Source organism: Streptomyces sp. NPDC005566 (assembly GCF_040605575.1).
Classification (GTDB): domain Bacteria; phylum Actinomycetota; class Actinomycetes; order Streptomycetales; family Streptomycetaceae; genus Streptomyces.
The window spans coordinates 113,857-171,527 of the sequence record NZ_JBEXDB010000011.1 but is presented as its reverse complement, the minus strand read 5'-3'; the positions used below and the strand labels follow the sequence as shown (position 1 = coordinate 171,527).

General features: G+C 70.3%; 45 protein-coding genes and 3 tRNA genes (1 of these 48 running past the window's edge). 27 read left to right on the top strand and 21 right to left on the bottom strand.

All coding sequences use genetic code 11. The annotated features are described in order from the left end of the window. Both ABZS61_RS19375 and ABZS61_RS19370 read left to right on the top strand, forming a co-directional pair. Positions 1-161, top strand: partial view of a discoidin domain-containing protein gene (locus tag ABZS61_RS19375; protein WP_356422517.1) — the 3' end only. It extends 1,543 nt beyond the left edge of the window; the window shows 161 of its 1,704 coding nt (coding positions 1,544-1,704); its start codon lies off the left edge, out of view; its stop codon occupies positions 159-161. Positions 162-203: 42 nt separating this feature from the next. After that, a complete protein-coding gene (locus ABZS61_RS19370; protein ID WP_356422239.1) occupies positions 204-1,574 on the top strand; it encodes a DUF1996 domain-containing protein in 1,371 nt (456 codons plus the stop codon). Positions 1,575-1,681: 107 nt separating this feature from the next. Here the strand turns inward: ABZS61_RS19370 and ABZS61_RS19365 are convergent, their stop codons facing one another. The 3 genes from ABZS61_RS19365 to ABZS61_RS19355 all read right to left on the bottom strand — a co-directional run bounded on the left by ABZS61_RS19365 (position 1,682) and on the right by ABZS61_RS19355 (position 6,043). Continuing rightward, positions 1,682-3,616 (bottom strand): kelch motif-containing protein, encoded by a 1,935-nt coding sequence (locus ABZS61_RS19365; RefSeq protein ID WP_356422237.1) that lies wholly within the window; start codon positions 3,614-3,616, stop codon positions 1,682-1,684. After that, complete coding sequence (locus ABZS61_RS19360) at positions 3,613-5,523, bottom strand: cellulose synthase catalytic subunit (protein ID WP_356422234.1); 1,911 nt, start codon at positions 5,521-5,523, stop codon at positions 3,613-3,615. Before ABZS61_RS19360 ends, ABZS61_RS19365 begins: the two co-directional genes overlap by 4 nt. Before the next feature lie 446 nt (positions 5,524-5,969). Beyond that, positions 5,970-6,043 (bottom strand) — tRNA-Lys (locus tag ABZS61_RS19355). A gap of 172 nt (positions 6,044-6,215) precedes the next feature. Here ABZS61_RS19355 and ABZS61_RS19350 point away from each other — a divergent pair. From ABZS61_RS19350 to ABZS61_RS19340, 3 genes are all read left to right on the top strand, one after another. Beyond that, a complete protein-coding gene (locus ABZS61_RS19350; protein WP_356422231.1) occupies positions 6,216-7,496 on the top strand; it encodes a peptidoglycan-binding protein in 1,281 nt (426 codons plus the stop codon). 60 nt (positions 7,497-7,556) lie between these two features. Continuing rightward, the gene (locus ABZS61_RS19345; protein ID WP_356422228.1) at positions 7,557-9,578 is read left to right on the top strand and encodes an SPFH domain-containing protein; all 2,022 of its coding nucleotides are present in this window, start codon (positions 7,557-7,559) and stop codon (positions 9,576-9,578) included. Positions 9,579-9,737: 159 nt separating this feature from the next. Further along, complete coding sequence (locus ABZS61_RS19340) at positions 9,738-10,328, top strand: lytic polysaccharide monooxygenase (protein WP_356422225.1); 591 nt, start codon at positions 9,738-9,740, stop codon at positions 10,326-10,328. 76 nt (positions 10,329-10,404) lie between these two features. On the opposite strand, the gene ABZS61_RS19335 is transcribed toward ABZS61_RS19340, so the two are convergent. Beyond that, positions 10,405-10,478, bottom strand: a tRNA-Lys gene (locus ABZS61_RS19335). A gap of 179 nt (positions 10,479-10,657) precedes the next feature. Here ABZS61_RS19335 and ABZS61_RS19330 point away from each other — a divergent pair. The 6 genes from ABZS61_RS19330 to ABZS61_RS19305 all read left to right on the top strand — a co-directional run bounded on the left by ABZS61_RS19330 (position 10,658) and on the right by ABZS61_RS19305 (position 19,761). Next, positions 10,658-11,668, top strand: a complete 1,011-nt coding sequence (locus ABZS61_RS19330) for a LacI family DNA-binding transcriptional regulator (RefSeq protein WP_356422222.1) — start codon at positions 10,658-10,660, stop codon at positions 11,666-11,668. 179 nt (positions 11,669-11,847) lie between these two features. After that, positions 11,848-13,212 carry an extracellular solute-binding protein gene (locus tag ABZS61_RS19325; protein ID WP_356422514.1) on the top strand — a complete coding sequence of 455 codons (1,365 nt, stop codon included), beginning with the start codon at positions 11,848-11,850 and terminating at the stop codon, positions 13,210-13,212. Between the two features lie 86 nt (positions 13,213-13,298). Continuing rightward, positions 13,299-14,198 (top strand): sugar ABC transporter permease, encoded by a 900-nt coding sequence (locus tag ABZS61_RS19320; protein ID WP_356422511.1) that lies wholly within the window; start codon positions 13,299-13,301, stop codon positions 14,196-14,198. A 13-nt stretch (positions 14,199-14,211) separates the two neighbouring features. After that, positions 14,212-15,099 carry a carbohydrate ABC transporter permease gene (locus ABZS61_RS19315; protein ID WP_356422219.1) on the top strand — a complete coding sequence of 296 codons (888 nt, stop codon included), beginning with the start codon at positions 14,212-14,214 and terminating at the stop codon, positions 15,097-15,099. Between the two features lie 28 nt (positions 15,100-15,127). Further along, positions 15,128-18,073 (top strand): carbohydrate-binding protein, encoded by a 2,946-nt coding sequence (locus ABZS61_RS19310; protein ID WP_356422216.1) that lies wholly within the window; start codon positions 15,128-15,130, stop codon positions 18,071-18,073. Between the two features lie 71 nt (positions 18,074-18,144). Further along, entirely contained in the window at positions 18,145-19,761 is a 1,617-nt protein-coding gene (locus tag ABZS61_RS19305; RefSeq protein WP_356422213.1) for a glycoside hydrolase family 13 protein, read from the top strand. 126 nt (positions 19,762-19,887) lie between these two features. On the opposite strand, the gene ABZS61_RS19300 is transcribed toward ABZS61_RS19305, so the two are convergent. The 6 genes from ABZS61_RS19300 to ABZS61_RS19275 form a co-directional block, all read right to left on the bottom strand. After that, positions 19,888-20,649 carry an IclR family transcriptional regulator C-terminal domain-containing protein gene (locus ABZS61_RS19300; protein WP_356422209.1) on the bottom strand — a complete coding sequence of 254 codons (762 nt, stop codon included), beginning with the start codon at positions 20,647-20,649 and terminating at the stop codon, positions 19,888-19,890. Between the two features lie 167 nt (positions 20,650-20,816). Then, positions 20,817-21,650, bottom strand: a complete 834-nt coding sequence (ehuA, locus tag ABZS61_RS19295; RefSeq protein ID WP_356422206.1) for an ectoine/hydroxyectoine ABC transporter ATP-binding protein EhuA — start codon at positions 21,648-21,650, stop codon at positions 20,817-20,819. Next, on the bottom strand, positions 21,640-22,281 hold the full coding sequence (ehuD, locus tag ABZS61_RS19290; protein WP_356422203.1) for an ectoine/hydroxyectoine ABC transporter permease subunit EhuD: 642 nt from the start codon (positions 22,279-22,281) through the stop codon (positions 21,640-21,642). The genes ehuA and ehuD overlap by 11 nt, the downstream gene beginning before the upstream one ends. Further along, positions 22,278-23,012, bottom strand: a complete 735-nt coding sequence (ehuC, locus tag ABZS61_RS19285) for an ectoine/hydroxyectoine ABC transporter permease subunit EhuC (RefSeq protein WP_356422200.1) — start codon at positions 23,010-23,012, stop codon at positions 22,278-22,280. Before ehuC ends, ehuD begins: the two co-directional genes overlap by 4 nt. An 18-nt stretch (positions 23,013-23,030) precedes the next feature. Further along, complete coding sequence (ehuB, locus tag ABZS61_RS19280) at positions 23,031-23,933, bottom strand: ectoine/hydroxyectoine ABC transporter substrate-binding protein EhuB (protein WP_356422197.1); 903 nt, start codon at positions 23,931-23,933, stop codon at positions 23,031-23,033. Positions 23,934-24,127: 194 nt separating this feature from the next. Continuing rightward, on the bottom strand, positions 24,128-25,087 hold the full coding sequence (locus ABZS61_RS19275) for a D-2-hydroxyacid dehydrogenase (protein ID WP_356422194.1): 960 nt from the start codon (positions 25,085-25,087) through the stop codon (positions 24,128-24,130). A gap of 182 nt (positions 25,088-25,269) precedes the next feature. On the opposite strand from ABZS61_RS19275, the gene ABZS61_RS19270 reads away from it, so the two are divergent. Together ABZS61_RS19270 and ABZS61_RS19265 are read left to right on the top strand one after the other, a co-directional pair. After that, positions 25,270-26,034 carry a decarboxylase gene (locus ABZS61_RS19270; RefSeq protein WP_356422191.1) on the top strand — a complete coding sequence of 255 codons (765 nt, stop codon included), beginning with the start codon at positions 25,270-25,272 and terminating at the stop codon, positions 26,032-26,034. A 90-nt stretch (positions 26,035-26,124) separates the two neighbouring features. Next, positions 26,125-27,225, top strand: coding sequence for an LLM class flavin-dependent oxidoreductase (locus ABZS61_RS19265; protein ID WP_356422188.1), 1,101 nt, complete (start codon positions 26,125-26,127; stop codon positions 27,223-27,225). Between the two features lie 24 nt (positions 27,226-27,249). Here ABZS61_RS19265 and ABZS61_RS19260 read toward each other — a convergent pair whose 3' ends face one another. Beyond that, a complete protein-coding gene (locus tag ABZS61_RS19260) occupies positions 27,250-29,097 on the bottom strand; it encodes an EAL domain-containing protein (protein ID WP_356422184.1) in 1,848 nt (615 codons plus the stop codon). A gap of 401 nt (positions 29,098-29,498) precedes the next feature. Between ABZS61_RS19260 and ABZS61_RS19255 the strand changes: the two genes are divergently transcribed. After that, positions 29,499-30,740: a M6 family metalloprotease domain-containing protein gene (locus ABZS61_RS19255; RefSeq protein ID WP_356422508.1), complete on the top strand. Its 1,242-nt coding sequence runs from the start codon at positions 29,499-29,501 to the stop codon at positions 30,738-30,740. A 114-nt stretch (positions 30,741-30,854) separates the two neighbouring features. Here the strand turns inward: ABZS61_RS19255 and ABZS61_RS19250 are convergent. The 7 genes from ABZS61_RS19250 to ABZS61_RS19220 all read right to left on the bottom strand — a co-directional run bounded on the left by ABZS61_RS19250 (position 30,855) and on the right by ABZS61_RS19220 (position 37,239). Further along, positions 30,855-30,928, bottom strand: a tRNA-Lys gene (locus ABZS61_RS19250). Next, the gene (locus ABZS61_RS19245) at positions 30,919-31,614 is read right to left on the bottom strand and encodes a hypothetical protein (RefSeq protein ID WP_356422181.1); all 696 of its coding nucleotides are present in this window, start codon (positions 31,612-31,614) and stop codon (positions 30,919-30,921) included. Before ABZS61_RS19245 ends, ABZS61_RS19250 begins: the two co-directional genes overlap by 10 nt. Before the next feature lie 137 nt (positions 31,615-31,751). Continuing rightward, positions 31,752-32,093, bottom strand: coding sequence for a hypothetical protein (locus ABZS61_RS19240; protein WP_356422178.1), 342 nt, complete (start codon positions 32,091-32,093; stop codon positions 31,752-31,754). Between the two features lie 107 nt (positions 32,094-32,200). Next, on the bottom strand, positions 32,201-33,535 hold the full coding sequence (locus ABZS61_RS19235; protein WP_356422175.1) for an AAA domain-containing protein: 1,335 nt from the start codon (positions 33,533-33,535) through the stop codon (positions 32,201-32,203). After that, complete coding sequence (locus ABZS61_RS19230) at positions 33,532-35,217, bottom strand: hypothetical protein (RefSeq protein WP_356422172.1); 1,686 nt, start codon at positions 35,215-35,217, stop codon at positions 33,532-33,534. Before ABZS61_RS19230 ends, ABZS61_RS19235 begins: the two co-directional genes overlap by 4 nt. Next, positions 35,208-36,395: a hypothetical protein gene (locus ABZS61_RS19225; RefSeq protein ID WP_356422169.1), complete on the bottom strand. Its 1,188-nt coding sequence runs from the start codon at positions 36,393-36,395 to the stop codon at positions 35,208-35,210. The genes ABZS61_RS19230 and ABZS61_RS19225 overlap by 10 nt, the downstream gene beginning before the upstream one ends. Beyond that, entirely contained in the window at positions 36,289-37,239 is a 951-nt protein-coding gene (locus ABZS61_RS19220) for a phosphatase PAP2 family protein (protein ID WP_356422166.1), read from the bottom strand. Before ABZS61_RS19220 ends, ABZS61_RS19225 begins: the two co-directional genes overlap by 107 nt. 304 nt (positions 37,240-37,543) lie before the next feature. Between ABZS61_RS19220 and ABZS61_RS19215 the strand changes: the two genes are divergently transcribed. Beyond that, complete coding sequence (locus ABZS61_RS19215; RefSeq protein WP_356422163.1) at positions 37,544-38,140, top strand: histidine phosphatase family protein; 597 nt, start codon at positions 37,544-37,546, stop codon at positions 38,138-38,140. A gap of 191 nt (positions 38,141-38,331) precedes the next feature. Here the strand turns inward: ABZS61_RS19215 and ABZS61_RS19210 are convergent, their stop codons facing one another. Beyond that, entirely contained in the window at positions 38,332-39,705 is a 1,374-nt protein-coding gene (locus ABZS61_RS19210) for a tetratricopeptide repeat protein (protein ID WP_356422160.1), read from the bottom strand. A 242-nt stretch (positions 39,706-39,947) separates the two neighbouring features. Between ABZS61_RS19210 and ABZS61_RS19205 the strand changes: the two genes are divergently transcribed. Both ABZS61_RS19205 and ABZS61_RS19200 read left to right on the top strand, forming a co-directional pair. Beyond that, the gene (locus ABZS61_RS19205; RefSeq protein ID WP_356422157.1) at positions 39,948-40,319 is read left to right on the top strand and encodes a hypothetical protein; all 372 of its coding nucleotides are present in this window, start codon (positions 39,948-39,950) and stop codon (positions 40,317-40,319) included. 86 nt (positions 40,320-40,405) lie between these two features. Further along, complete coding sequence (locus ABZS61_RS19200; protein WP_356422154.1) at positions 40,406-41,302, top strand: fused MFS/spermidine synthase; 897 nt, start codon at positions 40,406-40,408, stop codon at positions 41,300-41,302. Positions 41,303-41,344: 42 nt separating this feature from the next. Here ABZS61_RS19200 and ABZS61_RS19195 read toward each other — a convergent pair whose 3' ends face one another. Continuing rightward, entirely contained in the window at positions 41,345-41,893 is a 549-nt protein-coding gene (locus tag ABZS61_RS19195) for a hypothetical protein (protein ID WP_356422151.1), read from the bottom strand. Positions 41,894-41,971: 78 nt separating this feature from the next. On the opposite strand from ABZS61_RS19195, the gene ABZS61_RS19190 reads away from it, so the two are divergent. From ABZS61_RS19190 to ABZS61_RS19150, 9 genes are all read left to right on the top strand, one after another. Then, positions 41,972-42,694 (top strand): response regulator transcription factor, encoded by a 723-nt coding sequence (locus ABZS61_RS19190; protein ID WP_356422148.1) that lies wholly within the window; start codon positions 41,972-41,974, stop codon positions 42,692-42,694. After that, positions 42,691-44,169 (top strand): HAMP domain-containing sensor histidine kinase, encoded by a 1,479-nt coding sequence (locus ABZS61_RS19185; RefSeq protein WP_356422146.1) that lies wholly within the window; start codon positions 42,691-42,693, stop codon positions 44,167-44,169. The genes ABZS61_RS19190 and ABZS61_RS19185 overlap by 4 nt, the downstream gene beginning before the upstream one ends. Positions 44,170-44,496: 327 nt before the next feature. Continuing rightward, positions 44,497-45,981: a cellulose binding domain-containing protein gene (locus ABZS61_RS19180; RefSeq protein WP_356422143.1), complete on the top strand. Its 1,485-nt coding sequence runs from the start codon at positions 44,497-44,499 to the stop codon at positions 45,979-45,981. Positions 45,982-46,734: 753 nt separating this feature from the next. Beyond that, positions 46,735-48,057, top strand: coding sequence for an extracellular solute-binding protein (locus tag ABZS61_RS19175; protein WP_356422140.1), 1,323 nt, complete (start codon positions 46,735-46,737; stop codon positions 48,055-48,057). A gap of 170 nt (positions 48,058-48,227) precedes the next feature. Next, the gene (locus ABZS61_RS19170; protein ID WP_356422137.1) at positions 48,228-49,226 is read left to right on the top strand and encodes a sugar ABC transporter permease; all 999 of its coding nucleotides are present in this window, start codon (positions 48,228-48,230) and stop codon (positions 49,224-49,226) included. A 15-nt stretch (positions 49,227-49,241) separates the two neighbouring features. Then, complete coding sequence (locus tag ABZS61_RS19165; protein WP_356422134.1) at positions 49,242-50,162, top strand: carbohydrate ABC transporter permease; 921 nt, start codon at positions 49,242-49,244, stop codon at positions 50,160-50,162. A gap of 124 nt (positions 50,163-50,286) precedes the next feature. Then, positions 50,287-51,750, top strand: a complete 1,464-nt coding sequence (locus ABZS61_RS19160; protein ID WP_356422131.1) for a GH1 family beta-glucosidase — start codon at positions 50,287-50,289, stop codon at positions 51,748-51,750. Positions 51,751-51,966: 216 nt separating this feature from the next. Further along, positions 51,967-53,010 carry a LacI family DNA-binding transcriptional regulator gene (locus ABZS61_RS19155; protein ID WP_356422128.1) on the top strand — a complete coding sequence of 348 codons (1,044 nt, stop codon included), beginning with the start codon at positions 51,967-51,969 and terminating at the stop codon, positions 53,008-53,010. A 178-nt stretch (positions 53,011-53,188) separates the two neighbouring features. Beyond that, complete coding sequence (locus tag ABZS61_RS19150; protein ID WP_356422125.1) at positions 53,189-55,219, top strand: TerD family protein; 2,031 nt, start codon at positions 53,189-53,191, stop codon at positions 55,217-55,219. A 566-nt stretch (positions 55,220-55,785) separates the two neighbouring features. Here the strand turns inward: ABZS61_RS19150 and ABZS61_RS19145 are convergent. After that, entirely contained in the window at positions 55,786-56,970 is a 1,185-nt protein-coding gene (locus ABZS61_RS19145; RefSeq protein WP_356422122.1) for a helix-turn-helix transcriptional regulator, read from the bottom strand. A 131-nt stretch (positions 56,971-57,101) separates the two neighbouring features. Between ABZS61_RS19145 and ABZS61_RS19140 the strand changes: the two genes are divergently transcribed. Next, positions 57,102-57,638 carry a flavoprotein gene (locus ABZS61_RS19140; RefSeq protein WP_356422120.1) on the top strand — a complete coding sequence of 179 codons (537 nt, stop codon included), beginning with the start codon at positions 57,102-57,104 and terminating at the stop codon, positions 57,636-57,638. The last annotated feature ends 33 nt before the right edge of the window (positions 57,639-57,671 follow it).

The following is a 57,671-nucleotide window of genomic DNA, read 5'->3' as shown; positions in this document are numbered from 1 at the left end:
ACAAGGAGCAGATCGAGCAGACCCGGGGCCCGTGGATCTTCGACCACCCGCACTACATGATCCTGAACCTCGCGGTCGGCGGCGACTGGCCCGGCCCGACCGACCCCACGACACCGTTCCCCGCGAAGATGCTCGTCGACTACGTGCGCGTCTACCAGTAGCCGGCCCCCCCACCTCGCACCCCACGTCCGTAAGGAAGTGACATGCGCAGACATCCCTTACCCATCTACACGCTCCTGGCGGGGGCGCTGGCGATCGTCCTGGCCGCCGCCCTCAGCATCACCCTCACCACCCGGCCCGCCTGGGCCGCGGCCGTCGTCGTCCAGGCCGAGTCGTACGCCGCCCAGTCGGGTGTCGGCCTGGAGACGACCGGGGACACCGGCGGCGGGCAGAACGCCGCCTACCTCGCCGACGGCGACTGGATGCGTTTCGACGGCGTCGACCTCGGCGCCGCAGGCCCCCTGGCGGTCTCGGCCCGCGTCGCCTCCGCCACCGGTGCCGGCGCCGTGGAGCTGCGTACCGGATCGCTGACCGGAACGCTGCTCGCCACCTTCTCCGTCTCCCCGACCGGTGGCTGGCAGACGTGGACGACCCTGAAGGCCGACGTCGCCACGCACCCCACCGGCCCGCAGACCGTGTTCGCCGTGCTGCGCAGTCCCGTGCCGGGCGACTTCGTCAACCTCAACTGGCTCTCCTTCAACAGCGGGGGCGGTGCCGGAACGCCCGGATGGGTGGCCGTCGACCAGGCCGCATGGAACGCGCAACTCGCGCAGTTCCGGGCGATGACACCGGCAGCGGTGCCGGCCGACTCGGTCCGAGTGCCCGAGTTCAACGCCACGTGCACCTACAGCCACTCCAAGCCCGACGACCCGATCGTCGTCCCGGGCCTGCCCGGCGCGTCCCACATGCACAGCTTCTTCGGCAACAGGAGCACCGACGCGTTCACCACACCCCAGAGCCTGCGGGCCCACACCGGCACGAGCTGCACCCCGGCCGAGGACCTGTCCGCCTACTGGATCCCGACCCTCTACGAAGGAGGCAAGGCCGTCGAACCCGACGGCGTCATCGTCTACTACGGGTCGAGGCTCCTCGACCCCTCGGCGACGGTGCCCTTCCCGCAGGGCTTCCGCATGATCGCGGGCAACGCCAAGTCGCAGGTGCCCACCCCGGCGGGCTCGGTCAACCAGTTCTTCTGCGCCGGAGAAGGCGGCGAGATCGGCCGCAGCTCCGACGGCAACTGGCCCGTATGCGCTCCGAAAGCCAACCTCGTGTACCAGCTGGTCTTCCCTGACTGCTGGGACGGCAAGCACCTCGACAGCCCGGACCACAAGTCGCACGTCGCCTTCATGGGCAACGGGAAGTGCAGCGGCGACCACCCCGTCGCTATTCCTTCCGTCTCCTTCGTCATCGGCTACCCGACCGGTGGCAGCCCGGCCGGGCTCTCCTTGTCCTCGGGCCTCGCGTCATCCATCCACGGCGACTTCTTCAACGCCTGGGACGACGCGGCTCTGGGGCATCGGGTGAAGGACTGCGTCGTGCAGAGCGCCAAGTGCAACTCCGCCGGCAGGTTCTGACACCCCGGACGGCAGCGGCACTGTTCGCGGCAGTGCCGGCCGTCGGCTGCACCCAGCAGCCGGCGGCCGGCCCGTCGCGCACCGTGACGTTCGATGCCGGAGAGGTTCTACGGGACCTCGACCCACGTGCCCTCGGACGGTGTGCCCTTGTCATCCGTGACGAAGAGCATGTACCAGCCCGACGGGACCAGGGCCCGGTTCTTCGGGACCGTCACCGTGACGCTGTCCGCCGTCTTCTCCAGGTCCAGCGCGATCGACCGCTGGTCCGTGTCCGTGACGTGGGTGACCGCACTCGGCCGCATCAGCTTCGCCGACGCGATGGAGGACGCGTGCTGCGTCGTGAACAGCCCCGTGCCGCCCCGCTTGATCCGCTTCGGTCCGGCCGTGAGCTCCGGCCGGGCATCGCGGTACAGGTACGGCGGCGTGTAGATCTCGATCCGCTGCTCGAACGTGCCGGGCCGCGTGTTCGACTCGTCAGAGTAGAGCGAGTCCGAACCGAAGATCATCACCCGTCCGTCAGGCAGCAGGACCGAACCGGAGTGGTAGTTGCGGCCCACCGCCGGGTCCGCGACCCGCTGGTACGTGTCCGACTTCGCGTCGTACAGCCGGGCCTGCAGGCTGTCCGAACCGCCGCGCCCGCGATAGTCGTTGGAGCCGCCCGTGACCAGCAGGGAGTCGTCGGGGAGGAGGGAGGCGCTCGGGTAGCGGGTGCCCTCGGACAGTGACGCGCCGTCCTTGAACCTGGGGTCGTCCTCCCGGAGATCGACCAGCCGTGACTTCTCGCTGGACTTCTCGGACTCGCCGACGCCGCCACCGCCGATCACCATGAACTTCTCGTCCTGGGCGGGAGGGAGCCGTACGGTCGCCGACGTCTCCATCTTGTCCGGGTCGCCGAGTCCCGGGATCTTCTCGAACTTGTTGGTCTCCAGGTCCCAGATGCCGGGGGCGCGGCCGACGTTCGCCGGGCCGTAGCCGGCGTTGGAGCCGGAGTAGAAGAGCTTGCCGCTGTTCAGCAGGAAGACCGCCGGGTAGGTGGGGAACTTCCGGACGATGCCGGTGTACTCCCACTCCTTGGTCTTCGGGTCGTAGACCTCGTCCTTGCCGGGGACTATCTGCCCGATCTCGTCCAGGCCGGAGAGAGCGAGGACCTTGCCGTCCTTGAGCGTGGTCAGCGTGGGGTACCAGCGGGCCTCGTTCATCGGGTCGACGGTGATGTACTTCTCCGCCACCGGGTCGAACTCGTAGGCCTCCTTGATGCCCTGGAAGTCCTTCTTGTCGAGGGCCAGCTTCTGCGCGATTCCGTATACGTTCCGGGTGTCGGAGCCTGACAGGCCCGCGATCCGGTAGTTGTCCTCGGTGCCCGTCTCGTACTTCGCACCGGACTTCTGCGCCTCGACGTAGATCCGGCCCAGCCCTGGGTCGTTGCGCAGGAAGGCGCCGGTCTGCTTGTCGAAGACCTTGGTGGCCTTCTCGACGAGCACCGGGTCCTTGGTGACGAACGTCCGGCCGTTCTCCTTGCCCGTGAAGCGGGTGCCCGCGGGCAGTGTGACCGGCTTGTCGGGGTCCTCGTTGTGGACGATCATCAGGCCGCCGGCCTTGGTGACGTCACCCTCGAGCTTCTCGTACTGCTTCGTGCCGCCGGCTATGAGGAGCTTGCCGTCGGGCAGTTGCGTGTGGCCCGCGCAGAACATGTCCTTGGGCGTCGGGATGTTCTTGTACGTGTTCGCCTTCGGGTCCCACAGCACGGAGCGGAAGCTCTTCGCGTCGAAGTTCTTCTGGTTGTTCCCCGAGCCCGCGACGAGCAGCACCTTGCCGGTGTGCAGCAGCGCCGCGTGGATCGTGTTGATCCGGTACTCGGAGGGGATGTCCAGGAAGTCCCAGTGGCCGTTCTCCGCCTTGTACTCCGGCTTGTTGATCGTGTACTCGTGGTAGCGCTCGGTGCCGACGCGGTACAGCCACGGACCGTTCGCACCCGCGAGAGCCAGAACCACCGCCGTACTGATCGCCAGACGGCGGGTACGGCGGCTCGGACGGTACTTCATTGCTTACGTCCCCCAAGGGCGATCTGCATGGTCTGGTCGTTCCCCGCCCAGGTGGGCTGCTCCTGCGGAGCGTGCTGCGGCCGGGGGGTGTCGGAGCCGCCCCGGCGCTTCTTCTTCCTTGCGGCACGGACGGAGTGCCGCCAGCCGAAGATCGGTGCCGCGGTGATCAGCAGGGCCAGGCAGGCCCAGGTCAGCATGGCCGGGTGGTTGTGTCCGTTGAAGAAGGACGCGGCGATCGACCCACCGAAGACCAGGATGAAGAACAGGTGGATACGGAAGGTGCCGAAGAGGGTGTCCGGGCTGGACGAGTCGCCCTTGGGCGTCACCACGAACGAACTCTTGCGGCGCAGCACCGCGTCCATCAGCGAGCGTGCGTAGATCGGCGCGGAGAGTGCGGACATCACCATGCCGGCGAGGCCGCCGGAGCCCTCGGGCTCGTGCGGCGAGACGTTGTGGCGGCGGTTCCAGATGTAGAGGCCGATCTGGAGCGCCGAGGCGTTGCCGTACAGCATCATCCAGATGACCGGGTCGATCTGCACACCGGAGGCGCCCATGCCCAGGAACAGGGCGCAGCTCAGTGCGGCGAGGATCCAGTTCATCGCGGACATCGGATAGAAGATGATCATCATCGTGTAGTTGAAGAGCTTGCCCGTCGGCATGGTGCCGAAGCCTCTCCAGTACTGCTTGAGGATCGTCTCGTACGTCCCCCGGGACCAGCGCAGCTGCTGGGTGAAGAAGTCCGTCCACGCGGTCGGGCCCTCGCCCACGGCAAGGACGTCCGGGGTGTAGACGGAGCGCCACTTCTTGCCGGTGAGCGGGTTGCGGTGGCGGTGGATCTCGAAGCCGGTGGCCATGTCTTCGGTGATCGAGTCGTACAGACCGCCGATCTGCTTGAGGGCCGAGATCCGTACGGCGTTGCTCGTGCCGACGAACATGGGTGAGCCGTAGCGGTTGCCGGCGCGCTGGATCAGCGCGTGGAAGAGGAACTGCTGGGACTCCGCGGCCTTCGTGACGAACGTGTCGTAGTTGCCGTAGACCTGCGGGCCGATGACGAAGCCGATGTCCGGGTCGCGGAAGTAGCCGAGCATCCGTTCCAGGTAGTTGGGCAGCGGGACGTGGTCGGTGTCCACGGACGCGAAGAAGTCGTAGGCGTCGCCGTGCGCGTCGAGCCAGGCGTTGTAGTTGCCGTGCTTGGTCTTGGCGCGGTGCGGGCCCTTGGCCTGGTTCCAGTGCGCGACGCCCTTGCGGGAGAAGTGGTGCACCCCGAGCCGGGCGCAGACCTCCTTCACCGCGGGGTCGTCGCCCTCGTCCAGCAGCCAGACGTGCATCAGTCCGCGGTGCCTGATCCTCACCGCCGCCTCGAGCGTCTTCGTCACCATCTCCAGGGGCTCCTTGCCCGGGACGAAGGAGGTGAGGAAGGCGACCCGGGTGCCGGTCTCCGGGACGACGGGGACCGGGTCACGGGCCACCAGCGTCGCGTGCGCGTTCGACAGGACGTTCATCGTGCGGAAGAGCTCGATCAGGCCGATGGAGACGAGCATGACGATGTCGAGGACGAGCAGCGTGTCGTTCTTGAGGTTCGGGTCACGCTCCGTCCAGTGCTCGGGCTGCATCAGCCAGGCGAACAGGCCGAGCGAGAGGAGCGGTGCCGCGCCGAGCAGCAGGGCCGCGCGGATCCGGTGCGGTTCCTGCGAGAGGAGCGAGCGGTACTGGACCGCGTACGGCCGGGTCGGGTCGGGCTGGGTCAGGGGCCCGGCGAGCCGGCTGTAGTGCTCGTAGTCGTAGCGCGGCAGCGCCTTCTTCGTACGCCGCCGTGATCCCCCGGCGCGCAGCTGCGGCGGTATCCGCAGCTGTGTCGTCTGGGAAGGGTCGTTGTCGTGCCGGTCGCCTGGCGGCGTCGACGTCATGGTCATCCCCCCGCACGCAAGCCGTCTGCGTGGTTGATCGGTCATTTCGTCCGCGGCCGGGTCCCCTCGTTCACCGCGTCCGCACTCTGTGAAGGGCCACCGTCCACACAGACATGGAATGGAACCCTTCCGGTTGCATGATGCCTCCTCGGCATCGACGCCCGAGCGGGACCCCCACCCCGCGGGCAAAGCAACCGGAACGCTTGCTTCCGTCGTCTCAACTGCATTCCCCCGAAGCCTCCTTGGAGTCGACGGCACCAGGACAGGTTGTCCGACCTGTGGCGTGATCGCAAGGGTGAAACAGGCTGTTTACCGGGCATACGCACGATTTGGGTGACGTGTGTGAAGGGGCGTGCGGAGGTGGATGCCGGCGCCACGGAACCGCTCCGCCCTCGGGCATACGAACAAGACCCCCTCACGCTCGGTGAGGGGGTCTTGCTGGTGCGTGCGCCGTCAGGGACTCGAACCCCGGACCCGCTGATTAAGAGTCAGCTGCTCTAACCAACTGAGCTAACGGCGCCTGCTGACCTGGAGAACTCTACCCGATCCGCCGGAGTGCTCCTGACCGATTCCCGGCCGGTACGGCCTGTCGGATGGTCGTTTTTTACCTTTGGTCCGTCAACATGAGAAATGTCTGTCATGAAGGTGAGAAACGGAAGATCCGACGGTTGTGGAGGGGAAGAGGGAGTGGCATGACTGTGCCCGTCTTCGAGGAGTACGAACCCGCCATCGACTGCGGCTGCGCCGGGTGCGCCCAGCAGCGGCGCGCCGCCGCGCTGCCGGTGAGGTACGGCGGCCACCCGGCCGCCCACGGTGCGCGGCGCGCGCTCGTGCTGGTCACCGCGGCAGGAATGGTCCTGTCCTGCGGGGCGGCCGAAGCGGCGTCCCTGGCCCACCGGAGTGCGGGGGCCACCGGGGTCGCGGACCCCCAGCCCGTCACCCCGCAGGGCCCGGCCGGGCCCCTGAACGGCACCGGAGCACCGGGGCCGCCGTCCGGGCCGGACTCCGTGCCCCGCGCGACGACCCGGACCGCCATCATGGACCGCGCCAAGAAGTGGGTGTCCTCACAGGTCCCCTACGACATGGAGAAGTACTGGTCCGACGGGTACCGGCAGGACTGCTCCGGCTACGTGTCCATGGCCTGGAACCTCGGCAGCAACGAGTGGACCGGCAGCCTCGCCTCGTTCGGGACGAAGATCTCCCGGGCCGATCTGCAGCCCGGCGACATGCTGCTCTTCCACAACCTGGCCGACCCCGCGGTGGGCTCGCACGTCACGCTCTTCGGCGGCTGGACCGACAGCACGCACAGTCACTACCTCGCCTACGAGCAGACCCGCCCGCACACCCGCAAGGCGACGACGCCCATGGCGTACTGGAGCAACTCGTCCAAGTACGTTGCGTACCGCCACAAAGGCCTCACAAGCGGAACGAGTGACAGCGGGTCGGGCACCGCGTTCCCCGGCGTGAAGAAGTTCGGCGCCGGGGCCGACAACGCGCATGTGACCCGGCTCGGGAAGATGCTCATCGCCCAGGGCGGCAAGCGCTTCTACAAGAAGGGCGCCGGGCCGCGCTGGAGCGACGCGGACAAGCGGGCCACGCAGGCGTTCCAGAAGGCGCAGGGATGGAAGGGCAAGGAGGCCGACGGCATCCCCGGCCCGGACACCTGGAAGCTGCTGGTCAAGGGCACCGGGCGGAAGATTCCCGCCGCCGGATCGGGCGGCAGTCCGAGCGCCGCCCCGGCGTATCCCGGCCGTGGCGTCTTCAGGCCGGGGCAGTCCAACAGCCACGTCCTCAAGCTCGGCACCCAGCTGGTGGCGAAGGGATACGGCGCGCAGTACGCGACGGGCCCCGGCCGCAGATGGACGGAGGCGGACCGCCGCAACGTCGAGGCCTTCCAGCGGGCCCAGGGCTGGCGCGGGGGCGCGGCCGACGGGTATCCGGGGCCGGAGACCTGGCGGCGGCTCTTCGCGTGACGGCGGCGACACGGTAGCGGCGGTGTGGGAACGGACGGAACGGACATGACGGAGGCTGGAATGCGATCCACGGAGAACGAGTGGGCCGGCAAGCCGGTGGCAGCCGGGTGCGACGGACCGGGCGCGGTACCGGTGCCCGGTGTCGCGCCCGGGGTGGCGACGGGTGCTGCTGTGCCGGGGGCGGTGCGGCCCCCGGGGCCGGAAGCGTCGCCGACCGGGTACTCGGCGCAGGCCGAGGTGCCCGCGACCGGTGCGGGGGATGTGCCGGAGGTCCGGGCGGGGGACCCGGACAGGTGGGGCGCGGAGGTTGCCGAGCCGGTGCCGGCGGGGGTGGGTGCGGGTCAGGCGCCCGGACCGGGCGAGGGCGAGGGCGCGGGCGAGGCGTGGGGGGCCGGTCCTGCCGTCGTCCTCGTCACCGATCCGGTGCCGGCCGTCGAGCCGGATCCGGCTCCGGATCTCGCTCCGGTGGTGGTTGTCGTGGAGGACTCGGGGGCCGTGGTGTCGCCGGATCCGGGAACGGCGGCTGCCGTGGCGAGCCAAGGTGAGGGCGGGCGGGCGGACCAGGGCCGGGCGGACCACGACCCGGATCTCGGCCTGGAGCCCGGGACAACGACCGATACCGAGCTCCAGCCCGAGTTCCGGCCCGAGTTCCGGCCCGAGGTGGTTCCGGGTGCGGTGTTCGCGGTGTCCACCCCGACGAGCCGGAGTGCCGGGGTGCACGGGGCGGTCCTCGCCGCCGGTGCGCCGGGGGAGTGGGACCGGATGGGCGACGGCGGCTCCAGGCCCAGGTGGTGGGACTCGGCTCCCGCCTCGGAAGCAGCCGCCGGCAGCGGGGACCCCGGTGCGTGGTGGGGGGCGGGGCGGCGGCAGTCCGTCATCGCCAACGAGACGACCGCGCCCATCCCCGTACACCTCCTCTTCCGTGACGACGACAGCCACGGCGGCCACGACAGCAAGCCCACCGGTGGCAGCACCGGCCTCGGAACCGGCACAGGCACAGGCACAGGCACCGGCCTCGGAACCGGCACAGGCACCGGCCCGGGAACCGACACCGACCGCATCGCCAAAGCCGGAGACGGAGCCGGTGTCGGTGTCGCGGTGCGGCGCCCCGGTGTCCGGCGGCCGCCCGTGCCGCGCTCGCCCCAGGAGCAGGCGCCCACCCGGCCCGCGCCCCTCGCCGATCCCCGGCTCGCCGAGCGTCCCGGGCCCGTGCTCCCCGGCTGGACCGCGCTGCTCACCGCGGCGGCCGGAACCGGCGCCGGACTCGCCCTGCTCTGGTGGACCGGCGCACTGCCCGTAGCCGTGACCGGCCGCCTCGGGATCGGCGCCCGCCCGTACGACGGCATCGGTACCGGGACGTGGGCGCTGCTCGCACTGCCGGCGGCCGTGGTCCTCTTCGCGCTCTGCGGTCTCGGTCGCGGCCGGGTCGGGTACGCCTCGGTGCTCAGCCTGTTCGGCGAGTACCGGGGCACGGCCCGGCGCACCGGCCTGATCTGGGTGTCCCCGCTCCTGCTGCGCCGCCGCGTCGACGTACGGCTGCGGCACTGGCGCAGCGAGCCGCTGTCCGCCGTGGACGCGAGCGGGACCGCCCTGCGCGTCGTCGTCCTCGTCGTCTGGCGGATCAAGGACACCGCGCGGGCCGCGCTCGGTGTCGCGGACCACGAGCAGTACCTGCGCGACCAGGTGGAGGCGGCGCTCGCGCGGGTGCTCTCGCAGCTGCCCGCCGACGCCTTCCACGAGGAGACCCGCACCCTGCGCGACGCCGAGACCGTCGGCGACGCACTGACCCGGATGCTGAAGGCGGACTGCGTGCCGGTGGGCATCGAGGTGTACTCCGCCCAGCCGACCGGGATCGAGTACGCCCCGGAGGTCGCGGCGGCGATGCAGCGGTGCCGGGTGGCAGCCATCGACGCCAAGCACCGGGACGGCGTGCTGACGTCCGTGGTCGACGCGGTGGACGACACCGTCCGCCGGCTGACCTCGCGCGGCATCGTCGAGCTCGACGCCTACGAACACAAGGCCCTGGTCAGGGATCTGACGGTGGCCTTCTACACCGGTCGCAGCGGAGGTGAGGGGGCCTGACCAGTTCCGGGGGCCCGGCGGTGGCGGCCGAAACCGTTCCCACATTGGTCTGGACATGTTCATGCCGCGTCAATAATCTGAGACTTGGTCTAGACCGCACAACTTGCGCGCAGTACGAGCCCCCGGAACATCCCCCACGTTCTCTAGGAGCGACACAGCATGCGGAAAAGGGCAAGCGCGGCCGTCATCGGCCTTGCGATAGCGGGCGTCTCCATGTTCGCGACCGGCAGTGCCAGTAGCCACGGCTACACGGACACCCCCATCAGCCGGCAGAAGCTCTGTGCCAACGGCACCGTCACCAACTGCGGAAACATCCAGTGGGAGCCGCAGAGCGTCGAGGGCCCCAAGGGCTTCCCGGCGGCAGGACCTGCGGACGGCAAGATCTGTTCCGGCGGGAACGGTCAGTTCGCCCAGCTCGACGACCCCCGAGGCGGCGGCTGGCCCGCCACCAAGGTCACCGGCGGGCAGGGCTACGGCTTCCGCTGGCAGTTCACCGCACGCCACTCCACGTCCGACTTCCGGTACTACATCACCAAGAACGGCTGGAACTCCAGCCAGCCGCTCACCAGGGCCGCGTTGGAGTCGCAGCCCTTCATGACGGTGCCGTACGGGAACCAGCAGCCCCCGGCCACGCTGACCCACCAGGGCACCATCCCCACCCAGAAGACCGGAAAGCACATCATCCTGGCCGTCTGGAACGTCGCGGACACCACCAACGCGTTCTACGCGTGCTCCGATGTCCAGTTCTGAGGCGTAGCCGGGTAACCGGCAGCACACAGCGCAGTGGGCGGTCTCCGTTTACGGAAACCGCCCACTGCGTTGTCTGTGCGCCGTCAGGGACTCGAACCCCGGACCCGCTGATTAAGAGTCAGCTGCTCTAACCAACTGAGCTAACGGCGCCTGGTGACTCGAAAATAATACCTGGTCCTCAAGGGTGCTGGTGACACGTGCCCGCGTCACCCCGGGCGGCCCCACCTCCCACGGCCCTGCGCCCTTCCAAGGGCCCTTCCCGACAAGAGAAGTCAACTTTTTTCGTAAGTGATCTTTATTTTTGCGTAGCTCTTTGTAGGGTGAGTCCCGTGACGAAACGACGACTCTCTCAGGTGGCCGAGTACGCGGGTGTCAGCGAGGCGACGGTCAGCCGCGTCCTCAACGGCAGCCCCGACGTGGCGAGCACGACCCGCGAGGCGGTGCTGAGCGCGCTGGACGTGTGCGGCATCGAGCGCCCGCTCCGCTACCGCGCCGAACGGGCCGCACTGATCGGCCTGGTCGTGCCGGACCTGCAGAATCCGATCTTCTCCGCGTTCACCGAGGCCCTGTGCGGGCTCCTCAACAAACGCGGGCTCATACCCGTGCTCTGCACCCGGACCGCCGACGGCGTCTCCGAGGCCCACTACATCGAGATGCTGCTCCAGCAGAACATCGGCGGCATCGTGTTCATCGGCGCGAGCTACGCCGACGCAGGCCCGGAACACGGCCGTGTGCTGCGGGAACGCAAGGTTCCGATGGTGCTCCTCAACGCCGCGGACGAGAACCTCGGCGTCGCTCAGGTCAGGGTGGACGACGCCCTGGCCGCGGACCAGGCGCTGACCCATCTCGCCGCCCTGGGGCACGAGCGGATCGGCATGGTCCTCGGCCCCGTGGGGCACGTTCCCTCGGCCAGGAAGCTCGCCGGTTTCGCGGCCTTCTGCGCCCGCCGGGGCGTCGCCCCGGACGAGTGGCGGCGCCGGGTGGCGCATGCCCTGTTCACGATGGAGGGCGGTGCCACCGCGCTGCCCCGACTGCTGGCCGAAGGGGTCACCGGCATCGTTTGCGCCAGCGACGCGCTCGCACTCGGGGCGGTGCGGGGGGCCCGCCGTCAGGGGGTGTCCGTGCCGCGGGACCTCTCCGTGGTGGGCTTCGACGATTCCCCGTTCATGGTGGCCACGGACCCGCCGCTGACCACGGCTCGGCAGCCGATCCTGGCGATGGCCTCTGCGGTGGTCGCCTCGCTCATGACGCAGATCGACGGCCATGCGGGCGCAAACGACCTGATGGTGTTCGACACCGAGCTCATCGTCCGGGGCTCCACGGCCGCCCGGCCCCGCTGAGCCGGCGGGGGTCCCCGGCGGCCCCCTTCCGCGTTTCTTGCGCAAGCCGCCGACATTAATTTCTTGCGTAGATGCATTGACTTCTTGCGTAACCGGCTTCTACCTTCAGCGCAGCTCAGTGCTCGGGGTCCGACAGCCCCGCAGTGGACCTCGAGGAAGGCACGATTCGCATGGATGGCATGCCCGGCATCAGCAGACGTCAGGTTCTCGGTTCGGCGACGGCCGTCGCTCTGGCCCTCGCGCTCACGGCCTGCGGCGGCTCCGCTCCCTCGTCCTCCGGTGTGGACAAGAACGGTGTGGTCACGGTCGTCGTGAACGGCATGCCGGCCAAGACACAGCCGGTCGACCGCAAGAACTTCGCGGAGGACGTCAAGGCGTTCGAGAAGAGCCACCCGAAGATCAAGATCGACGCCCGCGAGGGCCAGATGGATCCGAAGACCTTCGCGGCCAAGCTCGCGGGCGGTCAGCTCGAGGACGTGTACTACGTCTACTTCACCGACCCCGCCGGACTGATCGAGCGCCGCCAGGCGGCCGACATCAGCACGTACGTCGCGGACGTGCCGTACTTCAAGGACATCGACCCGGCGCTGATGAAGGTCTTCAAGGACGCCGACGGCAAGACGTACGGCCTTCCGACCGGCAACTACTCGCTGGGCCTGCTCTACAACCGCGCCCTGTTCACGAAGGCCGGACTCGACCCCGACAAGCCCCCGGCCACCTGGGAGGAGGTGCGCACGGCCGCCGAGAGGATCAGCGCGCTCGGCGACGGCACCGTCGGGTACGCCGACTACAGCAAGAACAACCAGGGCGGCTGGCACCTCACCTCGTGGATCTACTCCATGGGCGGCGACGTCGCGAGCAAGCAGGACGGCACGTGGAAGGCCGCGTTCAACAGCGACGCGGGACGCAAGGCGCTCCAGGCGCTGCACGACATGCGCTGGACCGACAAGAGCATGGGCACCCGCCAGCTCCTGGAGATAGCCGACGTCCAGAAGATGATGGGCGCCGGGAAGCTCGGGATGTACATGGCGGGTCCCGACAACATCCCCACCATCGTCAAGCAGTTCGAGCGGGAGTACGAGGAGTACGGCCTGGCGGCTCTGCCGGGCAACGCGACCCTCGGTGGCGGCGACGGCTTCATGTTCAACCCGAAGGCATCCCCGGAGAAGATCAGGGCCGGACTCCAGTGGGTCCAGTGGAAGTACCTGAGGAGCCCCGAGCGCGAGGCGGTGGACAGCAAGCGGGCCAAGGCCGACGGCGTACCCATCGGGCTGCCGCAGCCGAGGCTGTTCGCCGGTGAGACGCAGGCGAAGGTCGACGAGATCCGCGCGGAGTACGCCAACACCCCGGTGGAGAACTACCGGCCGTTCGTCGAACGCAACGCGCAGGTGGAGACCAAGGTCGAGCCGCCCAACGCCCAGCAGCTCTACACCGTCCTCGACGGGGTCATGCAGTCCGTGCTGACCAAGGAGGACGCCGACATCGACGCCCTCCTGGCAGCGGCGGCGAAGAAGGCCGACGTCATCCTCGCCCCGGTGAAGTGACCGTGCCCGCCCAGCAGCTCTCCTCCGCCGTGGCGAAGAGCGCCGACGAGGACGTGCCCCCGTCCGCACCCCGGCCCCCGGCCGGCGTGCGGACGGGGGCCGGGGCGGGGAACTCCCGCCTCCGCCGGGCGGTGCGCGAGAACCTGGTCGCGTACCTCTTCCTCGCCGCCGGTGTCCTCTGCTTCGCGCTCTTCTCCTGGTACCCGATCGTGCGCGGCGTCCTGCTCGGCTTCCAGCAGGTCACCTTCGCCGAACCCGCCCGATGGGTCGGCCTGGACAACTTCCGGCGCCTGCTCGACGACCCGCTGTTCCTGACCGCCTGGCAGAACACCGGCTACTTCACCCTGCTCGCCCTCGTGTTCGGCTTCGCGGCCCCGTTCGCCACCGCCGTCATCCTGAACGAACTGCGGCACGGACGCCCGTACCTGCGCATGACCGTCTACCTGCCCGTCATGCTGCCGCCGATCGTCACCATGCTGCTCTGGCGCTGGTTCTACGACCCGGGCCCCGGACTGTTCAACAGCGCGCTGGAGGTCCTCCACCTGCCGGCCCAGCAGTGGCTGGAGTCGGAGAACCTCTCGATGGTCTCCCTGGTCCTCGTCTCCACCTGGGCCAACATGGGCACCACCACCCTGATCTACCTGGCGGCGCTCGGCGGCATCCCCGGCGAGCTGTACGAGGCGGCCGAGCTCGACGGTGCGTCGATCCGGCAGCGGCTGTGGCACGTCACGATCCCGCAGATGCGCTTCATCCTGATGATCACGCTGCTGCTCCAGGTCATCGGGACCATGCAGGTCTTCGTCGAACCCTTCGTCCTCACCGGCGGCGGACCCGACGACGCCACCGTCACCGTGCTCCTCCTCCTCTACCGCTACGCCTTCGTCTACAACGACTTCGGCCTGGCCAGCGCCATGAGCACCCTGCTCTTCGTGGTCCTCGGCCTCTTCTCCGTCGTCTATCTGCGCCTGACCCGGAGCAAGGGCTGAGAGGACCGCTGCCATGGCTGCCGAAACCCCCGTACGCACACTGATCGCACCCGCCGAGATGACCCGGCGCACCGGCAGGTTCCTCTACCGGTTCGTGCTCGTCGCCACCCTGACCGGTTTCACGATCGCCTTCGTCTTCCCGCTCTACTGGATGACGACGGGAGCGGTGAAGTCGTCCTCCGAGCTCGCCGACCCCAACCCCACCCTGTTCCCCGAGAGCTGGCATCCGGAGAGCTACGCCGACGCCTGGACCAACGTCGGGCTCGGCCAGTTCTTCCTCAACACCCTGGTGCTGGCCCTCGGCGCCTGGCTGACCCAGATCCTGGTGGACGTGTCCGCCGCGTACGCGCTGTCCAAGCTCCGGCCACTGCTCGGCAACGTCGTCCTCGGCATGATGCTGGCGACGCTCATGCTGCCGGTGTCCGCGCTGCTCGTACCGACGTACCTGACCGTGGTCGACGTGCCGCTCTTCCACGTCAACCTGATCAACACCCCGTTCGCGATCTGGCTCCCCGCCGCCGCCAACGCCTTCAACATCTTCATCCTCAAACGGTTCTTCGACCAGATACCCGCCGAACTCCTCGACTCCGCACGGATCGACGGGGCCGGCACGCTCAGGGTCCTGGTCTCGGTGGTCCTCCCGCTGTCCCGGCCGGTGCTCGCCGTCGTGTCGATCTTCGCGGTCGTCGGCGTGTGGAAGGACTTCCTCTGGCCGATGCTCGTCCTCCCCGACGAGGCGAAGCAGCCGATCACCGTGGCACTCAACCGGCTCTCGGAGTTCATGCCGGCCAACCAACTGCTGGCCGGGATGGTCATGGCGAGCATTCCCCTGCTCGTCCTCTTCCTGATCTTCCAGCGCCACATCATCGCGGGCCTCACCGCGGGCAGCCTCAAGGGCTGACCCACCCCCACAGGAAGGACACACAGACTTGTCTCCTGCACCAAGAAAGCGCTCCCGGGCCGCTGTCCGGCTCACGTTCCCCGTCCTCGCGTCCCTGCTCGCCACCGTGCTGTACGGCGCCGGGTCCGCACAGGCGGCCACCGTCACCGTGGAAGCCGAGTCGTCCCAGCTGTCCGGGGGCGCCGCCGTCTCCACCGATCACAGCGGCTACACCGGGTCCGGCTTCGTCGGAGGCTTCACCGACGCCCACAAGGGCGCCGCCTCGGTGTCCTTCGGCGTGACCGCCCAGGCCGCCGGCACGGGTTCCGTAACCCTGCGCTACGCGAACGGCACCGGCGCGACGATGACGCTGAGCCTGTACGTCAACGGGACCAAGGTCCGCCAGGTCAGCCTGGCGCCGACGGCGAACTGGGACACCTGGGCCACACAACGGGAGACGGTCACCTACGCCAAGGGGACCAACACCGTCGCCTGGACGTTCACCAGCGCCGACAGCGGCAACGTCAACATCGACAACAGCAGCGCCGACACCTCCGCGGGCACCGGGACCCCGACCCCCTCCGGAGCCCTGGAGGCGGAGTCCGCACAGCTCACGGGCGGTGCCGTCGTCGCCGCCGACCACACCGGCTTCACGGGCACGGGCTTCGCGGGCGGCCTCACCGACGCCAACAAGGGTTCCGCCTCCGTCTCCTTCGGCGTGAACTCCACCGAGGCCGGGGCCGGATCGGCATCCCTGCGGTACGCCAACGGAACCGGCGCGACGATGACGCTGAGCCTGTACGTGAACGGGGCGAAGGTCCGTCAGGTCAGCCTGCCGGCGACCGCGAACTGGGACACCTGGGCCACGCAGGACGAGGCGGTGACGTACGCGAAGGGGGCCAACACCGTCGCCTGGACCTTCACCGCCGCCGACAGCGGCAACGTCAACATCGACAGCCTCACCCCTGTCACACCCACCACGCCGACCGACCCCGGCGGGCCCACCACCCTGACCCACCAGGCGGAGGACGCCTTCGTCTCCGGCGGCCCGGCGAAGGCCACCACCGCCTCCGGCTACGAGGGCAGCGCCTACCTCTCCGGCTTCACCGCCACCGGTGCCCGCGCCGTCTTCGCGGTGAACGCCCCCAGCGCCGCGACGTACCCGGTGTCCGTGCGCTACCGCACCCCCGACGCCACCGCGTCGACCGTCACCCTGCTGGCCAACGGCACCACCGTCCGGCGGCTGACCCTGCCCGGCACCGGAGGTGCCTGGAAGAGCGCAACCACCGACATCCCGCTGCGCGCCGCGCTCAACCACGTCACCCTGCGCACCGCGTCCGGTGACAACGGCACCCTCCAGCTCGACGGCATAGGCGTCACCGGCTCCACGCCCAACAGCAGCCGGGGCGCGACCCTCCCGTACACCACGTACGAGGCGGAGAACGGCAGCACCAACGCCACCACCATCGGCCCCGACCGCACCTACCTCACCGTCCCGTCCGAGGCATCCGGCCGCAGGGCCGTCGTCCTGGACGCCACCGGCGAATACGTGCAGTTCACCCTGACCGAGCCCGCCAACGCCCTGACCCTGCGCTACTCCGTCCCGGACAACGCCGCGGGCACCGGTATCGACACCACACTCAGCGTCTACGCCGACGGCACCCAGCTCCGGGACCTGCCCCTCAGCTCCAAGTACAGCTGGGTGTACGGCGGCTACCCCTACACCAACAACCCGTCCCAGGGCTCGGGCCACCACTTCTTCGACGAGACCCGCACCCTCCTGACCGGCTCGCTCCCCGCCGGCACCGTGCTGAAGTTCCAGAAGGACGCGGGCGACACCGCCGCCTCCTACACCCTGGACCTCGTCGAGGCCGAGACTGCGCCGAACGCCCTCACCATGCCGTCCACCGGCTTCGTCTCCGCGACCACGCTCGGTGTCATCCCGGGCGACTCCACCGACGACACCAACGCCCTCAACTCGGCGCTCAGCACCGCCACCTCGCAGGGCAAGGGGCTGTGGCTGCCCGCCGGCACGTACAACATCTCCGGGCACGTCAACCTCACCGGAGCCGACCTGCGCGGTGCCGGCCAGTGGCACACCGTCCTGCGCGGCAGCAACGGCAAGGGCGGGCTCTTCGGACGCGGCGGCACCAGCAACGTCCAGGACCTGATGATCGCCGGTGACGTCTCCTACCGCGACGACGCCACCTTCGACGCCGCGATCGAGGGCGACTTCGGCAAGGGGTCCACGCTGGCGAACATCTGGATGCAGCACACCAAGGTCGGGCTCTGGATCGACGCCCCGACCGACGGCCTGTACGCCTCCGGACTCCGCATCCGCGACACCTTCGCGGACGGCGTCAACCTCCACAAGGGCACGAAGGCGAGCGAGGTCTCCCAGAGCAGCGTCCGCAACACCGGGGACGACGGACTCGCGATGTTCTCCGAGGCCCAGGCCGTCACCGACAGCGCGTTCCGCTTCAACACCGTGCAGCTGCCGATGCTCGCCAACACCGTCGGCATCTACGGCGGCCACGGCAACCGGGTCGAGGACAACGTCCTCGCCGACACGGTCACCGGCTCCTCCGGCATCGCGATCAGCAGCCGCTTCGCACCGGTGCCGTTCAGCGGGACGACCTCCGTACAGCGCAACACCCTGAAGCGGACCGGCGGTTACGAACCCAACTGGCAGAGCAAGCTCGGCGCGCTGTGGATCTACGCCGACTCCTCCGACATCACCGCACCCGTCCTCGTCAAGGACAACGAGATCCTCGACAGCACCTACAGCGGCCTCCTCGTCTCCTGGCAGAAGAACGTGGCCGCACTCACCGTCGACGGTCTGAAGATCGACAAGGCCGGCTCGTACGGCATCGAGATCAACTCCGCGGGCGCCGGGACCTTCTCCCGCGTCACCGTCAGCGGCGCGACCGGCGGCGGCCTGTCCAGCGCCGGCGGCTTCACGATCACCCGGGGTGCCGGCAACACCGGCTGGTAGCCCGACGACCGGTGCGGGCCCGCCCTGACGCGGGCCCGCACCGCCTTTCACCTTCCGAGCAAGGAGTCTCAGTGACCACCCACTGGTGGCGGCACGCCGCGATCTACCAGATCTACGTACGCAGCTTCGCCGACGGCAACGGGGACGGCACCGGCGACCTCGCCGGAGTCCGCAGCCGCCTGCCGTACCTGCGCGAACTCGGCGTCGACGCCCTGTGGTTCACCCCCTGGTACACCTCGCCCATGGCCGACGGCGGCTACGACGTGGCGGACTACCGCGACATCGACCCGCTCTTCGGTACCCTCGCCGAGGCCGAGCAGCTCGTCGTCGCAGCCCACGAGCACGGGCTCCGCGTCCTGATCGACCTGGTGCCCAACCACTGCTCCGACCAGCACGTCTGGTTCCGCGACGCGCTCGCGGCGGGCCCGGGATCGCCGGAGCGGGAACGCTTCTGGTTCGTCCACGGCCGGGGGGAGAGCGGCGAACTGCCGCCCAACGACTGGACCTCCTACTTCGGTGGCAGTGCCTGGACGCGGGTGACGGAGGCGGACGGCAGTGCCGGGCCGTGGTACCTGCACATGTTCGCGCCCGAACAGCCGGACCTGAACTGGGAACACCCCGAGATACGAGCCGAGTTCGAGGACATCCTGCGGTTCTGGCTGGACCGGGGCGTCGACGGGTTCCGCATCGACGTGGCCCACGGCCTGGAGAAGAAGCCGGGCCTGCCGGACGTCGGCCCCGACCCGGACGTCACGGACCTGCCCTATCAGGACTGCGACGCGGTCCACGACATCTACCGCTCCTGGCGCAAGATCCTCGACGAGTACGACGGCGAGCGCACGTTCGTCGGCGAGGTCTGGCTGCCGACGCCCGAGCAGTCGGCGCGCTATCTGCGCCCGGACGAGCTCCACTCGGCGTTCAACTTCGACTTCCTGTGCTGCGCGTGGGACGCGGACGCGCTGCGCCGCGTCATCGAGGGAACCCTCGCCGGGCACGCACCCGTGGCGGCGCCGCCCACCTGGGTGCTCTCCAACCACGACACGATCCGGCACGTCACGCGGTACGGGCGGGCGGACACCTCGTTCGACATGGGGGACAAGCGGCTGCTCGACCCGAGCGATCCGGCCCTGGGCCGCCGCCGGGCGCGGGCGGCGGCGCTGCTGACGCTGGCGCTGCCCGGCGGGGTGTACGTGTACCAGGGCGACGAGCTGGGCCTGCCGGAGGTGCAGGATCTGCCGGACGCGCTGATCCAGGACCCCACGTTCGCCCGCTCGGACGGGGCGGACCGGGGGCGCGACGGGTGCCGGATCCCGCTGCCGTGGGGGACGGGCCCCTCGCTGGGCTTCTCGCCGGACGGGTCCGCGGCCCCCTGGCTGCCGCAGCCGGAGTCCTGGTCCGCCCTCGGCGTTGCGGCCCAGCAGACGGACCCGGAGTCCTTCCTCACCCTCTACCGTGCCGCGCTGGCGCTGCGCCGCGAGCGCCTGGTCCCTCTGCCGGAGTCGCTGACCTGGGTGGAGTCGGGCGCGGGGACGGTGTGCTTCGACCGGGGCCCGGGCGGATTCCGCTGCCTGCTCAACGTCTCGGCGGCGCCGGTTGCCCTGCCGCCGGGCGCGGAAGTCCTGCTCGCCAGCGGCCCGCTCGGGGACGGCGCGCTGCCCCCCGACACGGCGGCTTGGCTGGTTCTCTAGGACCTCTCGTACCCACAAGGCCGGAGACGGGCACTTCAAGGCCGGGCGGGCACACTTCGAGCCCGTCCGGCGATTGAGGGCAAGGGCGGTCCCGGGGCGCCCCCGGCCCCCGCACCGGACCGGGACTCAGAGCGCCAGCGACAGGAGCACGGGCGCAGCCCGCCGGTTCAGCGTGGCCGCCGCGGACCGGAGCCGGTGCGCGTCCTCGATCGGCAGCGACAGCGCCAGACACCCCGCCGACGAGCCCGCCGTCAGGGGGACCGCCGCGCACACCGTGCCCACCGCGTACTCCTGCAGGTCGAGCATCGGTACCGTCGCCGGCTGGCTGTCCAGCTTCGAGAAGAGCACCTTCTCGCTCGTGATGGTCCGTGAGGTGAGCCGCGCGATCCGGTGCCGCGAAAGATGATCGCGCCGGCCGTTCTGGTCGAGCTGGGTCAGCAGGCACTTGCCGATCGCACTGGCGTGCGCCGCCGACCGGAAGTCCACCCACTCGTTGACGGCGGGTGTACGCGGGCTGTCGGCCATCTGCGTGACCCGGATCTCCCCGTCGACGTACCGGCTGAGGTAGACCGCCGCCCCCACCGAGTCCCGCAGTTGTACGAGCGTCTGCTGGAGCTTGGCCTCCAGGGCCTGCCTGCGGGTGGACGCGCCGGAGCCGAGTTCGATGAGTGAGGCGCCGATGATGTACGCACCGTCGGTGACCTGCTCGACGTACCCCTCGCGGCGGAGCATCAGGAGCAGGGAGGAGAGGTGGCCGACGGGCAGCCCGGTCTCGCGGGAGATCTGTGCGTCGGTCACACCGCCGCCGTGGGTGGACACGGATTCGAGCACACGCAGGGCGTACTGCACCGAGTGGAACGGCGCCTTCGGCTCGGGCTTCAACGCCACGGTTTCCCCCTACCAGGTTGTGACCGCAAGCTTTTGCCCCACGATAGCCGCCAAGAGGCCGATTCGGAGAGGCTGTTGATGAGTTGATGGGTGCGCCCCGGCCCTGTCAGCTGGGGCGCACCCGTACGGCATATGCCAGAGTCATTGTCTGCACACCAACAGCAAGGTCACAGCACCGCGTTGAGGAAGTCGCGCGTACGTTCGTGCTCCGGATCGGAGAAGATTTTCTCCGGCGTTCCGGACTCCACCACGCGGCCCGCGTCGAACATCAGGACCTTCTCCGAGACGTCCCGGGCGAAGTTCATCTCGTGGGTCACGCAGAGCATCGTGATGTCGGTGTTCCGCGCGATGTCACCGAGGAGCTCCAGCACACCCGCCACCAGCTCCGGGTCGAGCGCGGACGTCACCTCGTCGAGCAGCAGGATCTCCGGCTGCATCGCCAGCGCCCGGGCGATGGCGACCCGCTGCTGCTGGCCGCCGGAGAGCTGGGAGGGGTGCGCGTCCGTCTTGCCGGAGAGGCCGACCAGGTCGAGCAGCTCACGGGCCCTGGCCTCCGCCGCGTCCCGGTCCATGCCCAGCACGTTGACGGGCGCCTCGGTGATGTTCTGCAGCACCTTCATGTTCGGGAAGAGATTGAACTGCTGGAAGACCATCCCGATCTTCTTCCGGGACTTCCGCAGCTCCTTCTCGCCCGCCGGCTTCAACGAGCCGTTCGGTGTCCGTACGTGCGACAGGGGTGAGCCGTCCACCCAGATCACGCCGTCGCTGACCTTCTCCAGCGTCATCAGCAGCCGCAGGATGGTGGTCTTGCCGGAGCCGCTCGGCCCGATCAGCGTGACGTGCTCACCGCGCTGCACGGTGAAGTCCAGCTCGTCCAAGACCACATGGTCGCCGTACCGCTTGACGACCTTGTCGAAGCGGACCAGCGGCTCGACGCCGGTCGTCACGGACTCCGGAGCGGCGTCCGCGGGTTCCTTCAGGGGAGCAGAGTCAGTGGCCAAGGCGCTTCTCCAGCTTTCTCATCAGCAGCGAGGTGGGGTAGCTCGCGACCAGGAAGACCAGTCCCGCGAGCGTGAATGCCTCGGTGTACGCGAAGTGGTCGGCCCCGTACGTACGGGCCTCGAAGACCATTTCCTGCACCGTGATGACGGCGAGGAAGGGGGTCTCCTTGAACATCGAGATCGCGTAGTTGCCGAGGGCGGGCAGTACGTTGCGCACCGCCTGCGGAAGGATCACGGCCTGCCAGGTCCGCCGGGGGGTCAGGGAGAGCGCCCGGCAGGCCTCCCACTGCCCCTTGGGCACACCGTCGATCCCCGCCCGGTACACCTCAGAGGTGTACGTGGCGTAGTGGATGCCCAGGACCACGATGCCGATGGTCAGCGGCTCCACCGACGTGAAGAGGGCCGCGGCGCCGACGAGCTGGACCAGCAGCGGGGTGGAGCGGATGAACTCCATCACCGCCTTCACCGGCACGGTCACGAGGCGGGACGGGGCCCGCCCGGCCATCGCGATCAGCAGACCGAGCACCGCAGCGACGAGAGTGCCGAGCACGGTCGCGAGGAGGGTGACCCTGAACCCTTCGAGCAGCAGGGGAAGGGCGTCCCCGACGGCATCCCGGTCGAACGCGTTCACCGGGTACCTCCGACGGTCGTGGCGGGTTCCGCGCTGCGCGTCCTGAGCAGGCTTCCCGCGCCGGGGTGCAGACCGAGCCGCCGCTTGGCGCTCCGCTCCAGCAGGTTCATCAGCAGGGTCAGCGCGTAGGCGAGGACGAAGTAGACGGCCAGCAGCGTGAGGTACGCGGTGAGGGTCTCACCGGTGCGGTCGCGGATCTGCTGGATCACGGTCATCAGGTCGGCCGCGGAGATCAGCCACAGCAGGGGCGTGCACTTCAGCAGCTGGATCAGGAGGTTGGTGAAGGAGGGGATCATCTGCACCCAGGCCTGCGGCAGGATCACCTTCCGCATCCGGTGCAGGGGGCTCATGTTCAGTGCCACGGCCGCCTCGTACTGGGCGCGGGGCACGGCGTTGATCGCGCCACGCACGATCTCGGAGCCGTATGCGCCGTAGTTCAGCCCGAAGGCGACGATCCCGCAGAGCAACGGCGTCAGTTCGTACCCGGTGAGCTGCGGCATCGCGTAGTAGAGCCAGAACAGCTGGATGTAGAGCGAGGTGCCGCGGAAGAACTCCACGACGATCCGGGAGACGCCGCGCACCGGGAGCAGCGTGCTGCCCGCCGCCAGTCCGAGCACGAACGACAGGAGCAGGGCCAGCAGGGAGCCCAGGACGGTCGCCTCGAGCGTCACCCACAGGCCCGCTCTGATCTGGGGAAGCTCATCGAGGAATGTGGAGAAGAAGTCACTCATACGGTGTGGTCCGCCCCGTCAGCCCTTGCACAGATCGGCGGTCTTCAGCGTGGCCGGCGGGATCTCCGTGGCCCCGAAGCCGTACTCCTGCAGCAGGCTCACATACCGCGACCTGTCCGAGACGATCTTCTTGAGCTCACGGTTGAAGGAGTCCCGCAGGTCCTCGTTGCCCTGGCGGAAGACCGCGCCGCCCGGGGAGAACTGCTGCTTCCCGTCCAGCTCCGGCACGAAGGCCTCGGTGACCTCGGTGTCCGGGTTGGTCTTCGCGAGCCAGCGCAGCGAGATGCCCGTGAGCAGGAACGCGTCGATCCGGCCGCCCTTGACGGCGTCGGCGCCGTCCTGCGGCTTCTGCAGTGTCTTGATCTTCCCCTCGGGGATGCCCGCCCCTTTCGCGTACGAGCCCTCGACCGCACCGGACATCACGCCGACGGTGACTCCGGCGGCCTTCGCGGACGCCAGGTCGGTGAGCTTCTTCGGGTTGCCCTTCCTCACCATCAGCGCGGTGGGGGAGATGAACTCCGGCTCGGAGAAGATGGCGTTGGCGCAGCGTTCGGGAGTGATGGCCATGCCCGCGCTGACCACGTCGTACTTCCCGGCCTGCAGACCGGGGATCAGGCCGTCCCACTCCGAGAGGGTGGGCTTCAGTTCGTCGACGCCGAGCGCCTTGAATATCTCCCGGTGCAAGGTGGGGGCCTCGCCCTTGAGTTCCTTGCCCTCCAGGTAGCCGTACGGGGCCTCATTGGCGTACGCGACCCGGACGAAACCCTGCTTGCGGAGCTTGTCGAGCGCGCCCTCGCCCTCCACGGAGCCGGCATCGGTCTTGCTGCATGCGGAGAGCAGACCGGGAACGACGAGCAGTCCGCCCACGGCTGCCGATCGGTTGAGGAAACCCCGGCGGGACAGGTTCGGGAAGTCAGCCATGGTTCGCAATCTCCAGGGGTCGCACAGTCCGGACAGGGTGAGCGCCTGCCCGATCCCGTACGTCTATGCAGAAAGCGCTGCCATGTAACCGAAAAGCGGCCGGAGGGTGACCTTCCCGTGTCTCGTCGAGGGCGGAGCGCGACGGGAGGACTGCGGGGCGTACTCCCGGAGGTGGCCCGCCTCATGACTGTCCGTTATGCGGGGATGTCCTCGGAAGGGACGTAACCACGCTGTATGTCCACGATGTTCGGCAGCGGCTCCCCGGCCGCCCATCGTTCGTACATCGACACGAACTGCTCGGCCAGCCGGTCCCGCCAGCCGGCCGTGTCCCCGCTCATGTGCGGGGAGACGATCAGCTCCGGTACGTCCCACAGCGGGCTCTCCCGGTCCAGGGGCTCCTCCTGGAACACGTCGAGCGCCGCACCCGCGATCCAGCGCCTGCGCAGCGCCTCGGCCAGGTCCTCCTCGACGACCAGGGGCCCGCGCGCCACGTTGATGAACCGGGCGGAGGGTTGGAGGAGTCCGAAGAACCGTGCGTCGAACATGCCGTGCGTGGACGCCGTCAGCGGAGCCGCGCAGATCACCCAGTCGGCACCGGCCGCGAGCCGGTCGAGGTCCTCGACTCCGTGGATCGTGCGCCGCGCCGTACGCCCCACGAGCGCCACCTGGACACCGAGCCCGTGCAGCAGCCGCATGATCTCCCGGCCGATCGGGCCGGCGCCGACGACGACCGCACGGCTGCCGGCGAGCCGGCGGGTCTCCCGGTGGCGCCACTGCCGCGCACGCTGGAGCTCCAGCGTGCCGGGGAGGTCCTTGGCGAACGCGAGCACGAGACCCGCCACGTACTCCGCGACCGGAAGCTCGAACACGCCCCGCGCATTGGTGACGACGGTGGGGGACGCGGCCAGCTCGGGGCAGAGCAGCCGGTCGACGCCGGCGCTCGCCGTGTGCACCCAGCGGGGCCGCGGCCCCGCGCCCGGCCAGGCATCACGCACGGCGTCGGAGGTGAAGTCCCAGACGAGCAGCACATCCGCGTCCGGCAGCAGCCGGGCGAGGCTGCGGCCGTCGGCGTGACGGATGCGGGCCTGCCCGGTGAGCCGGCCCAGGCGCGGCGCCGGGGCGGCGTCGAGAACGAGGATCAGTGGCTGGGGCATCAGGATCAACCACGCTCGCACCCGGTCGCCCCGCCGTCAACAGGACCATGAAAACCGCAGGTCACACCTGTTGCGGGCGCCGTTGTGCGGTCATTGGAGGAATACTTGTCCCAGGCAGGGGCAGCGGTTCCAGGGCGCGCCCGAGAGGCGGCAGGACATCCGGACGCACCGGAAGGATGGACATGACGACCGTAGGACTTCTCTACCCGGGCTACGCCGCGGAGGACGACTTCCCGCGGACCGAGATCATGCTCGACAGCGACATCAGAGTGCCGCTGTTCCACACCGACATCGACGAGGACTCCCGCAGTACCGACTCCCTGCGCGGGGCGGGCACGCCCGAGCGCCTGGCCGCCGGAGTCGAGGAACTGCGGATGGCAGGAGCCGAATCGCTCATCTGGGCCTGCACCGGCGGCAGCTTCGCCTACGGGTGGGACGGGGCCCACGAACAGATGGCGACCCTCGCCAGGACGGCGGGGCTGCCCGCGTCCAGTACGTCCCTCGCCTTCACGCACGCCGTGGGGGAGCTGGGGGCCACCAAGGTCGCGGTCGCGGCGACTTACCCCGAGGACGTGGCCGCACTCTTCGCGGACTTCCTCGGGGCAGCGGGCATCGACGTGGTGGCGACCCGGGGCACCGGCATCATCAGCGCCGCCGAGGCCGCCACCGTGGACCTGGAGCGGGTGAAGGAACTGGCCGTGGCCGGGGACCATCCCGACGCCGAGGTGGTGCTGCTCCCGGACAACGCCCTGCACACCACGGCCCACATCCCCGAGCTGGAGGAACTCCTCGGCAAGCCGGTCCTCACCGCGAACCAGGTGGCGGTCTGGGAGGGGCTGCGGCTGGCCGACCGCCGGGTCTGGGCACCGACGCTCGGCACGCTCTTCGCCACCCGCGAGCCCCCGCTCGGAGCCGCCGAGCACCGGGGCATCGAGGTACGGGAGTGAGGCGCGGGGGAGCGGCGCGGGAATAAGCGGAGCCATCCTCCTGTTCGTATCTCCCGATACGCACGCGCAGCACCGGGAGAGGCCGAACACGTGGATGAGAACCGAGGCGACGAGATTCGCGGCACCGCAGGCGGAACGGCCTCCGTGCCCCTCTCCGTGCTCGACCTGGTGACCGTGGGCCAGGGCCGGACAGCGACCCAGGCCCTGCGCACCAGCGTCGACATCGCCAGGCTCGCCGAGGGGCGCGGCTTCCACCGCTACTGGGTGGCGGAGCACCACTCCATGCCGGGAGTGGCCTCCTCGTCCCCGGCCGTCATCCTCGCGCACCTGGCCGCCCACACCGAGCGCATCAGGCTCGGCTCCGGCGGCGTGATGCTGCCCAACCACGCCCCCCTGGTCATCGCCGAGCAGTTCGGCACCCTGGAGGCGATGGCCCCCGGCCGCATCGACCTCGGCCTCGGCCGCGCCCCCGGCACGGACGGCGCCACGGCGGCGGCCCTGCGCCGCACCGAGCGCCTGAACGAGGGGGCCGACAACTTCCCGCAGCAGCTGGCCGAGCTGACCCGGTTCCTCGACGACGACTTCCCGGACGGGCACCCCTACGCCCGTATCCACGCGGTCCCCGGACCGGTGCAGGCCACCTCGGAGGGCGGCGTCCAGTCCGCCGCCCGTCCGCCCGTCTGGCTGCTCGGCTCCTCCGGGTTCAGCGCCCGGCTGGCCGGCGCCCTCGGCCTGCCCTTCGCGTTCGCCCACCACTTCTCGGCCCAGAACACCGTGCCGGCCCTCGACCTGTACCGGGAGTCGTTCAAGCCGTCCGCGGTGCTCGACGCCCCGTACGCCCTGATCGGCGTCGCCGCCCTGGCCGCCGACGAGGAGCGCGAGGCACGCCGCCAGGTCCTGACCGGCGCCCTGTCGATGCTGCGCCTGCGCTCCGGCCGCCCCGGCCTCGTCCCCACGCCCGAGGAGGCGGAGGCGTACGCCTTCAGCCCGATGGAGCGCGAATTCGTCGACAGCTGGCTCGTCAACATCGTCCACGGCACCGCGGACGAGGTCCGCGCGGGCCTCGACGACCTGGCCAAGCGCACCGGCGCCGACGAACTGATGATCACCGCCAACGCCCACGGCGGCGAGGCCCGGCTGCGGTCCTACGAGCTGATCGCCGACGCGTACGGCCTGCCCGTCCTCGGCTGACGAGGTCCGGCCCGGCGGCCCGGATCAGACCTCCAGGGCCCGGCTGCCGATCAGTTCGGCGATGCGCTCCGGGGCGACCGCACGCGAGTAGAGCCACCCCTGTCCGGTGTCGCAGCCGATCCGGCGCAGCCGCTCCGCCTGGCCCGACGTCTCCACGCACTCCGCGGTGACCGTCAGGCCCAGGCGGTGCGCCAGCTGCACCATGGCCTCGACGATGGTCTCGTCGGCGGGGCTGGGGTGCGCCCCGCCCTCGTAGCGGAAGCCGCGCACGAAGGAGCCGTCCAGCTTCAGCACGGAGACGGGCAGCCGGCTCAGATAGGCGAGGTTGGAGTAGCCGGTGCCGAAGTCGTCGATCGCGATGCGGACGCCCATGTCGCTGAGCGCCTGGAGGACCCGCAGCGGCCGGCCCGAGGACCCCATCACGGCGGACTCGGTCAGCTCCAGTTGCAGCAGTCCCGGTGCGAGACCGGTCTCGGCGAGGATCTCCGCCACGTCGGCGACCAGGTCGGAGTCCCGCAACTGGCGCACGGCGACGTTGACGCTGATGAACAGAGGCGGCTCGCCGGGGTGGTCCAGCTGCCAGCGGCGGGCCTGGCGGCACGCCGTGCGCAGCACCCAGCGGCCGAGCTGGACGATCGTGCCGTCCTCCTCGGCGATCGAGACGAACCTGTTCGGCGCCAGCATCCCGAACTGCGGGTGATTCCACCGGACCAGGGCCTCCACGCCCCGCACCACCTCGTCGGCCATGCAGACGAGCGGCTGGTACTCCAGGGTGAACTCGCCGCGCTCGACGGCGGGCCGCAGTGTGGAGGACAGCGCCTGACGGGTCATCCGGTGGGCGTTGCGCTCGGGGTCGAAGAGCGTCCAGCGTGCCTTGCCGTCCGCCTTGGCCCAGTAGAGCGTGGTGTCGGCGGCCTGCATCAGACCGGTGGGTGAGGTGCCTGCCGAAGCCCGCTCCACCACCCCGATCGACGCGGAGACGGAGAGCCGCTGCCCGGCCAGGTCGAAGGGCTGCTGGAGGGCGTTGAGCACCGAACGCGCGAGCTCGGTGAGCTGATGGGCACCCGCCGAGTCCTCGACCAGGATCGCGAACTCGTCACCGCCCAGGCGCGCCACCAGATGACTGCCGCTGCGGTCGAAGCCGTCGGCCCCCGCGCAGTCGGTGAGCCGGGTGGCGACGGCGGCCAGCAGCCGGTCCCCGGCCCGGTGCCCCAGGGTGTCGTTGACCGCCTTGAAGCCGTCGAGGTCCAGGTAGCAGAGCCCGATCCGGCCGTGCCGCGGCAGTGAGTCGTCCTGGAACGGCGGGCCTTCCAGGGCGGTGGAGAGCCGTTCGAAGAACAGCGTCCGGTTGGGCAGCCGGGTCACCGGATCGTGCATCTGGACGTGGCGCAGCCGGTTCTGCAGTTCGCGCCGGTCGCTGATGTCGGCGACGGACAGCAGCGCACCGCCGCTGCCCGCACCGGTCGGCGGACCGGCCATCGGTACGACGGTGATCTCGGCCCACAGGGACCGGCCGTCGGGATGCTTCAGCCGGCGGGTGCAGCGCAGCCGCGAGCGGCTGCCGCCCAGGACCTCGCTGTATGCCTGCAGGGTGCGGAGGTCCGACGCGAGGTCGACGAGATCGGCCGCCGACCGCTGGACCAGGAGCCCGGGCTCGGTGCCGAGCAGTCCGCCCAGTGCGTCGTTCGCCCGGACGACCTGGCCCCGCCGGTCGACGACGGCCATGGGGAGGGCGGCCGCCTGGAACGCGGCGCGGTAGTCGCTCAGGGCGGAGTGATCCCCGGGGGAGTCGTCACACTCCGTGTCCGTCGGTTGCCCGATGTGGGGTGCCGTGCCCGCCGGGGGCATCGGCCCTTCGGAGGTTCCGCTCACCGCTCGCTCCCGCTGTGCAGATCGTCGTGAACAGATATCGGTCGGAGGGTCGGACTGGGCTCATCGGGTGGAGCGCCCGTGCCAGAGGCGGAAACCACGCAGGAAAGCGAGGTGAAGCATAGATGGTGGCGCGTCGGGCGTTCCAGCGCGTCCGCGGTTTCGGGCCTGCCGTACGCGTATGGCCCACGCGGCACACGGTAACCCTCTTTGCCCGCTCCTGATCGTTTCTGTGCAGTTCTGTTCTGGCGTATAGCCGAGGTGATTGATTGTGACTGTCTGTGAGTGAGGTGAGCTGTCCTGGCCCTCCCCGCTTACCCGTGTGGGGCAGCACAACAGGGCGTACGGCACCGAATCGGCACAGGGTGAGGGGGATGTCCCGCATTCGCCACCCGGAGGTAGATGTGCCGCGTCAGCACAGACCGGGGGGAGTGGAGAGGCCGAGTCTGCGCAGTGCGGCGGCCGCACTCACCTCCCTCCTGGCGCTCGCCGCCACCGGGCTCGTCGCCGGACCCGCCGTGGCGGCCTCGCGCGACGCGAGCCCGTGCGCCCTGCCCAGGACCGGGGCACACCACTCGCTCGGCCTGGACACCTGGAACGACGCCTACCCACGCCCCGACCGCAGCCTCGACGCGGTCATGGTCTTCCTCTCGTTCCCCGACTCCGAGCCCGCCGTCACCCCCGATGTGCTCGCCGCCGACTACTTCCCCTCGACCACCCGCTTCTTCAAGCGGGCCTCGTACGGGAAGTTCACCCTCCGCGCCCACCCCCAGCAGCACTGGACCCGGATGCCGCACCCCTCCACCTGGTACGGCATACAGCGCGACTGGGGATCCGAGCAGCGCACCGCCTACCTGCGCGACGCGATCGAGGCCGTCGACGACCAGGTCGACTTCTCCGCGTACGACATCGTCTACCTCGTCGCCGACCCGGACGCGCCCGGCGTCGACTCCGACGCCACGAAGGTGGTCAACTTCGACCGGCCGCTGCGCGCCGACGGCACGGACATCAAGCGTGTGGTCACCGTCTTCGAGGAGCACCCGCCGGACCGCAACGTCCTCGCCCACGAGACCGGACACGTCTTCGACCTGGCGGACCTCTACCACCGGCCCGAGGACGGCAAGGGCGACTGGGACACCTACGTCGGCGACTGGGACGTGATGGGCAGCCAGTTCGGACTCTCCCCGGACCTGTTCGGCTGGCACAAGTGGAAGCTCGGCTGGCTCGACCGCGGCCAGGTCGTCTGTGTGCAGGGCAGCGCCGACCTGACCCTCGAACCCATGGCCGCGGTGCCCGTGCCCGGCGGATCCATCGGGACCCGGCTCGCCGTCATCAGGACCGGTCCGGACAGCGCGCTGGCCGTCGAGGCCCGCAGCGCCGTCGGGAACGACCGGGGGACCTGCACCGAAGGCGTGCTGATCTACCGCATCCACAACCACACGCCCTCCGGCGGCGGCCCCATCGAGGTGCTGGACACCCACCCGGACTCCGACGGCTGCTGGGAGCGCTCGGTCTACCCGCCGCTCGCGGACGCCCCGCTCCGCGAGGGTGAGCGCTACAGCGTGCCCGGTGAACGCACCCGGATCGAGGTCGCCGACCGGACGCGATCAGGTGCGTGGACGGTACGGATCACCACCGGCACCTGAGGGTCCGGGAGCCGACAGCCCGGCAACCCTGGGACGGGGCCCCGGCTCGACGGCCGGGGCGGGGGCGCGCACAAAGAAGCCCCCTCGCTTGCGCGAGGGGGCTTCTTCTGTCTGTGCGCCGTCAGGGACTCGAACCCCGGACCCGCTGATTAAGAGTCAGCTGCTCTAACCAACTGAGCTAACGGCGCCTGGTGACGTCGTAGACATTAGCACCCGGATCGGCCGGAGGAAAAATCGAATTCCCGGTGGTCGACGGGGCCGCCGACCTGCCCACCCGTACGCAGGCCCAGAGCAGAACGTCCGGACCCGGAAGCCACGGGTTGCGCGTGTCCGGGGCGACCAGCCAGCGGGGGCCGGCACCGGAACCGCCGACCAGAGGCGGGACCGTGACCGCGTCACCGGTGCCGTGACAGAGCAGCGGGGGCATGGACCCTTGGTGCCGCGATGAGCTCCCGGACGTGCTGCCGGTGCCCCACTCCTCCCAGGCCAGCAGCGACGGCAGCCGCTGGGCGGTGCCGGGAGCGGCGAACAGCAGCATCCGCCCGCGGTGCGTGGCGACCGGGCCGGAGCCCGGGCCCTCGGCCCAGAGCTGTTCCAGCATGCGCCGGCCGAACAACGCGGGCACGTTCACCACGTCGAAGGCGGAGCCGCACGGCAGGACGCCTGGGGAGCCGGGGCGGGCCTCCCACTGGGAGAGCGTGCTGCGCGGGTGGGCCGAGGCGCCGGCGAGCCAGGCGGCTCCCGACGCGGTGACCTGGGCCGCCCTGTCATCGGCTGCCCGGTCCCGGTCCCGCAGCAGGGCGAAGATGTCGACGCCGTGGCGCGGGGTGGCACCGGTGTGAAGAGTCGTTTCGTCTTTCAGCCATGCGCTCATGACGACAGGTCTACCGGCAGTGACGGTACTGTTTCCGAGAGTTGCCGAAAGCCGGACAGGGTGGGCCTCGAAGGGGTATCTTGCCCGACGGCATATGCCAGAGGCTGTACCCGGAGTGACGCGAGGCCCTTGAGACGTCAGGGCTTGGGATCGTCCAGCAGGGACCGGCCGAACTCGATCATCTTCTTGGCATAGTCCTCGGTCCACTCCGCACGGGCCGCTATGTCCGCCGCGGTGAGCCGGTCGAACCTGCGCGGATCGGCGAGCTGCGCGGCGGCCACGGCCTGGAACTCCACGGCCCGGTCGGTCGCCGCCCGGAACGCGAGCGTCAGCTCGGTCGCGCGGGCCAGCAGCTCCTTCGGATCGTCCATCGACTCGAGGTCGAAGAAGTGCTCCGGGTCCGCCGCCGCCTCCGACGGCTCGAAGAGCAGCGGTGCAGGACGCAGCCTCTGCCGCTCGTTCCGCTCGGGTTGTGCCATGTGATGTTCCTTCCTCGTACGGCCGGACGGCCACCTTCCATTGTCCAGCCCGGCGCAAGAGCGCTTCCCACGATCAGGGCCCGCGATGCATGCGAAGCCCCACGGACTCAGGGCCGCCACGGAACGCGGTGGTTCGACCAGAGCTCCCACGTGGACTGCATCGCCTCCCAGCCGTCGGGGAACTTCACCGTCACACCCAGCTGGACCGGCTCCGTCGACGGGTGCTCGTCCAGCAGATCCGCCACCCCCGCACGGCACACCACGATGCAGGCGTGACGGTGCCGGGAGGCCAGCACGCACAGGCGGCCCGTCTCCAGATGGAACGCCGTGGCGTCCGGGCGGCCCGACAGCGGGTGCAGGACCACCGTCACGTCGAACTCGCGCCCCTGGAGCCGGTTCGCCGTGTCCACCGCCACGCCCGTCACTCCCAGCTCGGCGAGCGCCGCCCGCACCGCCGCCGCCTGGTCCCGGTGCGCCGTGCCGACCGCGACCCGGTCCGCCGTCACCGGGACCGGATCCGGCGCGCGCTCACTCGTCGCGGCGCCGCCCCGGTCCAGCAGGCGGCGGACCACCAGGGCCACCGCCCGTACCGCCTCCGGATCGGTACGCGGGGTGTGGCGGGCCGGCAGCTCCAGCAGCCCCCAGCCCGACTCCGCCGCCACGTCCAGCACCCGGTCAGGACCCGAACCGTCCGAGGGGACACCGAACGACAACCGGCGGTCGCCGTGATCCGTACCGCTGCGGAACGGCGTGTACGGGTAGAACGCCTCCGACACCAACGGCGCCGCAGACGCGGGCAGCCGCCACGACACCGGCAGCCGGTGCTGCGGCAGCTCCGGGTTGTGCGCGAGCAGGGTGGCCACCGCGCTCGCCGACGGGTCGTACGACAGCCCCGCCCACTGATCCGCACCGACGATCGAGAACGGGTCCAGCTGACCCGGATCCCCGACGAACAGGGCCCGCTCGAACAGCCCGGCCACGGCCAGCAGCGCGTCCGACCGCATCTGGTACGCCTCGTCGACGATCGCGTGCCCCCACGGCTCGACGTTCTTCACGTGCGCCCACTTGGCGGCCGTGGAGATGACGATGTCGAGACCGGCCAGATCCGCCGCCTTCGCCGACTTCCGAACCTGCGCGAAACCGTCCAGGACCTTGTCGTACGGATCGGAGTCGCTGCTGTGCAGGCGGCCGACCGGCAGATCCGGGGCCTTCTCCGCCAGCCGGACCACCAGATCGTCCACCTGCGCGTTCGTCTGCGCGATCACCATCAGCGGGCGGCCCGCCGCGGCCAGCTCGAGCGCCGCCCGCACCACCAGCGTCGACTTCCCGGCACCGGGCGGCGAGTCCACCACGATGCCGCGTGCCGTACCCCCGAGGGTGTCGCCGAGGATCGCGTCGGTCGCCTGCGCCGCTGCGGCACCCGGATCGAAAACGACAGTCACAGAAGGTCCTCCGTGGTCACGGGGTCGGGCTTCTCGGCGTGCCCGTCACCGGTGCCCGGCGGGCCGCCGTGGGTCCACGGGGTGTCCTCCGGATCGGGCAGTTTCGGGCCGCTCCGCTGATCGTGCTCGAAGAGCGTCCAGGCGATCCGGTCACCCGGCTCCGGCACGGAACCGGGGGCGGGCTCCTTGCCGCGCCCCATGCGGTCCGTGATCCGCAGGACGAGGAGGACCGTGCCGGTGTCCTGCCCGGGGGTGTCCTGCCCGTCGGCCGAACCCCGCTCGGCGGACTCCCCGTCGGCGGACTCCCCGTCGGCGGACCCGTCGGAGCCGTACCCCACGAACTCCGCCGTCTGCGGCTTGCCGTCCAGTGAGCGGTACACCTTCGTCCGCTCACCAAGATGCGGGCGCTCATCCGTACGGACCGTGACCAGCGGACGCGGCGAAGGGCGCTTCGACTCGCTGTACGTCATCTCCACATCCGTCACCTCGCCGACGAACGCCTCGCCCGCAAGCCGCCGCCCCGCGAGCACCAGCGGATCGTCCAGCGCCTCCTGCGCCTCCAGCTGGGCCTGCGCCGTCTCCCGTGAGGCCAGCTTCTGCGCCGCCGTCACGGCGTCGTCCCGCCGCGGCTGCGGCGGCTCGCCCGCCCGCACCCGGTCCCGGTGCGCGGTGAACGACCAGCGGTCCCGGGTCCAGCGGTCCTCGGCCCGTGCCCCCTCCGGCAGCTCCCGCAGCAGGTCGAGCCCTCGCCACACCGCGTCCCACGTGGGCAGCAGGACCTCGGCGAGCAGCGATCTGATCTCCCGCTCGGCACCGCTCAGCTCACCCAGCCGGGCATCGGCGGCGAGGCCGTCCTCAGCGGCGGCCAGCGCCGTGCGCGCCCGGTCGTACTTCTCGATCGCCGGCGCGAGCAGCCTGTTGTCGAACGCCGGGTCCGTGGCCGGTCCCGCCGGCGGGACGACCAGCTGGCCCGTCCGGTCCCGCAGCAGCTCCGCGCGGAGCGCGGCCGACGCCCCCGACTCGCCCTCCGGCGGGTCGATCCAGGCCAGCAGGGCACCGAGGTGCTGGTCCTCCAGGCTGCTCTGCCCCGTCGCCCAGTGCCGGTTCAGCAGATCGGTCGTGGCGAGCAGCAGCGAGGAGCCCGGCACCCTTGCCCGCTCCCCGTAGTGCGTCAGCCAGCGGCCGAGCAGCGGGACACGGGCCGGCGCCGGATACGGGGTGTCCGGATCGTCCTCGGCGGTGCGCCGGAACCGCATCGACCGCCCGAGCAGCCGGACGAAGTCGATGCCGGCCCGGCTCGGCACGATCAGCTGGGCCGCGTCCGTGCACAGCTCGACCTCGACCTTGACCCTCTTGCCGGTCTCCGGATCGGTCTCGTTCCGCTCGGCGGGTTCGATGACGTCCGCGTACGACTCGATGTGCGGAAGAACCGCCTCCGCCAGCTCGGCGAGGAACGCGAACCGCAGGTCGCGGTCGCGCGGCTGGGCCACCGCCAGCAGCCGGGGCGCCTCACGGTCCGTCCCCACGAGGGCTCCGAGGGGCGCGCCCGCCTCACCGGCCGTCGTCAGCGGCACCAGCACGAGCGGCCCGCCGGTCAGATGGCGGTGGCGCACGGTGGTGAGCGGTTGTGCCCGCCCGCTGTCCACGGCCTCCAGCCGGGCCAGGGTGTTGATCAACGACATGGGACGCCGCCGCTCACCGTCTCCAGGGCCTCCGCGCGCAGAGCCGCGGCCCGGCGCAGGGCCGCCACCGTCGGATCCGCCGGGTCGCCCTCCTTGCCCGCCGCCGCGGCCAGCACCCCGGCGACCGTCGTCAGACCGCCGAGCTCGCCCCGCACGCTCCGGCCCAGCGCCTCCACAGCCCCGTCCGTCCGGGCCTTCGCCCGGCAGTGAAAGGCCAGCTCGCACGCGGCCAGGCACTCGGGGGCGTAGGCCGCGGGCACCGATTCGACCGCCGAGCCCAGCTCCTCGGCCGAGCACCCCGGGTCGAACGTCGTGCCCTCGGGAAGGGCCGCCGCGATGTCCTCGATACGGATCAGCCTGGCCAGCTGGCGGCGCGTGACGGCACGCTGCTTGCGTACGTCGAGGACCGAGGCGGTCGGCAGGTTGGAGAAGTCCCTCGGACACACCAGAAGGACACGGTGTCCGACCCGGGCGCCCTCGGTCATGGCGGCGATCCGCTCCAGGGCCAGGACGTAGACGGCGGACTGACGTGCCGCCGCACCGACCTTCGCGGCGTCCGCCGAACTGTCGATCATGGGGAAGGACTTGATCTCGACGACCGTCCAGGTGCCGTCAGGGTGCACGACCACGGCGTCCGGCTCCAGATAGGCCGGTGAGCCCGCCACCTCCAGGGCCAGCATCGGATGGTCGAGCAGCGCCCAGCCGCCCGCCGCGGTGGCCTCGCGCAGCGCCAGCGCCGTACGCGCGGCGCGGCCCTCGGGACCGGCCGCCGTCAGATCGGGCACCGCGGCCCTGCCCGGTGCGTCCGCTCCGCTGCCGAGCCGCTCGAACAGCAGGCGCAGCAGCTCCGTACCGCCGTCGGCCTTGACCTTCGCCTCGAACGCGTTGCCCCGGATGAACGCGAACTGCGACTGGCCGAACGCGGCCGGGGAGCCGAGCGCGGTCGCCAGCACGGCCTTGTCGACCCCGGCGCCGTCGAGCAGGGCGCGCCGCTTGCAGCCGGGGTTGGCGGCGAGAGCGGCGAGCGCGCGTGCGTCGAGCGGGTGCGGCGCGACGGACGGGCCGCGCAGCTCAGCGAGCCGGTGCCGGAGCGTCGTCGCTGGCGGCTTCGGCGGGGAAGCCGGTGGCCGCGCCGCTGGAATCTGCGGAGGAGGTCCGCTGGCCGGGGATTCGCTCACCCGCGGAAGTCTTGCATCCGGCACTGACAATCGTGGACTTCGTGGCCGTCACAGGAACGGGAACCGGTGCGAAAACGGCCCTCAGACGGTTCTTGACCCGGTCGGCCAGCCGGATGACCGGCCTGGTCAGCAGTGCTCCGGCGGCCATCACGGCGGCGCCGGCGACCGCGTCGAGGAAGTAGTGGTTCGCGGTGCCCATCACCACGAGCACCGTGATCAGGGGGTAGACGATGCCCGCGGCACGGATGAGCGGGTGGCGGCCGTGGCGCCACAGGAGGACCCCGCACCACAGCGCCCAGCCGACGTGCAGGCTCGGCATCGCCGCGTACTGGTTGGTCATCCCGCTGAGCCCGCGCGGGGCGCTCGCGCCGGCGCCCCACCAGCCGTGCGCGCTGTACTGGGCCATCGTGTCGACGAATCCGTACCGGGCGTCGAGGAGGCGGGGCGGGCAGGTGGGCATCAGCGTGAAGCCGATCAGCCCGAGGAGCGTGGAGGTCATCAGCCAGGTGCGGGCCGCCCGGTAGGCGGCGGACCGGCGCCGGAACATCCATATGAGGACGGCCGGGGTGACCAGGTAGTGCAGCGAGGCGTAGGCGAAGTCGGCGGGTATCCCCAGGGCCGGGTTGGCGGTCAGCAGCCGGTTGAGCGGGTGCTCGGCATTGAGGTGGAGCGCCTTCTCCAGTTCGAGTATGGCGAGCCCGTGATCCACGGCCGTCGACACGTCGCCCCGGACCAGCAGCCGCCCCGCCGAGTACAGTCCGTACACCACCGCGATCAGTGGCAGCTCCGTCCACCAGCGTGGCCGATGACCGGAGGAGCGTGTCGCGGCGGTGGCGTGCGGCATCCGGTAGCTCTCCCCATGTTCATGCGGTCGACGGCGGACGTTCAACCGTACGGCGGTCGTCAGCCTTGAATTCCCCCGGGGGGCGTTCCCCGCGGACGTCCCTGGTCGTGCGCAGGGAGGGACGCCGATCCTGCCCCGCAGGTTGCCTGCGGGGCACATACGCGATGATGGAGCGGGACCTCACCGGCACCGTCCCCCGGCCGGCTGCCGTCCCCGTCGTCGTCCCGGACACCGCTGTCCAGGACCCAACAGATCCTAGGGTCCTCGGATCTTCAGATCTCAGTATTTTTCAGGGAGAGCCGTCATGGCACCGCGAATCCTGCTCGCCCGGCACGGCCAGACGCAGTGGTCCGTGCAGGGCAATCACACCGGCAGGACCGACATTCCCCTCCTCGACACGGGCCGCGAGGGCGCCAAACTGCTCGGGGAACGGCTGCACCGGGAGCCTTGGGGCGGCCTGCCCGGGGTGGACGTGCGGACCAGCCCTCTCGTCAGGGCCGCCGAGACGTGCGCGATCGCCGGGTTCGGGGACCGCGCCGAGCCGTGGGACGCGCTGATGGAGTGGGACTACGGGGAGTACGAGGGCCTGACCCCGGCACAGATCAAGGCGGACCGGCCTGACTGGCTCATCTGGCGGGACGGCGTCCCTGGGGGCGAGACCCTGTCGGGACTGGCGCGCCGGGCGGACGAGATCGTCGACTGGGCACGCTCGGCGGACCGTGACGTACTGGTTTTCGCCCACGGGCACATTCTGCGGGCGCTGGGGGCACGGTGGCTGGGCGAGGACGTCTCCTTCGCCGCGCACCTCCGGCTGGAGCCGACCTCATTGTCGGTGCTGGGCTGGGCGTACGGAATGCCCGCCCTGGAACGCTGGAACGACACGGGCCACCTGGACCGCTGACCGGGACCACCCCGGCCCGTTCCACGTCGCCGTCCGGCGGCCGCCCCGGCCCGTCCGGCCTTCGAGGACGGAAGAACCCCGGTGCCGGGCGGAGGCCCGCCGGACAAGGGCCGGGGGCCGGGCGGCCGGGGCCCGGTTCGAGCCCGCCCGGCGGTGGACGACAGAACGGCCCCCGGCACCGGGGGACCACGTCACCCGGCCGAAGGCACCGGCTCCGGCCCCGGCGGCAACTCCTCGTACCGCTCCAGGAACGCCACGACCTCCGTCCCGCCCCGCGGTCTCAGCACCCGTACCGCGTTCTCCAGCATCCCCCGGATCCGTGAGGACTGGACACGGTCCAGCAGGTCCAGCACCTGGTGCCCCGCCGTCGCCGCCTGGTCGGCCGCGCCCGCCCGCGCCAGGTCACCGGTCAGCTGCGCCCGGTACAGCGCAAGGTTCCGCGTGAAGTGCGGGTCCTGCAGCCGGGTGGCCCGTCGTGCGTGCCGCGCCGCCCTCGGCCAGTCGCCCAGCGCCGACCAGCACTGTGCCTCCAGCATCTCCATTTCCGCCTCGCGGAAGAAGGTCATCCACTCGGGGTCCGCCGCGTACTCCCCCCGCTCGAATGCCGTGCGCGCCCGCCCGATGGCCCGCTCGCACCCCGTACGGTCCCCGAGCCACGCCCGCCCGCCCGCCTCCCGCAGGGCGAGCAGGGCCAGCAGCCGCGGTGAGCCGAGGGGGCCGGCCACCCGTTGCCCGGCCTCCGCGGCCCGGACCGCCTCCCTCGCCCGCCCGGTGTCCCTGGCCAGGAACGACGCGTTGCAGAACGCGTGCGCCTCCAGAGCCGCGTCCCCGGCCAGCCGAGCCGTGGCGAGCGCCTCCGCGTAGTGCGAGCGCGCGTCGTCGAAGCGGCCCGAGTCGTGCGCCAGCCAGCCCACCGAGATCGCCAGCTCACCGGCGCCCGAGTGCAGCCGGTCCGCGGTGCTGCGGCGGCTCGCGGTGCCGGCGTCCAGCAGTGCGTACGCGGCCCGCAGCGGCTGGGAGGCCCGTCGGTACAGCCCGTCCGCGCCGTGCCGGTCGTCCAGCAGCCGGATCTGCCGCACCGCCTTCTCGACGGCGCTCACCTCCGCCTCGCCGACCCGGCGCTGCGCGGGCACGGCTGTGGGGCCGGCGGCGGACGGGCCGCCCAGGCCCAGGGACGCGGCTGCCACCGTGGTGGTGCCGCTCGTCATGAACACGCGACGCAGCACGTCGCTCTCCTCGTCGGTATCGCTGTGGAGCGTAGGGGGCAGGGGCAGAGCCGCGGCGGCCCCGGTGCGCGCCCCCCGGCCGCGCACGCTCTCGCGGGCCGAGAAGCCCAGGTCCGCCAGGCTCGCCCCCGGGAACATGTGGAGGAACACCCGTTCGTACGCGTAGTTGGGACAGCGGATCTCGCCGGACTCCACGCGCCCGATGTACCGGGCGTCGCACGCGACGTGTTCCCCGATCTCGCGTGCGGCCCTGCGGATCGCCGCCGCGAACTCCCCCGCGGACCGCGAACCGCGCAGCCGCCGGAAAGCAAGGTTGGGAACTGCCCGTGTCGACACCATGGCGGGGCCCTCTCTGGTGCAGCCGGGCGCCTGTTTCCGGTGTCCCGGCGGAGCAAGAACGTACCTGCTGTGACACGTCGCACACGCAGCGTTTGCATATAAAGCAAGACATCTCACCCGTGATCTGCCATGAACTGCCACCCTTTGCGGCGGCGTAGTGCCGTAGCCCTTGACGCCGTCGGTGCGTTGGTCCATGAGGAGGCGGAGCGTGGCTCTGCCTCGCGACGAGAGGAGGGGTTCCCATGCTGCACATCGGTCCGGAAACCGCACCGTGCGACCTGGTGACCGTCCCGGCACGTCAGGGACTGGAGGCTGTGGACATCCTGCGCCGCGGCGCGGACCACGAGGCCGTCGGCCCGGTCCTGCACGACGGAGCCTGCCACACCCTCGGATTCCTGGTGCCGGCCGGTACCGCCGACGCCTGGGACGTACCCGGCAGTGCCTGTACGCGGACGGACGGCCGGGGGCTGCGCGTCCCCGCCGAGCCGCCCGTGATCGGCGGCGGCTGGCTCCTGCCGCCCGCCGAGGACGCCCCGGTCACCGATCCGGCCGTGCTGCGGGCCGCTCTCGACCAGGCTGCCAGGCTCATCGAGGCGGCCGACAACTGCCGCTGAGGCCATAATGGCCTGGTGGGAGGATCTCCCACCGTCGCCGGCCGACCCAGGAGCCGGCCCGATCCGGTGAGCGAGGACGAGCGCGCGTGGCACGTCGAGGAGCGCCGGCCAAGGGTGCGAGTGCCCGGAAGCGGTCCGAGCGCGAACGCGGGCAGGAGCCCGTCGCCGCGACGGTGGACGGCGGTCTCGCCGAGCTCGTGCCCGACCGTGAACGCCCGCGTGCCTGGACCCTGCTGCTGGACGGTGCCCCCCAGTCCCATGTGGACCTGGACGACCCCTCGTACCTCTCGTTCGAGTACCAGCGCAGGCTCGGCCACGTCATCGACCTGTCGGCGCCCCCGAACCAGCCCCTCCAGGTCGTCCACCTGGGCGGCGGCGCCTTCACGCTGGCCCGCTACATCGCGGCGACCCGCCCCCGCTCCACCCAGCAGATCGTCGAGATCGACGCCGCCCTCGTCCAACTCGTCCGCCGGGAGCTCCCGTTGGACCCACAGGCCCGGATACGGGTGCGCTCCACCGATGCCCGCGCCGGACTCGCCAAGATCCAGGACGGCTGGGCCGACCTCGTCATCGCCGACGTTTTCAGCGGGGCACGTACCCCCGCCCACCTCACCTCCGCCGAATTCCTCGGTGAGGTACGCCGGGTACTGAAGCCCGGCGGGCGGTACGCCGCCAACCTCGCCGACGGTCCGCCGCTCGCCCACCTCCGCGGCCAGATCGCGACGGCGGCCTCCCTCTTCCCCGAGCTGGCCCTGGCAGCCGATCCGACCGTCTGGCGGGGCCGCCGCTTCGGTAACGCGGTCCTGGTCGCCTCGGACCTGCCGATCGCCGTCGCCGAGCTGACCCGCCGGGTCGCGAGCGACCCGCACCCCGGCCGGGTCGAACACGGCAGGGCGCTCGCCGACTTCACGGGCGGCGCCGCCGTCGTCACCGACGAGGGCGCCAAGCCGTCCCCCGCCCCGCCGCCGGGCGCCTTCACATAGGCGGCTACCGGTCGATCGAGCGGCTCCTGGTCGACCGGGCGGCTACTGGTCGACGACCTGCACCGTCGGCGGATGGCCGTTCCAGGTGCAGAAGACGGAGACGGTTGCCCCGCCCCCGTCGCTGAAGTCCACCCGGATCCACTCCGCGTTCGTCCACACCTGCATCGACCAGCCCTGCTCCGGGGTCGCCGAGACCAGCTTCGCCGAAGCGCTCGCCAGCTCCAGGACCACCCTGCCGCCGCGGGTCGGATAGCTCTTCACGTCCCCCGACGACGCCGCCGCGGGCGCGGAGGTCTTCGGCGGAGCGGCCGGACTGCTCGACGGAGTACGGGAGGAGGGGCGCGGGGACCGTGGAGGCGTGGTCCGGGAGGCGCTCGCGCTCGGCGTGGGCGAGGGAAGGGCGCGGTGGGTGGACGACGACACCGGTTCCTCCGCGGCCTGTTCGGTCCGTGCGCCGACAGAGATCGGCACGGCGCGCGGAGGGTCGTACGCCGTCCCCGACATCACCGTGTGCACACCCCACCACGACAGCGTGACCGCCGCCCCGGTGGACAGCGACCAGGCGATCGCGTGTACGAGTCCTCGTTGCATCGGGCACATCCTGCCCCACGCGCACCGGTGCTGTCCCGGAGGGGACCGGGTCCGTCCGCATGGGCTACGGTGCCGCCCATGCCTAGTGTGCTCGTGGTCGAGGACGACCAGTTCGTACGTTCCGCCCTCATCCGGCACCTGACCGAGGCCTCCCACACGGTACGGAGTGTCGGCACGGCGCTCGAAGCGCTGCGCGAAGTGGCGCACTTCCGGTTCGACGTGGTCATCCTCGACCTCGGGCTGCCCGACCTCGACGGCGCCGAGGCGCTGAAGATGCTGCGGTCCATCACCGACGTACCCGTGATCATCGCGACCGCCCGGGACGACGAGGCCGAGATAGTCAGGCTGCTCAACGACGGTGCCGACGACTACCTGACCAAACCCTTCTCGGTGGAGCACCTGTCGGCGCGCATGGCCGCGGTGCTGCGCCGCACCCGCGGTGCGGGCGACCGGACGCCGTCCCCGCGCGTGATCCAGGTCGGCGGGCTCTCCATCGACCCGCTGCGCCGCCAGGCGGAACTGGACGGCACGACACTCGACCTGACCCGCCGCGAATTCGACCTGCTGGCCTTTCTCGCCGGGCGCCCCGGAGTGGTCGTCGCGCGCCGGGAACTGCTGGCCGAGGTCTGGCAGCAGTCCTACGGCGACGACCAGACCATCGACGTCCATCTCTCCTGGCTGCGCCGCAAACTGGGCGAGACAGCCGCACGGCCGCGATATCTGCACACGCTGCGCGGTGTCGGCGTCAAACTCGAACCCCCCGCGGCGGCGCCGCGGACCGTACCGGAACCACCCGCATGAGGTGGGCACTGGTCAAGGTCTGCCTGGCTGTCACCGCCATGGTGGTGATCGCGTTCGCGGTGCCCCTCGGGCTCGTCATCAAGGAGATGGCCCGCGACCGCGCCTTCTCCGACGCCGAGCGCCAGGCCGCCACCATCGGCCCCACCCTCACCATCACCACCGACCGCGAGGAACTCACCCGCGCGGTCCTGTCCACCGAACCGGGCGGCCAGGGACGGCTCGCCGTCCACGTCCCCGCCGCCGACGAGCCGGACAGCCGGCGCCTGGAGATCGGCACCCGGCGCGCCACCCGCCACGACCTGGAGACCGTACGGACATCGGGGCGCGCCTCCATCTCCGAGGTCCCGGGCGGCTCCGCGCTGCTCCAGCCCACCGCGCTGGGCTCGGGGGACATCGCCGTCGTCGAGGTGTTCGTACCCGAGGGCGAGGTCTCCAACGGCGTCGGCACGGCCTGGCTGATGCTGGCGGGTGTCGGCATCGCGCTGATCGTCGGCTCGGTGGCCGTCGCCGACCGGCTCGGCGTGCGGATGGTGGAGCCCGCCCAGCGGCTCGCCGGCGCCGCCCAGAACCTGGGGGAGGGCAGGCTGGGCACCCGGGTCCCCGAGGAGGGGCCCACCGAACTGCGGTCCGCCGCCATCGCGTTCAACTCCATGGCGGACCAGGTGGTCCAACTTCTCGCCAACGAACGCGAACTGGCCGCCGACCTCTCGCACCGGCTGCGCACCCCGCTGACCGTGCTCCGGCTCAACGCCGCGTCCCTGGGCGAGGGCCCCGCCGCCGAGCAGACCCGGGCGGCGGTCGAGCAACTGGAGCGCGAGGTCGACACGATCATCCGTACCGCCCGGGAACAGCGCCCCCAGACCCAGGGCGTGCAGTCGGGCGCGGGCGCCGGGTGCGACGCGTCCGAGGTGATCCGCGAGCGCATGGGCTTCTGGTCGGCACTGGCCGAGGACGAGGGCCGTACGGTCCGCCTCGCGGGGGTGGACCGCACGGTGCGGATCCCGGTCGCCAGGCCGGAACTGGCCGCTGCGGTCGACGCGTTGCTCGGTAACGTCTTCCGGCACACCCCGGAGGGCACCGCGTTCGCCGTCGACGTGCACCACAGCGGCGACGCCGTACTCGTCCTGGTCTCGGACGCAGGGCCGGGCATAGCCGACCCGAAGGCCGCCCTGGCCCGGGGAGCCACCGGACGCGGCGAAGCGCCGGGCGCCGTGGGCTCGACCGGCCTCGGCCTGGACATCGTGCGCAGGGTCGCCGAGTCCACCGGCGGTGATCTGCGGATCGGGCGTTCGGTGCTCGGCGGTACGGAGGTGCGCATCTGGATAGGCCTCGACGGCGGCCCGTCCGAACCCGGGCGCCGTGGGCACCGGGTGGGCAGGCGGTCCGGGAAGCGGATCGGGAAGCGGCAGCGGCTCGGAGTGACGGGGCGGAACGCAGAGCTCCGTAAGTCACCCGGGGCCGGCCCGGACCTCTAGACCGACCGGCACACGGGGGGCGCCGCGGGGCCGGGCACAGCGCATCTGTGGCGTCGCCGCCCCTCACCAACATGCCGGAGGTCTCGGCTTCGCTCGAACAGGGGAGACCCGTGCCACTGCCTCGGTCCTCCGCCTCGCAGCTGCACGCCCCCAGCCCCGCGCCTTCTTCCACCCCCGTGCGTCGTCCGGTCTTAACCAGCACCGATGCGCTCCTTAAGCCAACCCTAAGAACATCAACTCAGGTCCATGAAGCGGCTTTTGCCCGGTTCGGGGCGGCTAGCGTGCAGACGCACACACCACCCCCCGCAGGACAGAGGCAGGAACGCGATGGGCACCAGCACGCACCGCCGTACGACGAGCACCCGCACCAAGGCCGTCGGCGCCGTCGTCGCCGCCGCAGTCATCGGTGGCACGGTCTTCGCACTCACCGGCACGGCGCAGGCCGCGGCGGTCGGTGCCACCTACACCAGGACGAGCGGCTGGACCGGCGGATACACCGGGCAGTACGTCGTCACGAACGACACCGACAAGGCCCAGGCGGGGTGGACGCTCGAGTTCGACCTTCCCGTGGGTACGAAGATCGACTCGCTCTGGAACGGCGAGCACACCGTCAGCGGGAACCACGTCACGGTGAAGCCCGCGAGCTGGAACAAGGACCTCGCCCCCGGTGCGTCGGTGACGGTCGGCTTCGTCACCGCCTCGTCCGGCGCGGCTGCCGATCCGGTCGGCTGCCTCATCAACGACGCCACGTGTTCCGTCGACACCGGCGCCACACCGCAGCCCAGCGGACGCCCCACGGAGACCGCGAGCCCCGCACCGACGCCCACCGCCACCGCCACACCCACCCCCACGGAGCCGGCGACGGCCTCACCGACGCCCTCCGAGACGTCCGGCGGCGGTGACGAGGGCGGCACGGTCGCGGGAGCCGGGTTCGCCCCGTACATCGACACCTCGCTCTACCCGTCGTACGACCTGCTGGACACCGTCGGGAAGACCGGTGTGAAGGAGTTCAACCTCGCCTTCATCACCTCCGGCGGCAGCTGTGCCCCGCTCTGGGGCGGGGTGACCGGCCTCGGCGACGACAAGGTGGCCGGCCAGATCGACGCGCTGCGGGCGAAGGGCGGCGACGTCCGGGTCTCCTTCGGCGGTGCGGCGGGCGCCGAACTGGCCCTGCACTGCTCCTCGGCCGGCGACCTCGCCGCCGCGTACGGCAAGGTCATCGACACGTACGGGCTCACCAAGGTCGACTTCGACATCGAGGGCGGTGCGCTGCCCGACACCGCGGCCAACTCCCGCCGCTCTCAGGCCATCGCCCAGCTCCAGAAGACGCACCCAGGCCTGGACGTCTCGTACACCCTGCCGGTGATGCCCGAAGGCCTGACCCAGCCGGGTGTGGACCTCATCGCCGACGCGAAGAAGAACGGCGTGCGGGTCGACGCGGTCAACATCATGGCGATGGACTACGGGGCCTCGTACAGCGGCGACATGGGCGACTACGCGACCCAGGCGGCCACCGCCACGCAGGCCCAGATCAAGGGCGTGCTCGGGCTGTCCGACGCGGCTGCCTGGGAGGCTGTCGCGGTCACCCCGATGATCGGTGTGAACGACGTCGCCACCGAGATCTTCAAGGTCGACGACGCCACGCAGCTGGTGAAGTTCGCCCAGGACAAGGGCATCGGCCGGCTCGCGATGTGGTCCGGCACCCGTGACAAGGAGTGCGCCGGCGGCACGAAGCCGACGGCGGACGCGTCCTGCAGTTCGATCCTCCAGGAGCCGCTGGCGTTCACGAAGGCGTTCGGCGCCTTCAAGTAGCCCTCCGCTCCCCGCAGACCGCCACCCCCCGCGCGCATCCCGGCCGGCCCCACGACCCCCCACACCCGGCCGGGGTGCGCCCCCCCCCATGTGGCCTGCGCGCCCCCCAGGACGTACGTGACCGCCGGACGGGCTCCTGCCCGTCCGGCGGTCACATGTGCACCACCCGTCGAACCCTGGGCCCGGATCTGTCGGGCCGACGCGCTCCCACGGCCAAGCGGAATCACCTGCCCTGTGCACGGAGTTCGGGGAAAGAACGCGAAATCGGCTGTCGGCCCCCAGGACGACCCCAGCGCGGGCGATCCCGTTCATCTTCCGGCGGGCGTTCCCGGACCGAGCGATGGCGCAGGTGCCTCCGGGAGCGCCGTCCCGAAATCCGCTCCGCACGCGGCCCTTTCCGGCGGCGGAGTGCGCTCCTCACGAGTAATACCCCTCTGACCTGCGGACATTCATGACCCGTCGTACTGCGCATGCAGGACGCGCAGGTTAACGCAAGCCCTCTACCGGACACGGTCGCGTGACTTGCAGGACACACTCGGGCAACGGAAGCGTCTTCAACTCTTGACACCCACCCCCTTGAGGCAGCAATCTTCCGGCATCAGCGCATGGGAGCGCTCCCATATCGAACGAGGTTTTCGCTCGTACGGGGACGGCACCGCCCATGTCATCCCTGTACCGATGGCACCCGCACCCACCGGTGCGTATGCCGAGCAGATTGAACGCCAGTCCCACCCTGGAACAAGGAGTAGTGGAATGCGCATCACCCGCACTGTCGCAGGTCGAAGCCGCAGAACCCTCGTCATGGCCACCACGGGCCTCACGGCCACCGCCCTGCTGCTCACCGGCTGCGGCGATTCCGACTCGGACTCCGAAGGAGCCGACGCCAACGGCAAGATCACCCTGACCGTCGCCGACTTCGGCCAGTTCGGCTACAAGGAGGCGGGGCTCTTCGAGAAGTACCACGAGCTCAACCCGAACATCACGGTCAAGGAAAACGTCACGGCCGAGGAGAAGGTCTACTACCCCAAGTTCCTTCAGCAGCTCAACACCGGCAGCGGCCTCGCCGACGTGCAGGGCATCGAGGTCGGCCGCGTGAAGGAGCTCGTCGACACCAAGGCGGACGCGTTCACCGACCTCTCCAAGGTGATCGACCCCAGCCAGTGGGTCACCTGGAAGGCGCTGCAGGCCAGCACCGACGAGGGCAAGGTCATAGGCGCAGGCACCGACATCGGCCCGATGTCGATCTGCTACCGCCGCGACCTGTTCGAGAAGGCCGGTCTCCCGGTCGAGCGCGCCGAGGTCGCCGCGAAGTACGCCGGCGGGTGGGAGGACTACCTCAAGCTCGGTGAGGAGTACAAGAAGAAGGCCCCCAAGGGCACGTACTTCATGGACTCCGCCAGCGCCATGTACAACGGCGTCGTGAGCTCCTCCTCGGAGCAGTACTACGCCAAGGACGGCAAGGCGATCTACAAGGAGAGCGCCGGCGTCAAGAAGGGCTGGGACCTCGCGGCCGAGGCCGTCGACAAGGGACTGACCCAGGGTCTGGCCCAGTTCGGTGTCCCGTGGCAGACCGCCCTGCGCAAGGGCAGCATCGCCACGATGGCCTGCCCGGCATGGATGGCCGCGCAGATCTCCACGTACTCCGGTGACGCGCACAAGGGCAAGTGGGACATCGCCCGCACCCCGGGCGACACCGCGGCCAACTGGGGCGGCTCGTTCCTCTCCGTGCCCGCGAAGGGCAAGCACGTCAAGGAGGCCGGCGAGCTCGTCAAGTGGCTGACCGCTCCCGAGCAGCAGGCCGCCGTCTTCAAGGCAGTCGGTGTCTTCCCGTCGAACAAGGGCGCGCACCAGCTCCCCGACGTGAAGAACGCCAAGCTCGAGTACTTCAACAACGCCCCCATCGGTGAGCTCTACGCGGAGGAGTCGGAGATCATCCCGGCCGCCGTGCTCGGCCCGAAGGACGGCATCATCAAGGACACCATCTCCACCCAGATCAACAACATGGAGCAGCGCGGCACCAGCCCCGACAAGGCCTGGGACGCCGCCACCGAGGCGATCGACAAGGTGATCGGCTGACCCCCGCCGGTGCGGACCGCCGGGACGCCCACCGCGCGTCCCGGCCGGTCCGCACCGGTGCCGGTCGTACCGCCGGCACCGCGCACCGATTCCGACACCTCCGCCGGACCTGACCAGAGGTCCGGCCTGCCCCTGCGGTGTCGGCACACCCCAGGGAAGGACTCCCACCTGTGGCAACCTCGACCCCCACCCGGGGCGCACACGGATCCCGGCCCAGCCGCCGCGCTCCCAAGCCCATGACCCCGAGCCGCCAGGCGTGGCGCAGCCGGTTGTGGCGATTCGACGACAAGGCATCGCCCTACGCGTACATCGCGCCCTTCTTCCTCATCTTCGGAGCCTTCGGGCTCTACCCGCTCCTGTACACCGGCTGGATCGCCCTGCACCGGGTGGAGATGACCGGTCTCGACCAGATGGAATGGGTCGGCTGGGAGAACTTCACCACCATCCTGCAGGAAGCCGAGTTCTGGACCGCGGTCACGAACACCTTCGTCATCGGCGTCATCTCGACCGTCCCGCAGCTGATGATCGCGCTGGGCCTGGCCCATCTGCTGAACTACAAACTGCGCGCCAGCACCTTCTGGCGCACCGTGATCCTCACCCCGTACGCCACCTCGGTGGCGTCCGCGGCCCTGGTCTTCGCCCTGGTGTTCCGGGCGGACGGCGGCCTGTTGAACTGGGTGCTCGGGTTCTTCGGCATCGGCGAGACGAACTGGGTCAACGGTCACTGGACGTCCAACATCGCCATCGCGATCATCGTGATCTGGCGCTGGACGGGCTACAACACGCTGATCTACCTCGCAGCGATGCAGGCCATCCCGTCCGACCTGTACGAGGCGGCCTCGCTCGACGGAGCCTCGCGCTGGCAGCAGTTCCGCAACGTGACGATCCCCTCGCTGAGGCCGACGATCCTCTTCACCATCGTCATCTCGACCATCGGCTCGATGCAGCTGTTCGGTGAACCCCTGCTTCTCGAAGCCGGTCCCATCGGAGCGCAGGGCGGCACGGAGAACCAGTACGAGACGCTCAGCATCTACCTCTACAACTACGGCTGGAATCTCGGGCACCTCGGTCCGGCCGCCGCAGTCGCCTGGGCCATGCTCGTCCTGCTGCTGCTCATTGCCGCGATCAACTGGCTCGTCGGGCGCGTCATGCGCAAGACCGCGGCCTGACGGGGAGCGATAACCATGACCACCACCAGCCCCATCACCGCTCCGGACCGCCGCGTCACCACGTCACCGCCCCGCAGCGAACCTCCGCGCCATCGCCGTTTCAAGCCCGGCGCGGGCCGTCAGCACCATGCCGGACCCTTCGCCTACTTCGCCCTGGCCGTCGTCGGCCTCGGCTCGCTCTTCCCGCTGTACTGGACACTCGTCGCCGCGTCCCGCACGCAGGAGGAGGTGCTCGCCACGACCCCGCCGCTCATCCCCGGCGGGAACCTGTTCAGCAACCTCGAGGCGGCCTGGGAGCAGGCCAGCCTCGGCAAGGCCATCCTGAACACCTTCATCGTGTCCAGCAGCATCACCCTCGCGACGCTGTTCTTCTGCACCCTGGCCGGCTACGCCTTCGCCAAGATGCGCTTCAAGGGCCGTGGCGCGCTGATGACGATGGTCATCGCCACGCTGACGATCCCCCCGCAGCTCAGCGTCGTACCCCTGTTCATGATGATGGCCGACATCGGCTGGGGCGGTCAGCTGGAGTCGGTGATCTTCCCGACCCTGGTGAGCGCGTTCGGCGTGTTCTTCATGCGTCAGTACCTGATCGAGGCACTGCCGTACGAGCTCATCGAAGCGGGCAGGGTCGACGGGGCCAACAACATCCGCATCGTGTGGAGCATCGTGCTCCCGGTCGCCCGACCGGCCATGATGGTTCTCGGCATGCTCACCTTCGTACAGGCCTGGAACGACTTCTTCTGGCCGTACCTGGCACTGAACGCGGAGAACCCCACCCTCCAGGTCGCACTCGGTGAGCTGAGCGCGTCCTACGTCCCCGACCAGAGCATCGTCATGGCGGGTGCGCTGATCAGCACCCTGCCCCTGCTCGTCGTCTTCGTGATCTTCGGCAAGCAGATCGTCGGGGGCATCATGTCCGGCGCCGTCAAGGGCTGACCTCCCGGCCCTGCCCCGCTCCACTCTCGGTCGTCCCGTACGGCCTGTACCTGACCACAGGCCGTACGGGCCCTCGGCCCCCTCATCCCTGTCCCTGTTCGGCCATTCTTGGGAGCGCTCCCGCATGACTGCAGTACGACCCGACATCACCCCGAAGCAGGCGCCCGAGGCAACGAACTTCCCCACGGGCTTCATGTGGGGCGCGGCGACCGCGTCCTACCAGGTCGAGGGTGCCGCCGCCGAGGGCGGCCGCACGCCGTCCATCTGGGACACCTTCAGCCGCACCCCCGGCAAGGTCCACAACGGCGACACCGGCGACATCGCCGCCGACCACTACCACCGCTACCGCGACGACGTGGCGCTGATGAAGCAGCTCGGGCTCAAGGCGTACCGCTTCTCGGTCTCCTGGTCCCGGGTCCAGCCCACCGGCCGCGGCCCCGCCGTCGAGCGCGGCCTGGACTTCTACCGCAAGCTTGTCGACGAGCTGCTGGACGCCGGCATCGCGCCCGTCGCCACCCTCTACCACTGGGACCTCCCCCAGGAGCTCGAGGACGCCGGCGGCTGGCCCGAGCGCGCCACCGCCGAGCGCTTCGCCGACTACGCCGCCATCGTCTCCGGCGCCCTCGGTGACCGCGTCGGCCTGTGGACCACCCTCAACGAGCCGTGGTGCTCGGCCTTCCTCGGCTACGGATCCGGTGTGCACGCCCCCGGCCGTACCGAGCCCGCAGCCGCACTGCAGGCGGCCCATCACCTCAATCTCGCCCATGGCCGGGCGATCGAGGTTCTGCGCGCCCAACTCCCCGCTGCTGCGCAGACCTCGGTCACCCTCAACCTGCACCAGGTCCGTCCGCTGACCGACAGCGCGGCCGACGCCGACGCCGCCCGCCGGATCGACGCGGTGGGCAACCGCGTCTTCACCGGCCCGATGCTGCGCGGCGAGTACCCCGAGGACCTGATCGCCGACACCTCGCACCTGGTGGACTGGTCGAAGCTGGTCCAGGACGGCGACCTCGCCACCATTTCCCGCCCGGTCGACGCCCTCGGCATCAACTACTACACGCCGACCCTGGTCTCCACTCCGGTGCAAGGGGCCGACTACGCGCGCAGCGACGCCCACGGGGCCAGCGACCACTCCCCGTGGCCCGGTTCCGAAGGCGTCGCCTTCCACCTCGCCGAGGGGAAGGAGCGCACCGCGATGGACTGGTCGATCGACCCCGACGGGCTCTACAACCTCCTGATGGACACCCACCGCGAGCACCCCGGCCTCCCGCTGATGGTCACGGAGAACGGCGCCGCGTTCGACGACTACGTCTCGCCCGAGGGCAAGGTCGAGGACCCCGCGCGGATCGCGTACCTGCACGGCCACCTCGACGCCGTACAGCGGGCGATCGCCGACGGAGCGGACGTCGGCGGCTACTTCCTCTGGTCGCTGATGGACAACTTCGAGTGGGCGTACGGCTATTCGAAGCGCTTCGGTGCCGTGTACGTCGACTACGCCTCGCAGCGCCGCATTCCCAAGGCGAGTGCCCACTGGTACTCCGACGTGATCCGCCGCCACGGCCTGCCCCCGGCCGACGGAACTGTCTGACCTGCATGAACAGCGAGACCCGGCCGAGCGCCGGGTCTCGCTTCTTTGTGCCCGCCTTACACGTTCGTCACAGTGACCCCGTAGGCTTGGGAGCGCTCCCAAGAACTGTGGCGCTGCCGAAGGGCCGGTCGGTCCGGGTCAGTGTCAAGGGATCGGACAGCGGGACTTGGTTTGGCTATCCGGCTGTGAGAAATTGACCGCGAACGGGAGGCAGCCATGGCGGCAGCGCGAGTACGGAGTGGCGGGCGGCCCACGCTCGAAGAAGTAGCGGCACGGGCCGGAGTGGGGCGGGGCACGGCCTCACGCGTCATCAACGGCTCGCCGCGGGTCAGTGCGCAGACCAAGGAGGCGGTCGAGGCGGCCGTCGCCGAGCTGGGTTACGTACCCAACCGGGCTGCCAGAGCGCTCGCCGGGAACCGGACGGACGCCATCGCCCTGGTCGTACCCGAGTCCGAGACCCGGTTCTTCGCCGAGCCGTACTTCTCCGACATCGTACGAGGGGTGGGGGAGGCCCTCGCCGACACGGAGATGCAGCTGCTGCTGACCCTGGCGGGCAACGACCGTGAGCGCCGCCGGCTGGCCCAGTACCTGACCGCCCACCGGGTCGACGGCGTCCTGCTGATCGCCGTCCACGCCGACGACCCGCTGCCGGAGCTCCTCGAACAGCTCGGCATGCCCTCCGTGATCAGCGGCCGCAGGCACGCGGCGGAGCCGCTGCCCTCGGTCGACTCCGACAACTTCGAGGGCGCACGCGCGGCGGTCGACCACTTCATATCGCGAGGCCGCACCGCCATCGCCACGATCACCGGACGCCTCGACGTGTACGGCGCGCAACGCCGCCTCGACGGCTACCGCAAGGCCATCGCCGCCGCGGGCCTCGACCCCGACGAACGGCTCATCGCCCCCGCCGACTTCACCGAGGAGGGCGGCGCCCGCGCCATGCGGGAGCTGCTGGACCGCCGCCCCGACGTCGACGCGGTCTTCGCCGCCTCCGACGTGATGGCGGCGGGCGCCCGCCAGGTCCTGCGCGAGTCCGGCCGCCGGATCCCGGACGACGTGGCCCTGATCGGCTTCGACGACTCGGCCGTGGCCCGCCACATGGACCCCCCGCTGACGAGCGTGCGCCAGCCGATCGAGGAGATGGGCCGCACGATGACCCGGGTCCTGCTCCAGGAGATCGCGAACCGCACGGAGGAGCGCACGGAGGAACGGCCGAGGATCGTGCTGCCGACGGAGCTGGTGGTACGGGAGTCGTCCTGATCCGCCGGGGGCGCCGGGTCGCCGCTCGCGGGGGCGTCGGAACTTTCACAACTTCTCCTTGAACCTCTCATCCGGCCGCTAGGGTTCCCCGTGTACGGCGAATGTGTGACGCACCACACAACGTCACACAGCGAGCTGCCGCGCGTGCGTTCTGGCCCGGCAGGCATTGGGGGGCCGCATGCAGGATTTGGTCAAGGGCGCCAACGTAGGACTGGCCGCACTGAGCGACGACGTCAGTGCCGTGGTGATGAGTCTGGGCTGGAGCAGCTCCACCGGGGAGGGGGACGCGGATGTCTCCGTGCTTCTGCTCGACGGCAACGGCAAGGTCCGCAGCGACGTGGACTTCTGCTTCTACAACAACCCGATCGCGGGCAACGGAAGCGTGCAGCTGCTCGGCAAGACTCCCACCGCCGACGGCAACGAGGACCGCATCAGTTTCGATCTCGACGCGGTACCGCCCGAGGTCGAGCAGATCGTCGTGGCCGCGAGCCGCTACGGCGGATCCCGCTTCGGGGATCTCAACGACCTCCATCTGACCCTCGCGGACAGCTCCGGTGACGGCCTGGTCCAGTTCTCCATCGAGGACGCCGGTGCGGTGAGTGCCTTCATCTTCGGTGAGCTCTACCGGCGCTCCGGAGAGTGGAAGTTCCGGGCTGTCGGGCAGGGCTACGAATCCGGGCTGGCCGGGCTGGCGACGGACTTCGGAGTCGACATCGACGACGACGCCGGGGAGGAAGGCGCGGAGGAGGAGCCCGGTCGGCAGGCCGGAGGTCAGGCGTCGGCCGTCCCCCCGCCGCGGATCCCGGAACCGGCCATCGTGGTCCCCGTGAGCGCCGAGAAGAAGGTGCCGGACGGGCCGAAACCGCGTCCCCGCCCGCGCACCGCCAAGAAGAAGGTGACGCTTCCCAGGACGGCGAAGAAGTCGCTCGCCGACAACGAATCCTGGAGAACAGCAAGGCTCTTTCCGCTCTCGGTTCTCAAGAGCGACCGGGAACGGGAGACGCGAGCCACCTCAGTACTGCTGTCCGTGATGGCTCAGGTACCGGAGTTCGGCCGACGTCTCACCGCAGGGTTCGGAGCTCCCGCAGGACGAATGGAGACGTTCACCGAGGTGGCGCTGCCGCACGGTGATTCGCCCCGGCGGCCGGACGGAGTCATCCGTGTCGAACGGGCGGGCAAACTGTGGACGGCCCTTGTCGAGACGAAGACGAACGGCAACGCGCTCAAGCCGGACCAGGTGCAGGCCTACATGGACATCGCAGCCCGGCGTGGCTACGAGGCCGTCATCACCCTGTCCAACGACGTGGCACTCGAAGGCAGCCCTCTCGTCGACGTGAGGATCGACGGCAGGCGCAAGCACAAGGTCGCCCTCTGGCACCTGTCCTGGGCCGAAGTCGCCCACCAGGCGCAGATGCTGATCCGTCACGAGGGAGTGGACAATGCCGCCCACGCGTGGCTGCTCCAGGAACTCCTGCACTACCTCCAGCACGAGCACTCGGGCTGCCACGGGTTCCAGAACATGGGCGCCGCATGGGTACCGGTTCGCAAGGGAATCGACGACGAAACCCTTTGCCAGGGCGACCCGCGAGCCATGGAAGTCATCGAGAACTGGGAACGGCTGATCCGGCAGGTCTGCCTGAGGCTCGGCGGGGAGCTCGGGCAGAAGGTACTGCCCGTGCAGAGAGCCAAACGCGGAGTCGACCCGCGCGCACGCCGTGCGGATCTGGCCGACCAGCTCTGTTCCCAGGGACGGCTCCACGCCGAACTGCGTATCGACGGAACACCCGGCGTCCTTGCCATCACCGCGGATCTGCGAACGGGCAAGCTCCGCACCTCGATCGAGGTGGCGGCGTCCGAACAGGGCTATCCGCTCAGCCGGGCGAAGCGGCTCATTCGCCAGCTTGCCGCCGCTCCAGCGGACCTGCATATCGAAACACTCCTCGAAGGCGGCGACGGGACAGGCCCACGAGGGACGCTGGAGCGGCTGCGCCCCGAGCCCGCCGACATACTGCCGAAGGACGGCGCGGACATCAGCGGCTTTCGCCTCTCCCTGTTCAAGGGCATGGGGAGCAGCCGCGGCAACGCGGAGTCAGGCTTCATCCGCAGTGTCGACGAGGCGGTCGACCGGTTCCATGCCACCGTGATCGCGCAACTGGAGACGCGCGGGGGACGCCGCCGCGGGAGCGGCGAGCCGGTGGCCTCCGGCTGATTCGCATACGACAGGTGCGGCTGTCGGGGCACTCCGCCGGAGCAGTGTGATCCCATGCTGCGGGCAGTGTGCCCCGATGCTGTCCTCGTCCGGAAAATCGTGGTCCCCTCCGGGGCACCGGGTCACTGCCGCGCCTCCTGCCAGGCCAGCCGTAGCTCGGAGGCTGACCCACACCGCCCACCGGTCCGACAGGTGACGCAGTTCAGGGTGTGGTCGAGCAGAGCACGGTATCCGGGATCCGCAGGCCGGCACTCGCGCCTCGCGCACTCTGCGGCCTCGGCGCAGGCCTGAGGGAACCACCAGTACGCGGCTCCGCGCTCCGGCCGATGGCGTCGGTCGCCCAGCCTGATCCCGGTTCCTACGGTCAGGCCGGTGCCGCACCAGACGCAGGACCAGCCGCGCAGTTGTTGATCCGTCAGTGAACCTACTGACGGCAGTTGTCTCAAGGCCATGGCATTCCCGGTTCGTCGGCGATCAGATACGAGACCACCGTGCCGGGTACGAAGGGCATGAACGCTCACAGTTCGGTGAGCGTCGGGTGCGCGGACCGGGAGCCGCCAGGGCAGCTACAGGCCGATCCAGGCCGACATGTGGCCGAGAGTGTCCGAGGTCCGCCGGGAGAGGTGCACCAGCCCCGCGATGGTTTCCCGGGCGCCGGGGTGGTACCGGGTCTGTTCCGGTGCCGTTCGCCTTGCCTCGACGATGCTTCCCAGTGCCGCCTGCAGCCGGCCCGTCTCCATTTCCGAACGAGCCCTGTCCAGGAGGAAGTGCGCTCGCCGCGATGGAGCGAGAGCCGGGGGGAGGCTGATATGCAGGGCCTGTGCCAATGCCTTGTCGTAGTGCCGCATTTCCACCGCTGCCGACATGCGGTGGAGAGCTACGTTTGTGGGTCCGAAACTGAGCCAGTGGATCTCCGAAGCGTCGCCGGAGCGTTCCGCACAGCGTTTCGCCTCCTCGATGTGCACGTCGACGGTGCTCTGCTGCCGGGCGCGAGCTGCGATGACGGAGGCTCCCAGGTGCAGTTGCCCGGTGACGACCACAGCCTCCCGGGTCCGTTCTGCGTCGGCCACAAGGTGGTGGCCGGCAGAGATGAGTCGCTGACCGATGAGGTACTCCCCCTCGCGGAAGTAGACCAGCGCGCGCATGTACTGGCGGATCGCGGAGAGGCACGGATCGGAAGCGCGATGAGCGGCCCAGTCCATCCGATCGAGAGCGACGCTCGACAGGTCGTAGTAGCCGAGTTTCACCGAGATGTCGTGCGCGCTCCGGTATGCGGAGGCAAGCGCTCGCCAGAGCTGTGTCGACTCGGTGCGCCAGGCCGCCGTGGTCAACTCCGTGATGGTGGCGGGGAGCATGCGGGCCGCGTTCCGCAGGTGCGCGCCCCGGACGAGGGCGCAGAGCCGCTCGGCAGCAGCGACCAGCTCGATGGTGGGCTTGTCAGGAATCGCGTCGTCGGCGCCCAGGTCGTACAGGTCGAGGGCTTCGCGGATGGGACGTACGAGCTCGGACAGGCGGTCCTGCTGAAGCTCGGTCACGTAGGGCTGCCCGGTGAGCACGGTGACATCGACCCGCAGCGTCTGTGCCACTGCCGCAACGAAGTCCGGGTGTGCGGGCTTGGCGCCGCACTCGACCTGGTTGAGGAGGCTGTAGGAGTACGGGAGCCTGGCCGCGAGCTCCCTCTGCGTCAGGCGGGCGAGTTTCCTCTGCTCCCTGATGCGGGAACCGGCGCGGTCATCGATCGGTCCGGGCATGTGGACTCCGTTCCTGACGTCTTCTGTCAGGAAATTACCCAGGCAGCTGCGCGCTGGTCCTGGCATTGCCCGTTGATTCCCTCGCTGCGGGGACAGTTGCATGCTGTGTCGCCGATGGATGAGATGGGTGCATGAAGACTCTTTACCTGTTCGGCTCCGCTGCCCCGCCCGTCCTCGAGATGGCCGCGATCGTGGAGGAAGGGCAGGCACGGGGATGGGGGGTGTGCCTGGGACTGACTCCCACGGCCATGCGGTGGGTGGGAACACAGGTGACGGAGCTGGAACGGTTGACGGGTCACCCGGTGAGATCGCAGTACAAGTCGCCCGGGGAGCCCGACGTCTGGCCGCAGGCCGATGCGATTCTCTTCGCGCCGGCCACCTTCAACACCGTCAATCAGTGGGCACTCGGCCTCACGTCGGACTTCGTGGTCGGAGTGGTCGCCGAGGGCATCGGAAAGGGCATCCCCATCGTGACAATGCCGTGTGTGAACGCCGCCTACGTTCAGCACCCTCAGTTCGACCGGTCGGTGGACACCCTGCGAATGGCCGGTGTGACGGTGCTGTACGGGGAGGGAGGCTTTGTGCCGAATCAGCCGGGAGAGCGGCGGCCCGAGGGATTTCCGTGGCCCCTGGCACTGGACGCCGTGGGCGGGATCCTGAACGGCTGACCGAAGATCGGGCGGAGCCCGGGGTGAACGGGG

Coding starts and splice junctions, on each gene's coding strand:
- ABZS61_RS19370 (WP_356422239.1), top strand. CDS start 204: ATGCGCAGACATCCCTTACCCATCTACACGCTCCTGGCGGGGGCGCTG.
- ABZS61_RS19365 (WP_356422237.1), bottom strand. CDS start 3,616: ATGAAGTACCGTCCGAGCCGCCGTACCCGCCGTCTGGCGATCAGTACG.
- ABZS61_RS19360 (WP_356422234.1), bottom strand. CDS start 5,523: ATGACGTCGACGCCGCCAGGCGACCGGCACGACAACGACCCTTCCCAG.
- ABZS61_RS19350 (WP_356422231.1), top strand. CDS start 6,216: ATGACTGTGCCCGTCTTCGAGGAGTACGAACCCGCCATCGACTGCGGC.
- ABZS61_RS19345 (WP_356422228.1), top strand. CDS start 7,557: ATGCGATCCACGGAGAACGAGTGGGCCGGCAAGCCGGTGGCAGCCGGG.
- ABZS61_RS19340 (WP_356422225.1), top strand. CDS start 9,738: ATGCGGAAAAGGGCAAGCGCGGCCGTCATCGGCCTTGCGATAGCGGGC.
- ABZS61_RS19325 (WP_356422514.1), top strand. CDS start 11,848: ATGCCCGGCATCAGCAGACGTCAGGTTCTCGGTTCGGCGACGGCCGTC.
- ABZS61_RS19315 (WP_356422219.1), top strand. CDS start 14,212: ATGGCTGCCGAAACCCCCGTACGCACACTGATCGCACCCGCCGAGATG.
- ehuC (WP_356422200.1), bottom strand. CDS start 23,012: ATGAGTGACTTCTTCTCCACATTCCTCGATGAGCTTCCCCAGATCAGA.
- ehuB (WP_356422197.1), bottom strand. CDS start 23,933: ATGGCTGACTTCCCGAACCTGTCCCGCCGGGGTTTCCTCAACCGATCG.
- ABZS61_RS19275 (WP_356422194.1), bottom strand. CDS start 25,087: ATGCCCCAGCCACTGATCCTCGTTCTCGACGCCGCCCCGGCGCCGCGC.
- ABZS61_RS19270 (WP_356422191.1), top strand. CDS start 25,270: ATGACGACCGTAGGACTTCTCTACCCGGGCTACGCCGCGGAGGACGAC.
- ABZS61_RS19245 (WP_356422181.1), bottom strand. CDS start 31,614: ATGAGCGCATGGCTGAAAGACGAAACGACTCTTCACACCGGTGCCACC.
- ABZS61_RS19240 (WP_356422178.1), bottom strand. CDS start 32,093: ATGGCACAACCCGAGCGGAACGAGCGGCAGAGGCTGCGTCCTGCACCG.
- ABZS61_RS19230 (WP_356422172.1), bottom strand. CDS start 35,217: ATGTCGTTGATCAACACCCTGGCCCGGCTGGAGGCCGTGGACAGCGGG.
- ABZS61_RS19220 (WP_356422166.1), bottom strand. CDS start 37,239: ATGCCGCACGCCACCGCCGCGACACGCTCCTCCGGTCATCGGCCACGC.
- ABZS61_RS19215 (WP_356422163.1), top strand. CDS start 37,544: ATGGCACCGCGAATCCTGCTCGCCCGGCACGGCCAGACGCAGTGGTCC.
- ABZS61_RS19210 (WP_356422160.1), bottom strand. CDS start 39,705: ATGGTGTCGACACGGGCAGTTCCCAACCTTGCTTTCCGGCGGCTGCGC.
- ABZS61_RS19205 (WP_356422157.1), top strand. CDS start 39,948: ATGCTGCACATCGGTCCGGAAACCGCACCGTGCGACCTGGTGACCGTC.
- ABZS61_RS19195 (WP_356422151.1), bottom strand. CDS start 41,893: ATGCAACGAGGACTCGTACACGCGATCGCCTGGTCGCTGTCCACCGGG.
- ABZS61_RS19190 (WP_356422148.1), top strand. CDS start 41,972: ATGCCTAGTGTGCTCGTGGTCGAGGACGACCAGTTCGTACGTTCCGCC.
- ABZS61_RS19185 (WP_356422146.1), top strand. CDS start 42,691: ATGAGGTGGGCACTGGTCAAGGTCTGCCTGGCTGTCACCGCCATGGTG.
- ABZS61_RS19180 (WP_356422143.1), top strand. CDS start 44,497: ATGGGCACCAGCACGCACCGCCGTACGACGAGCACCCGCACCAAGGCC.
- ABZS61_RS19175 (WP_356422140.1), top strand. CDS start 46,735: ATGCGCATCACCCGCACTGTCGCAGGTCGAAGCCGCAGAACCCTCGTC.
- ABZS61_RS19165 (WP_356422134.1), top strand. CDS start 49,242: ATGACCACCACCAGCCCCATCACCGCTCCGGACCGCCGCGTCACCACG.
- ABZS61_RS19160 (WP_356422131.1), top strand. CDS start 50,287: ATGACTGCAGTACGACCCGACATCACCCCGAAGCAGGCGCCCGAGGCA.
- ABZS61_RS19155 (WP_356422128.1), top strand. CDS start 51,967: ATGGCGGCAGCGCGAGTACGGAGTGGCGGGCGGCCCACGCTCGAAGAA.
- ABZS61_RS19150 (WP_356422125.1), top strand. CDS start 53,189: ATGCAGGATTTGGTCAAGGGCGCCAACGTAGGACTGGCCGCACTGAGC.
- ABZS61_RS19145 (WP_356422122.1), bottom strand. CDS start 56,970: ATGCCCGGACCGATCGATGACCGCGCCGGTTCCCGCATCAGGGAGCAG.
- ABZS61_RS19140 (WP_356422120.1), top strand. CDS start 57,102: ATGAAGACTCTTTACCTGTTCGGCTCCGCTGCCCCGCCCGTCCTCGAG.